This window comes from Flavobacterium sp. UBA7680 (assembly GCF_002482975.1).
Taxonomy (GTDB): Bacteria; Bacteroidota; Bacteroidia; order Flavobacteriales; family Flavobacteriaceae; genus Flavobacterium.
In genome coordinates this window covers 115,344-173,014 of the sequence record NZ_DLHA01000032.1, presented here as the reverse complement: position 1 = coordinate 173,014, position 57,671 = coordinate 115,344, and the positions used below count along the sequence as shown (strand labels likewise).

The 57,671-nt window shown below is 34.4% G+C and carries 56 protein-coding genes (2 of these 56 cut by a window edge); 27 read left to right on the top strand and 29 right to left on the bottom strand.

Translation table 11 applies throughout. From position 1 onward, the window contains the following. Positions 1-513, top strand: partial view of a methionine ABC transporter substrate-binding lipoprotein MetQ gene (metQ, locus tag B3C18_RS14840; RefSeq protein ID WP_291148112.1) — the 3' portion only. 300 nt of this gene lie to the left of the window's left edge; the window shows 513 of its 813 coding nt (coding positions 301-813); its start codon lies beyond the left edge, outside the window; the stop codon is at positions 511-513. A 115-nt stretch (positions 514-628) separates the two neighbouring features. Here metQ and B3C18_RS14835 read toward each other — a convergent pair whose 3' ends face one another. Beyond that, complete coding sequence (locus B3C18_RS14835; protein ID WP_291148110.1) at positions 629-1,297, bottom strand: response regulator; 669 nt, start codon at positions 1,295-1,297, stop codon at positions 629-631. Between the two features lie 100 nt (positions 1,298-1,397). Between B3C18_RS14835 and B3C18_RS14830 the strand changes: the two genes are divergently transcribed. The 8 genes from B3C18_RS14830 (at position 1,398) to B3C18_RS14795 (ending at position 9,065) form a co-directional block, all read left to right on the top strand. After that, complete coding sequence (locus B3C18_RS14830) at positions 1,398-1,631, top strand: hypothetical protein (RefSeq protein ID WP_291148108.1); 234 nt, start codon at positions 1,398-1,400, stop codon at positions 1,629-1,631. A 102-nt stretch (positions 1,632-1,733) separates the two neighbouring features. Further along, positions 1,734-3,767 (top strand): tetratricopeptide repeat-containing sensor histidine kinase, encoded by a 2,034-nt coding sequence (locus B3C18_RS14825; protein ID WP_291148106.1) that lies wholly within the window; start codon positions 1,734-1,736, stop codon positions 3,765-3,767. A 170-nt stretch (positions 3,768-3,937) separates the two neighbouring features. Next, entirely contained in the window at positions 3,938-4,540 is a 603-nt protein-coding gene (locus tag B3C18_RS14820) for a murein L,D-transpeptidase catalytic domain-containing protein (protein WP_291148104.1), read from the top strand. A gap of 254 nt (positions 4,541-4,794) precedes the next feature. Next, entirely contained in the window at positions 4,795-5,628 is an 834-nt protein-coding gene (locus tag B3C18_RS14815; protein WP_291148102.1) for an STAS domain-containing protein, read from the top strand. 16 nt (positions 5,629-5,644) lie between these two features. Next, positions 5,645-6,043, top strand: a complete 399-nt coding sequence (locus B3C18_RS14810; protein ID WP_291148100.1) for an STAS domain-containing protein — start codon at positions 5,645-5,647, stop codon at positions 6,041-6,043. Next, entirely contained in the window at positions 6,024-6,440 is a 417-nt protein-coding gene (locus B3C18_RS14805; RefSeq protein WP_291148098.1) for an anti-sigma regulatory factor, read from the top strand. Before B3C18_RS14810 ends, B3C18_RS14805 begins: the two co-directional genes overlap by 20 nt. Then, on the top strand, positions 6,433-7,446 hold the full coding sequence (locus B3C18_RS14800; RefSeq protein WP_291148096.1) for an ATP-binding protein: 1,014 nt from the start codon (positions 6,433-6,435) through the stop codon (positions 7,444-7,446). The genes B3C18_RS14805 and B3C18_RS14800 overlap by 8 nt, the downstream gene beginning before the upstream one ends. 2 nt (positions 7,447-7,448) lie before the next feature. Continuing rightward, entirely contained in the window at positions 7,449-9,065 is a 1,617-nt protein-coding gene (locus B3C18_RS14795; protein WP_291148093.1) for a sensor histidine kinase, read from the top strand. A 52-nt stretch (positions 9,066-9,117) separates the two neighbouring features. Here B3C18_RS14795 and B3C18_RS14790 read toward each other — a convergent pair whose 3' ends face one another. From B3C18_RS14790 to B3C18_RS14730, 13 genes are all read right to left on the bottom strand, one after another. Further along, positions 9,118-9,930, bottom strand: a complete 813-nt coding sequence (locus B3C18_RS14790; protein ID WP_291148091.1) for an SDR family NAD(P)-dependent oxidoreductase — start codon at positions 9,928-9,930, stop codon at positions 9,118-9,120. 143 nt (positions 9,931-10,073) lie between these two features. Next, on the bottom strand, positions 10,074-10,661 hold the full coding sequence (locus B3C18_RS14785) for a TetR/AcrR family transcriptional regulator (RefSeq protein ID WP_291148089.1): 588 nt from the start codon (positions 10,659-10,661) through the stop codon (positions 10,074-10,076). A 96-nt stretch (positions 10,662-10,757) separates the two neighbouring features. Continuing rightward, entirely contained in the window at positions 10,758-11,240 is a 483-nt protein-coding gene (locus B3C18_RS14780; protein WP_291148087.1) for a cupin domain-containing protein, read from the bottom strand. A gap of 85 nt (positions 11,241-11,325) precedes the next feature. Further along, positions 11,326-12,786: an FAD-binding oxidoreductase gene (locus B3C18_RS14775; RefSeq protein ID WP_291148085.1), complete on the bottom strand. Its 1,461-nt coding sequence runs from the start codon at positions 12,784-12,786 to the stop codon at positions 11,326-11,328. 26 nt (positions 12,787-12,812) lie between these two features. Then, positions 12,813-13,550: a Dabb family protein gene (locus B3C18_RS14770; protein WP_291148083.1), complete on the bottom strand. Its 738-nt coding sequence runs from the start codon at positions 13,548-13,550 to the stop codon at positions 12,813-12,815. Positions 13,551-13,595: 45 nt separating this feature from the next. After that, a complete protein-coding gene (locus B3C18_RS14765; RefSeq protein WP_291148081.1) occupies positions 13,596-14,615 on the bottom strand; it encodes a heme-binding protein in 1,020 nt (339 codons plus the stop codon). Positions 14,616-14,669: 54 nt separating this feature from the next. Continuing rightward, complete coding sequence (locus tag B3C18_RS14760; protein ID WP_053472730.1) at positions 14,670-15,032, bottom strand: putative quinol monooxygenase; 363 nt, start codon at positions 15,030-15,032, stop codon at positions 14,670-14,672. A 105-nt stretch (positions 15,033-15,137) separates the two neighbouring features. Next, positions 15,138-16,418 (bottom strand): ferritin-like domain-containing protein, encoded by a 1,281-nt coding sequence (locus tag B3C18_RS14755; RefSeq protein WP_291148078.1) that lies wholly within the window; start codon positions 16,416-16,418, stop codon positions 15,138-15,140. A gap of 5 nt (positions 16,419-16,423) precedes the next feature. Next, positions 16,424-18,304 (bottom strand): GMC family oxidoreductase, encoded by a 1,881-nt coding sequence (locus tag B3C18_RS14750; RefSeq protein ID WP_291148076.1) that lies wholly within the window; start codon positions 18,302-18,304, stop codon positions 16,424-16,426. A gap of 15 nt (positions 18,305-18,319) precedes the next feature. Next, positions 18,320-18,742 (bottom strand): sugar dehydrogenase complex small subunit, encoded by a 423-nt coding sequence (locus tag B3C18_RS14745; protein ID WP_073487598.1) that lies wholly within the window; start codon positions 18,740-18,742, stop codon positions 18,320-18,322. 543 nt (positions 18,743-19,285) lie between these two features. Beyond that, complete coding sequence (locus tag B3C18_RS14740) at positions 19,286-20,527, bottom strand: MFS transporter (protein ID WP_291148073.1); 1,242 nt, start codon at positions 20,525-20,527, stop codon at positions 19,286-19,288. A 4-nt stretch (positions 20,528-20,531) separates the two neighbouring features. After that, entirely contained in the window at positions 20,532-20,744 is a 213-nt protein-coding gene (locus tag B3C18_RS14735; protein WP_291148071.1) for a hypothetical protein, read from the bottom strand. Between the two features lie 10 nt (positions 20,745-20,754). Beyond that, positions 20,755-21,348 (bottom strand): TetR/AcrR family transcriptional regulator, encoded by a 594-nt coding sequence (locus tag B3C18_RS14730; RefSeq protein ID WP_056199592.1) that lies wholly within the window; start codon positions 21,346-21,348, stop codon positions 20,755-20,757. Between the two features lie 209 nt (positions 21,349-21,557). On the opposite strand from B3C18_RS14730, the gene B3C18_RS14725 reads away from it, so the two are divergent. The 5 genes from B3C18_RS14725 (at position 21,558) to B3C18_RS14705 (ending at position 27,047) form a co-directional block, all read left to right on the top strand. Then, complete coding sequence (locus tag B3C18_RS14725; protein ID WP_291148069.1) at positions 21,558-21,959, top strand: DoxX family protein; 402 nt, start codon at positions 21,558-21,560, stop codon at positions 21,957-21,959. Positions 21,960-22,131: 172 nt separating this feature from the next. Continuing rightward, complete coding sequence (locus B3C18_RS14720) at positions 22,132-22,536, top strand: hypothetical protein (RefSeq protein ID WP_291148067.1); 405 nt, start codon at positions 22,132-22,134, stop codon at positions 22,534-22,536. A gap of 98 nt (positions 22,537-22,634) precedes the next feature. After that, positions 22,635-24,290 (top strand): peptidase domain-containing ABC transporter, encoded by a 1,656-nt coding sequence (locus B3C18_RS14715; protein ID WP_291148065.1) that lies wholly within the window; start codon positions 22,635-22,637, stop codon positions 24,288-24,290. 2 nt (positions 24,291-24,292) lie between these two features. After that, positions 24,293-25,651, top strand: a complete 1,359-nt coding sequence (locus B3C18_RS14710) for an HlyD family secretion protein (RefSeq protein ID WP_291148063.1) — start codon at positions 24,293-24,295, stop codon at positions 25,649-25,651. Then, positions 25,632-27,047 (top strand): TolC family protein, encoded by a 1,416-nt coding sequence (locus tag B3C18_RS14705; RefSeq protein WP_291148061.1) that lies wholly within the window; start codon positions 25,632-25,634, stop codon positions 27,045-27,047. The genes B3C18_RS14710 and B3C18_RS14705 overlap by 20 nt, the downstream gene beginning before the upstream one ends. A gap of 222 nt (positions 27,048-27,269) precedes the next feature. Here the strand turns inward: B3C18_RS14705 and B3C18_RS14700 are convergent, their stop codons facing one another. Then, positions 27,270-28,145, bottom strand: coding sequence for an NAD(P)H-binding protein (locus tag B3C18_RS14700; protein WP_291148059.1), 876 nt, complete (start codon positions 28,143-28,145; stop codon positions 27,270-27,272). Positions 28,146-28,225: 80 nt separating this feature from the next. On the opposite strand from B3C18_RS14700, the gene B3C18_RS14695 reads away from it, so the two are divergent. Then, a complete protein-coding gene (locus tag B3C18_RS14695) occupies positions 28,226-28,588 on the top strand; it encodes a winged helix-turn-helix transcriptional regulator (RefSeq protein ID WP_291148057.1) in 363 nt (120 codons plus the stop codon). 109 nt (positions 28,589-28,697) lie between these two features. Here the strand turns inward: B3C18_RS14695 and B3C18_RS14690 are convergent, their stop codons facing one another. The 5 genes from B3C18_RS14690 to B3C18_RS14670 all read right to left on the bottom strand — a co-directional run bounded on the left by B3C18_RS14690 (position 28,698) and on the right by B3C18_RS14670 (position 38,136). Then, positions 28,698-29,087 carry a RidA family protein gene (locus tag B3C18_RS14690; protein WP_291148856.1) on the bottom strand — a complete coding sequence of 130 codons (390 nt, stop codon included), beginning with the start codon at positions 29,085-29,087 and terminating at the stop codon, positions 28,698-28,700. A 178-nt stretch (positions 29,088-29,265) separates the two neighbouring features. Further along, positions 29,266-29,829 carry a Crp/Fnr family transcriptional regulator gene (locus tag B3C18_RS14685; protein ID WP_291148055.1) on the bottom strand — a complete coding sequence of 188 codons (564 nt, stop codon included), beginning with the start codon at positions 29,827-29,829 and terminating at the stop codon, positions 29,266-29,268. A gap of 324 nt (positions 29,830-30,153) precedes the next feature. Continuing rightward, entirely contained in the window at positions 30,154-31,398 is a 1,245-nt protein-coding gene (locus B3C18_RS14680) for a sensor histidine kinase (RefSeq protein ID WP_291148053.1), read from the bottom strand. 10 nt (positions 31,399-31,408) lie between these two features. Then, complete coding sequence (locus B3C18_RS14675; RefSeq protein ID WP_291148051.1) at positions 31,409-37,786, bottom strand: hybrid sensor histidine kinase/response regulator; 6,378 nt, start codon at positions 37,784-37,786, stop codon at positions 31,409-31,411. 89 nt (positions 37,787-37,875) lie between these two features. Further along, the gene (locus B3C18_RS14670) at positions 37,876-38,136 is read right to left on the bottom strand and encodes a hypothetical protein (RefSeq protein WP_291148048.1); all 261 of its coding nucleotides are present in this window, start codon (positions 38,134-38,136) and stop codon (positions 37,876-37,878) included. On the opposite strand from B3C18_RS14670, the gene B3C18_RS14665 reads away from it, so the two are divergent. Further along, the gene (locus tag B3C18_RS14665) at positions 38,137-38,376 is read left to right on the top strand and encodes a hypothetical protein (protein ID WP_291148046.1); all 240 of its coding nucleotides are present in this window, start codon (positions 38,137-38,139) and stop codon (positions 38,374-38,376) included. Between the two features lie 33 nt (positions 38,377-38,409). Here the strand turns inward: B3C18_RS14665 and B3C18_RS14660 are convergent, their stop codons facing one another. Together B3C18_RS14660 and B3C18_RS14655 are read right to left on the bottom strand one after the other, a co-directional pair. Further along, entirely contained in the window at positions 38,410-38,676 is a 267-nt protein-coding gene (locus B3C18_RS14660; protein WP_291148044.1) for a hypothetical protein, read from the bottom strand. Beyond that, positions 38,669-39,595 (bottom strand): IS1595 family transposase, encoded by a 927-nt coding sequence (locus B3C18_RS14655; RefSeq protein WP_291148042.1) that lies wholly within the window; start codon positions 39,593-39,595, stop codon positions 38,669-38,671. The genes B3C18_RS14660 and B3C18_RS14655 overlap by 8 nt, the downstream gene beginning before the upstream one ends. A gap of 378 nt (positions 39,596-39,973) precedes the next feature. Here B3C18_RS14655 and B3C18_RS14650 point away from each other — a divergent pair, with 378 nt between their 5' ends. Both B3C18_RS14650 and B3C18_RS14645 read left to right on the top strand, forming a co-directional pair. Further along, entirely contained in the window at positions 39,974-40,567 is a 594-nt protein-coding gene (locus B3C18_RS14650; protein ID WP_291148040.1) for a hypothetical protein, read from the top strand. A gap of 11 nt (positions 40,568-40,578) precedes the next feature. After that, positions 40,579-41,034: a hypothetical protein gene (locus tag B3C18_RS14645; protein ID WP_291148038.1), complete on the top strand. Its 456-nt coding sequence runs from the start codon at positions 40,579-40,581 to the stop codon at positions 41,032-41,034. On the opposite strand, the gene B3C18_RS14640 is transcribed toward B3C18_RS14645, so the two are convergent. The 6 genes from B3C18_RS14640 to B3C18_RS14615 form a co-directional block, all read right to left on the bottom strand. Beyond that, positions 41,021-41,275, bottom strand: a complete 255-nt coding sequence (locus B3C18_RS14640; protein WP_291148036.1) for a hypothetical protein — start codon at positions 41,273-41,275, stop codon at positions 41,021-41,023. The genes B3C18_RS14645 and B3C18_RS14640 overlap by 14 nt on opposite strands. A 243-nt stretch (positions 41,276-41,518) precedes the next feature. Continuing rightward, positions 41,519-41,950, bottom strand: coding sequence for a response regulator (locus B3C18_RS14635; protein ID WP_291148034.1), 432 nt, complete (start codon positions 41,948-41,950; stop codon positions 41,519-41,521). Continuing rightward, entirely contained in the window at positions 41,947-43,398 is a 1,452-nt protein-coding gene (locus B3C18_RS14630) for an ATP-binding protein (RefSeq protein ID WP_291148032.1), read from the bottom strand. The genes B3C18_RS14635 and B3C18_RS14630 overlap by 4 nt, the downstream gene beginning before the upstream one ends. A 111-nt stretch (positions 43,399-43,509) precedes the next feature. Beyond that, on the bottom strand, positions 43,510-43,887 hold the full coding sequence (locus tag B3C18_RS14625; RefSeq protein ID WP_291148030.1) for a response regulator: 378 nt from the start codon (positions 43,885-43,887) through the stop codon (positions 43,510-43,512). A 397-nt stretch (positions 43,888-44,284) separates the two neighbouring features. Beyond that, positions 44,285-45,175, bottom strand: a complete 891-nt coding sequence (locus B3C18_RS14620) for a DMT family transporter (protein WP_291148028.1) — start codon at positions 45,173-45,175, stop codon at positions 44,285-44,287. 2 nt (positions 45,176-45,177) lie between these two features. Beyond that, positions 45,178-45,819, bottom strand: coding sequence for an FMN-dependent NADH-azoreductase (locus B3C18_RS14615; RefSeq protein WP_291148026.1), 642 nt, complete (start codon positions 45,817-45,819; stop codon positions 45,178-45,180). 163 nt (positions 45,820-45,982) lie between these two features. Between B3C18_RS14615 and B3C18_RS14610 the strand changes: the two genes are divergently transcribed. The 4 genes from B3C18_RS14610 to B3C18_RS14595 all read left to right on the top strand — a co-directional run bounded on the left by B3C18_RS14610 (position 45,983) and on the right by B3C18_RS14595 (position 48,963). Next, positions 45,983-47,452: a PLP-dependent aminotransferase family protein gene (locus B3C18_RS14610; protein WP_291148024.1), complete on the top strand. Its 1,470-nt coding sequence runs from the start codon at positions 45,983-45,985 to the stop codon at positions 47,450-47,452. 120 nt (positions 47,453-47,572) lie between these two features. Next, entirely contained in the window at positions 47,573-48,025 is a 453-nt protein-coding gene (locus tag B3C18_RS14605) for a MarR family winged helix-turn-helix transcriptional regulator (protein ID WP_291148022.1), read from the top strand. A 31-nt stretch (positions 48,026-48,056) separates the two neighbouring features. After that, positions 48,057-48,491, top strand: a complete 435-nt coding sequence (locus B3C18_RS14600) for a carboxymuconolactone decarboxylase family protein (RefSeq protein ID WP_291148020.1) — start codon at positions 48,057-48,059, stop codon at positions 48,489-48,491. A 223-nt stretch (positions 48,492-48,714) separates the two neighbouring features. Then, positions 48,715-48,963: a hypothetical protein gene (locus tag B3C18_RS14595; RefSeq protein ID WP_291148018.1), complete on the top strand. Its 249-nt coding sequence runs from the start codon at positions 48,715-48,717 to the stop codon at positions 48,961-48,963. 84 nt (positions 48,964-49,047) lie between these two features. Here B3C18_RS14595 and B3C18_RS14590 read toward each other — a convergent pair whose 3' ends face one another. Continuing rightward, positions 49,048-49,275 carry a hypothetical protein gene (locus B3C18_RS14590; RefSeq protein WP_291148016.1) on the bottom strand — a complete coding sequence of 76 codons (228 nt, stop codon included), beginning with the start codon at positions 49,273-49,275 and terminating at the stop codon, positions 49,048-49,050. 436 nt (positions 49,276-49,711) lie between these two features. Here B3C18_RS14590 and B3C18_RS14585 point away from each other — a divergent pair, with 436 nt between their 5' ends. The 5 genes from B3C18_RS14585 to B3C18_RS14565 form a co-directional block, all read left to right on the top strand. Beyond that, positions 49,712-50,269: an RNA polymerase sigma-70 factor gene (locus tag B3C18_RS14585; RefSeq protein WP_291148014.1), complete on the top strand. Its 558-nt coding sequence runs from the start codon at positions 49,712-49,714 to the stop codon at positions 50,267-50,269. A gap of 116 nt (positions 50,270-50,385) precedes the next feature. Continuing rightward, positions 50,386-51,309 (top strand): FecR family protein, encoded by a 924-nt coding sequence (locus tag B3C18_RS14580; protein WP_291148012.1) that lies wholly within the window; start codon positions 50,386-50,388, stop codon positions 51,307-51,309. A 102-nt stretch (positions 51,310-51,411) separates the two neighbouring features. Continuing rightward, a complete protein-coding gene (locus B3C18_RS14575; protein WP_291148010.1) occupies positions 51,412-54,801 on the top strand; it encodes a SusC/RagA family TonB-linked outer membrane protein in 3,390 nt (1,129 codons plus the stop codon). Between the two features lie 18 nt (positions 54,802-54,819). After that, positions 54,820-56,355, top strand: a complete 1,536-nt coding sequence (locus B3C18_RS14570; RefSeq protein WP_291148008.1) for a RagB/SusD family nutrient uptake outer membrane protein — start codon at positions 54,820-54,822, stop codon at positions 56,353-56,355. Between the two features lie 407 nt (positions 56,356-56,762). Next, on the top strand, positions 56,763-57,671 hold the 5' portion of the coding sequence (locus tag B3C18_RS14565) for an alkaline phosphatase (RefSeq protein ID WP_291148006.1). 915 nt of this gene lie beyond the right edge of the window; the window shows 909 of its 1,824 coding nt (coding positions 1-909); its start codon is at positions 56,763-56,765; its stop codon lies beyond the right edge, outside the window.

Here is a 57,671-nt window from a genome sequence, read left to right as displayed (position 1 = left end):
AAGTTGGCGATTATCGGAAATACATTCGTTTATCCGATTGCGGCTTATTCGAAGAAAATAAAAAACCTTTCTGAATTGAAAAACGAAAGCACGATTATTATTCCAAATGATCCAACAAACGGCGGACGTTCTTTATTGCTTTTACAGAAAAATGGTCTATTGAAATTGAAAGAAGGCGTTGGTTTATTGCCTAAAGTAACAGATATAGTAAGTAATCCTAAAAACTTAAAAATATTAGAGTTAGAAGCGCCTCAATTGCCTCGTGCTTTAGACGATGCAAATGTTTCAATTGCGATTATCAATAATACTTTTGCTTCTGCAGCTGGATTGGTTCCATCTCGTGATGCCTTGTTTGTTGAAGATAAAGATTCTCCTTATGTAAACTTGGTTGTTAGTCGTGAGGACAATAAAAACGATGAAAAGGTAAAACAGTTTTTACAGGCTTTTCAATCTCCAGAAGTTGAAGCTGCAGCTGAACGTGAGTTTAAAGGCGGTGCTGTGAAAGGATGGTAATTAATTGTGAATTATGAATTATGAGTTAGTGGATATAATTTATAACTTATAATTCATAACTCATAACTAAAATAAAAAAGGCAGATGAAACAATTTTCATCTGCCTTTTTTATTTTTATATTAGGCCTAACTGTCTCGCTTTATTAATAAGCTCAGTATCGCCGCCTTTTTCTAATAATAAATGGCTTTTAATATTTGCTTTTCGTTTTTCAATTGAACTCATTGAAAGCGGAATATGATTTGGAATATTAACCGTTTTAACGCCTTGAGATAAAAGAATTAAAATCTGGCTGTCGTATTCGTCCCAATTTAAGTTTCTGTGCGTTAATTTCTTCTGAGACTTCACGATCTCATCGCTGTAAATTATTTCTCCTTTTAGAATTTTTTGACAAATAGTAGGGAAAGATTCAAAATTAACTTCACTTTTTGATATAAACCCGTCGGGTGCAATAGTTTTTATAATTCTGTTTACGATGAAGGCTTCGGTATGCATTGTCAGCAATAGAATTTTGCATGTAGGAAGTACTTTCCTAATCGTTATAGCCAAATCAATACCATCGGTAATATTGAATTCTTCATAAGGCGGCAGATTAACATCCAGAATTGCAAAATCCAGTTTGGTATTTTGTTTTTCGAGCAGCATTATTTTTTTATAAGCAGTCTCGCAATTGTATTTTTTTAGGAAGGTTGGTTCAACTGTATCAAAGCAATCGTCAGACAGAAGGTTGACATAACTGTCTACCGTCATAGGATGATCATCAACAATTAAAATATTAAGTGACATTATCGTAAAATTTAAACAAAATTAAACAATCTTACGGATTTTCCGTAAAATATGCAACTTTTTTGGATGTTTTTTTGCAAAAACATAAAAATAACATACCATGAAAAGTAAAGTAATTCGTATTCTTTTTGCATCAGTTTTAATGATGAATTTATCTTGCACAACTGATGATCTTGACAACCAAGATTTTAATTCAACCGAAAAAAAAAAGCTAAATGATCAAATCAGCAAAGATGAAACTGTTAACTCCAAAACTGTTGATTCTTTAAAAATCAGCTATAATTTACAATTGAGTGCTCCAGATGGAGATCCGCTAAATCCAAAAATCAAATAAAACATGTTCGACCTTATTTACTGAAGACTATAATACTGGTATTGAAGTATTATAGTCTTCTTTATTTATGATATATTTGAATTTAATTTATAAAGTATCATTTTGAGGTTTAAGTCGAAAATATATATTCCAATACTTCTATTAGCAATAGTAATTTTATTAGTGTTTTATCATAGGAGGGATGAATTAAAAATTAGAAATCAAAACCAAAATACTTTTGATGCGGAATATTTTAATAAAATTTCAGGAACAGCAAAAGAGAAATATTTAGATTCGCTTGTTGATAATTTAAAGCATCAAAAAAATGACTCTGTTGTTAGAAATTTATACTTAAAAGCAGGAGAAGAATATTATTACCTGAATAATATTAAAAAATCACATTCATCCAGCTTAACTGCTTTAAAATTATCCAGAGAAGAAAAAGATAGTTCCAGAATAGCAAAGTCTCTTTATTTTATTGGTGACTGCTACGAAAGTTCCCAAAAAGACAGTGCTTACTATTATTATCTGCAGGCTCAAAAAATTTATTTAAAGATTCACGACTACGACAAGTTAGGACAAATGTATTTTAATAAAGCATATGTTCTTTTTTATGACGGTAATTATGTAGAGTGTGAGGTAGAATTAACTAAAGGTCTCGAATATTTAAAAGATTCAGATAATATAAGATTGCTGTATTCGTGCAATACCTTAATGGGGAATTGTTTAGAAAAATTGTTTATGTACGATCAGGCTTTAAAATACCATCAACTGGCGTTGAGAAATTTAAAGGCAATGAAAAAAAACAATACAGATAGTGATGAAGTAAATAACTTCAATATTTCATCTGTAATTAATATTTGCAATTTATATGATTTAAAAGGCGATTATTCTAAATCAATTAAAGAATTAAAACCTTTGCTGACTAAAAATCTAAGAAAGAACTGGCCTCGGTTTTATGCCATTGTTTTGTCTAATCTGGCTTATTCTAAAATGAAAAATAAAGAATTTAAAAATGTTGAATCAATGTTTTTAGAGTCTTTAAAAATTGTTGACAGTCTGGGCTATACTTCTGATGTTATGTATAAAAAGATCCATTTAGGAGAATTTTATCTAACGCAAAAAGATTCTTTAAAATCCTTAAAAACGCTGCAGGAAGCTTATACCGTTTCCATCAAATTAAAAAACACTAACGAGACTTTAAATACACTAAAACTGCTTACCCGAATAGACAGCAGAAAAAGATTGTTTTATGCCAATCAATATATTGCCATAAGCGACAGCATAAACAGTATTCAAAGCAGAACGAAGAATAAATATGCCAGAATTGAATATGAAACCGTAAAAGTTGAAGATGAAAATAAGGTTTTGACTAAAAAGAACTTTTATATTTTAATTTTTTCTTTTGCATTGTTTTTAGTCTTGTCGGCAATTTCGGTAGCTATTTATTTAAAATATAAAAACAAAGAATTACGATTTGTAAAGCAGCAGCAAAGTGACAGCGATGAAATCTATCAGCTTTTGAGCGAACAGCAAAATATAATTAACGCCGCAAAAGAAGAAGAAAAGAATAAAATTGCAAGAGAACTTCACGATGGTGTAATGAATAAGGTGTATGGCGTAAGGATGAATTTAGGATTTTTTAATTCTAAATCAGATGAAAAAACGATAGAAAAAAGAAAGCAGTATATATTCGAATTGCAGAATATCGAAAATGAAATCAGAACCATTTCGCATGATTTGAATCAGGATTCTTTTTTAGAAAGCAATGATTTTAATACACTTTTATCCAATTTAATTAAAAGTCAAAACGAGATCAGTAAAACTCAGTTTAATTATTTTGTTGATGAAAGATTTGAGTGGGAGCAGGTTCAGAATATTTATAAAATAAACTTTTATCGTATTATTCAGGAAGCGCTTTTAAATATTCATAAATATGCCCAAGCCTTAAAAGTCGAGGTAAAAATTGATTTAATTGATAAAGATGTTTTGCAATTATCGATTATTGATGACGGTGTGGGCTTTGATATCAATACAGCAAAAAGAGGAATTGGCTTATCTAATATAAAAGAGAGAACCAACTCTTTAAAAGGAAACTTCGAAGTAAAATCTAAACCGGGCGAAGGTACCGAAATCATTGTAACTTTTACTATTTAATTGAAAAATAAAGCAATAGAAAAATAAATCTTATTTTATTGCTCTTCAGACTTTTAGATACCTTTTTTTGATTTAATGCAGACTAATTTTGCTTCGTTAGTTTGATTAAAAATAAAACAAATCAAATTAATGAAAACTTTAGACTTTGCATTCAATTAAAAATACTTGTCATGAAAATATACAGCTTAATTTTTTTGTTTTTTACAATTAGTTTTTTTGGAAATCCTGTAGAGGTTAAAAATGATACTCCGCCATTAAGCCCGGAAATGGAGAGACTTAATACAGAACTTTCGGATGTAAAAGCGATGATTAAAAAAAATGCCGCTTACAATACAAAAATTGCCTTCTTTATTGATATGAGAATTAAATCGGGTAAAAACAGATTCTTTGTTTACGATTTAGAAAAAGATGAAATTGTAGATCAAGGTTTAGTTGCAAACGGTTTTGGTTCTGAAACCAATGTTAGGGGAGAATTAAAGTTTAGCAATGAACCCAATTCTAAATGTACCTCTTTAGGAAAATATACAGTTGGTAAATCTTATAAAGGAATGTTTGGAAAATCGTATAAATTATCTGGTTTAGATGAAACGAACAGTAACGCGGCAAAAAGGGCAATTGTATTGCATTCGTATTCAGCAGTTCCAAATGAAGAGCAAGATTATTACATTTCAAACAGCCACGGATGTCCAATGGTTAGTGAAGCTTTTTTTAAAAAATTAGAAAAGATTATTGACAGCTCTAAATCTAATATTATTTTACATATTTATTATTAATTAAAACATACATAAATGGTTGAAAATTAGTCCGAATTCGATTATATAATGAAAAGAGACAGTCCTAAGCGGGCTGTCTCTTTTTTTTATTAGTATCATCTAAATTTTAACAAAATTATGTATTGTTTTTATATGATTATTTGTTTTTAACATAATATGTTAAATTTTTTGTTTCTTTCGTTTTAGTAATTCTTTTCTCATCATCCGAATTAAAAACCTATATTTGTTTAAGAACAAATCCAAATTTTATCCTCATGCAAAACTTATTAAGTGGCTTAAAAGAGCACGAAAACAAATTATTAACCATATGGTCTCAACTTTTAATCGATAGTGGATCTGATGACGGAGCAGTAGAAGAAGAAGAGTCAAAAGAGTTTGCTTCTCTGTTTTTAAAAGCCGCTGCCATTTCTGAAGGTAAAATCCAGGATTCTCAGGAATTTGAAAAAGTAGAGGATCTTATAGTTGGAATAGCTTCTTCACGAGGAAAACGTGGATTTTCGCCAAGAGAAAATGCACAATACTTAATCACATTCAAAGAAGCATCTTCTAAAATTCTTTCTGAATTAATAAAAGACCCGACACAGCTTTATGATGCAAACCTGCAGCTAAATGCTGCTTTGGATAATATGACCATTTTGACTTTCGAAGCTTTTATGCGAGGAAGAGAAGATATAATATCCAGACAAGTGGATGAAATAAGCGAAATTTCGACTCCGGTTATCACGGTTTGGGAAGGTGTAGTTGCCCTGCCGATTATTGGAACTTTAGACAGTTCGAGAACACAGATTGTAATGGAAAATTTATTACAGCAAATTGTAGATACTGGAAGTTCTATTGCTATTCTTGATATTTCTGGTGTTCCGGCGGTAGATTCTCTGGTGGCGCAGCATCTTATTAAAACTGTAAGCGCAACCCGATTAATGGGAGCTGAATGTATCATAAGCGGTATTCGTCCGGAAATTGCGCAGACAGTAGTACATTTAGGAATTGACCTTACAGGAATTATTACGAAAGCATCGCTTGCAAGTGCACTTAAAACTGCATTTGATATGTTGCAGCTTTCAGTTGTTAAAAGAAAAATAGTTTAAGATTTTATAAATTGATATGGAAAGAATTCCTATACTTAAAATGGGAGATTTTCTGCTTGTTACAATACAAGTAGATTTGTACGATCAACTTGCAGAAAATCTTGAATCAGACTTGATAAATACCATTAGCAAACATAGTTCAAAAGGTGTATTAATTGATATATCGGCGGTTTCTATTATCGATTCATTTATGGGGCGAATATTAGGAAATATAGCTGTAATGTCTAAAATAATGGACGCACAAACAGTAGTTGTAGGAATGCAGCCGGCTGTGGCTATTACACTGGTAGAATTAGGATTATCTTTAAACGGAGTTATAAGTGCCCTGAATGTTGAGAAAGGCATGGATCTACTGCGCTCGAAAATGCAATTAAGCGATAATGAAGAGCAGAATTATGACGACGATAACGAATAGTAAAGAAGAAATACCTATAGTAAAAGAACAAGATGTAGTACCATTGCGCAACCGGGTAAAAGAGTATGGCGTAAAAATTGGGATGAGCATTTTAAATCAAACTAAATTAATTACGGCAACCAGCGAACTTGTTCGTAATCTCCTTAAATATGGCGGCGGCGGTAAAGTCATTATAGAGTCGGTCAGTAATGGCCGGGATAATGGCGTACGCGTTACTTTTATTGATAATGGCCCCGGAATAGCTAATGTAGAACTGGCTATGAAAGATGGATACAGTACCGGTAAAAGCTTAGGCTTAGGATTACCGGGTACTAAAAGGCTTGTCAATGAATTTGATATTAAAACAGAATTAGGAAACGGTACCACCGTCACTATAACAAAATGGAAAAATGGATAATACTTTTTCCACTTATAAGATAGACGATCGAAGTCTAATCGCTTTTATAAAAAGAGAAATACATAACCTGGCACTTCAATTAGGATTTACGCCGCACAGAGCAGGAGAAACGGATATCATTGTGGCAGAATTAACTTCCAATCTTATTAAATATGCAAATGGCGGTGAATTGCTGTACCGGGCTAATGTAGAGGAAGGACAAAATGAAATTGAAATTTACTGCCTTGATAAAGGAATAGGATTTGAAAATGTGTCAAAAATAATGAATGACGGTTATTCGTCAACCAATACATTGGGACATGGTTTGGGCTCGATCAAAAGACTAAGCAACGATTTTCAGATTTATTCCATGAAAAATTGGGGTTGTGTCCAGTATGTAAAAATTTGCGAAAAGTCGGATTTTGGTTTGTCTGATATAAAAAAAGGCTTAAATCATAGTGCCATTGCTTTAAATTATCCCGGCGAAAAAGTTTGCGGCGACGCTTATTATATTAAAAATCTTAAAAAAGGATTTCAAATATTTGTAGGCGATGGTCTAGGTCACGGTCAAAATGCCCATGAAGCTGTGCAGCTTGCGGTTAAAGCATTTAAGCAGTCTACAGAATCTGATCCTGCAGAAATTCTTAGTGATATCCATTCAAAAGTAAAAAAAAGCCGGGGTCTTGTTGCTACAGTAGCCACAGTAGATTATGGTTTAGAAGTTTGGAATATTTGTGGAATTGGCAATATCAATACCCGAATTTACGACGGATTAGAAAACAAAACTTATACGCCTTATAATGGAATTATCGGACATAATATTCCGCGTACATTAAACAATTCGGTTGTTCCTTACAAAAAGCACCAAATTATTATTATGCATAGTGACGGACTGAGAACAAGATGGAATCTTAGCGATATGACTTCTATATTTAAACAAAGTCCCGGAATAATTGCATCAGCATTGCTTAAGGAAAATATTAGAGGTACAGATGATGCCACAATTCTTGTTGGTAAAATAATTTAGTTATGAAGGAAATCATAAAAATAAATCTGGATAACGAAATGGACTTAATACTGGCCCACAAAAGATGCATGAAAATTGCTGAAATGTGCGGTATGCCATCTTCTTTCCAGACAAGATTTTCGACAGCAGTATCTGAAATAGCAAGATGCTCGATTGCAAAAGGTAAAGATTCCTTGCTTGTTTTAGGCATTAATATTGTAAAAGCCACTCAAAAAGAAATTGTCGCTATTATTACAGATACTGTAGATTTAAAAAACTGCAATCCCGAAGCCTTTAATTATGCGTCCAGAATTTCCGGAAATATAGAATACAGTTATTTTGAGAATCAGTCTACAACGAGAATAAGCCAGCCGGTTGCTTCTCCGGGACTTCTTTCAGAAACCAAAATAAAAGGATTTATCGATTATTTTAAATTCGAACCGCCTTTATCGCCTTACGATGAAATCAGAAAGAAAAATATTGAACTCATTGCACTTTCAGAAAAACTGACAGAAAGTGAAAACAAATACAAACAGCTCGCCAACACAATTCCTATTTTAATTTGTGTAATAAATGAGCGTAATAATGTGCTTTTAACCAATGAGTCATTAGAGCATTATTTAGAAGTCCCGATGCTTGCTTTCGACAAGAAAAACCTAAGTAATTTTATTCATCCTGATGATATTGACGGAATATTGGAAGGCTGGAAAACAGCAAAATCAAAACGTTCTGAATTTTTAGGAGAAACCAGGATCAAACATGGTTTAAGTTATATCTGGCATTTAATTTCGATTATGCCAAACAAGGCAGAAGACGGCACTTTTAACAGCTGGCTAGTCTATTTTGTAGACATCAACGCTCAAAAAATGGTGGTAGAAACCCTGAAAGATAATACAGAATTAAAAGTAATTCAGCGTGAGTTAGAAAGTGCCAACTCAAAACTGGTTTTTAAAAATAAAGAATTAGAACAGTTTGCTTATATTGCCAGCCACGATCTTCAGGAACCGCTTCGTAAAATTATGATTATGCTTTCGCGCGCCGGGGAACATTTAACTGAAGACCAAAGAAAACAATATTATTTTGATAGAATAACGCTGTCTGCAGGAAGACTCTCGAACCTTATTACTGATGTTTTGAATTATTCGAGAATAGATAATAAGAAACAAATATTTGAAGAAGTCGACCTTAACCAAACCCTTTCTGAAATATTAGGAGATTTAAGTCTGGTTATTGAGGAAAAGAATGCCATAATAGATATTAAGCCATTGCCGACAGTTATGGGACTTGATACACAACTTCGCCAGTTATTTTATAATTTGGTCAACAATGCCTTAAAATTTAATACTTCTGTACCTGTAGTAACTATTTCTGCATCAATTATTCCTGAAGACAATAGCGTATCTTCATTAGAAAATTATCATATAATTTCAATTGCCGATAACGGAATCGGGATGGACAGTCAATATTCGGAGCGTATATTTGATATGTTCCAAAGATTACACGAACGTGATCAATATGGAGGAAACGGAATAGGACTAGCCTTGTGCCGCCGAATTATTGAAAACCATAACGGTGTAATTAATTTTACCAGTAAACCCGGTGAAGGAACAATCTTTTGGATTTATCTTCCCAAAAAATAAATAAAAAAGGCAATCTACAGATTGCCTTTTTTATTATGATGAACAGTATTAATTATCCGTGAGCAGCAACAGATACGTCAGCCCATTCTTCCCATGTTTTTAGTTTTTGTTCGTATGTTTGTTTTGCAAATGGTAAAGCTACTTTTCCTAAAAATAAACGTAAAGGAGGATTTTCTGCTTCAACTAATTTAACGATTGCTGGTACAGTTGCATTTACTTGTCCAAAAGTATCTGGATCATGTCCGTCTGCAAGGGCTTTTTTGATTCCGTCGTATGCAGGAATACTTTCGCTGTGGAATCCGTTACCCCAAATATCAGTAAAATAACCATTTGGCTCTACTAAAGAAACATTGATTCCGAATTGTTTTACTTCAGATGCTAAAGTTTCGCTTAAACCTTCAACAGCAAATTTTGAAGCATTATAAAGTCCGATAACCGGTAAAGTTGCGATTCCTAAAATAGAAGAAACTTGAATAATGTGTCCGCTTTTTTGGTTTCTCATAATTGGTAAAACAGCTTGTGTTAACCATAAAGTTCCAAAGAAATTAGTTTCGAATTGTGCTCTTGCTTCTGCTTCACTTGCTTCTTCAACAGCTCCATTTAAAGCGTAACCAGCGTTATTGATCAGAATATCAATTGTTCCGAAATGATTTTTTACTTTTTCAACAACTGCAAATGAATCTTCGCGTTTATTTACGTCAAGTTTTAAAGGTAAAATTGCGTCACCGTATTTTGCTTTTAAATCGTTTAATGTATCGATATTTCTTGCTGTTGCAGCTACTTTATATCCTTTTTCTAAAAATGCTTCTGTCCAGGCTTTTCCAAATCCTTTTGATGCTCCTGAAATTAAAATTGTTTTTGACATGATTTCTTAAATTGTTAATGTGAATTGTTAATTGTGAATGATCTTATTTTAATTGGTATTGTAATTTTTATTGAAATTGTCTTTTGACATTGAAATTGATATTTTTAAATATGACTGATCGGTCATTTTTTTGATAAAAAAAATTAGATGCTATTTTGATCTATTAAATTTTTTAGGGTTTTAGCAACGACTTCCATTCTGCCATTGTTTCCAGACATTCTAGACATTAAATGTCCACCTTCGAGCATTGCAAAAATTACAGTTGCAAATTCAGTTGGTTTTAAATCTGTTTTAAACTCTCCTTTATTAATTCCGTTTTCGATAATACCAGAAAGTAAAACCTGACCGGAACAAATTGCTTTGTGGACTTTTTCCTTTACAATTGGGTTTGTATCATCGGCTTCTGTACCAAAGTTTAATATAGGACAGCCTCCAATAACTGGTGGTTCAAGTGCATCACTAAACAAATCTATGTATGCAAATAATTGTCCTTTTGCAGTTTTGCTTTTGCTTAGCGCATTTTGTATTCTATTTGTCAAAAGTTTAATATTGTGATCAACTGCGGCACAAGCAAGTACTTCTTTATTTTCAAAATGAACATACATACTTCCTTTAGACAGTTTGGTAGCTTCCATAATATCGCTCATAGAAGTAGCTTCAATTCCTTTTGTATTAAATATAGGAGCTGCTTTTTCTATAATAAATTGTCTGGTTTCTTCACCTTTTGCCATGATAGCTTTTATTTAACGGTACAAATATATGACCGATTGGTCATATCTACAAACAAAAAGAAGATTATTTTTTAAAAAATTTCAAAAAATGCCTGTTTATGCGGGATTGGTAAGGGCAATAATTAATTTTTTGTGTTCAGGATATTGCTTAATTAAGGTATCTCGATCTCCTAAAAAGTAATTATCCGGATTAAATGGAGGTGCCATTGATACTCCCATAAGGCTCCAGGAATCTTTACTTTTAATTCTGGAACCAATCCAAGTTCCGCCCGGAATCACTTTCATTGGTTTTCCGCCTTTGGTAATATCATTACTAAAAATGCAGACTTCAGATTTTGGCGTATGACCTTCAGGATACAATAAAAGCATTTCTACAGGCTTTCCGGCATAAAAATGATATAACATATCTCCTGTAACTTTATGCATAATAGAGCAGCGGGAATTATCCAGAAAATAATAAATGGCACTGCATGGAGTGTTTTCTACAGGCGGAATAGGGTAAGTATTGGCAAAATAGCCGCCTTCGGTACTGTTTAGCTGTAAATTAAGCAGTCTAATTATTTCAGATGCTGGTGACATAATTTTAATGTTTAATTGGTTTGTTAGAAATAGTAAATCCCCGAAGATTTATAGTAAAACTTCGAGGATTTAGGTTAGTAAAGCATTATACTCTGGTTCGGTTGATCGGGCTGATATCTGTTAATTCTTTTGTTGGATTAAATGGCGAACCAACGCTTTGCTGAAAATTAAAGTAATTGTTTGGATCTACTTTCTTTTTAATTTCTAAAAGGCGTTTGTAATTGCTTCCATAATATTCTTGTGCCCAGTTGTGCTGCAAAGGATCAATGTAGTTTACATAAGCCCCCGTAGCATTTCCGGCATCAGATAATCTTTCGAAAAATTCATAAGCCCATTCTACATTTTTCAGCGTATCACCAGGTTTATCTAAATCCCAGATTGCTTTAACTTCTGGAATAAAACGGCTGTTTCTGTGTACATAAGCCGTAGCATCTGAAGCAACATTTTCGATGGCACCGCCGGCATGTGTCCAAACGGCAAAACTTTCTGCAGACGGAGCTTTACTCATTGATTCGATAATAACCTTTGCTACTTTATTATTCATTCCGCCTTGTGGAAGAACGGTAGAACGGATGTAAGAACTTCTTCCGGCAACTCTTGTCGTGTAACCATTATAAAATTCCCAGTCTGGAAGTGTCATATTAAACAAATCCGCATTAATTGGTTTTAGCTTTAAAAGGCCTTGAAGCAATTCAATTCCTTCGGCGCCATCGCCATTAAAAACCGGAGTTAAACCCAGCACTTTTACATTGGTCGTTTTGTCGATTAGGTCTTTTTGATTTCCCATAAAACCATAAACGGCCATTGCATCTGGAACTGTTTCTACCCATTCGTTGTAATAACCCAATACATCTTCGGCCATTTCTAACGGATATCGAATTTGTCCCACAAGCATTTTTTTGCTTAATGGTTTACGAACTCTCATTTCCATTTCGACTACAATACCAAAGTTTCCGCCGCCGCCGCCAGAACAAGCCCAGAAAAGATCAATATCTTCTGCAGAAGTACTGTGTACACCAATGTGACGTAATTCGCCGTCTGGAGTAACGATTTTTAAACTTTCAAGATTATCAATACTCATTCCGTAAGAACGCGAAACAAAACTATAACCACCGCCAAGCATAAATCCCGGAGGCGCAACAGTAGGGCAGCCGCCGCCTACAGGAATTAATCCAGTATTGGTTAACTGCATAAACTTGTAAACGTCATACCAGATTACGCCCATTTCTGCCGTAACGGTTTCTTTTTTAGGGTTGAATGTAATTCTGTTTAAATTTTTCATTGCAATTACAACACCGCCTTCGTTAAGACAATAGCCGGCAGCACTGTGTCCGCCGCCTTTTATTGAAAAAGGAAGATCATTTGTAATGGCAAATTTTAATCCCAGTCTGACATCTTCAACTACGGCCGGAAAAATGATTAAACGCGGTCTGAACTGAATTCGTCCGTTATCAATTTTTATAACGTCTTCATATTCTGAATCGCCGGGCTGAAGCACATAACCGCTCAGTTCACGAACTAATTCCTGAATTGCTGTTTCTATCATGATTTTTAGTTTTTGGGGTTAATTTTTTATCTGGTAAGCGAATACACTTTTGACTGATATTTTATATAAGAATCAAAAATGTACGTGTTGTCAATCATTCCGGCTGTTGCTGGAAAAAAATCTTCGTGCTTTTTGCTTGTCAGATAATCATCGTACGCTTTTTTACTTTCGTAGATAATAGAAACCGCAACATCAAAATTTCGAACAGAAACATTTCTTTTAATATCTGTTAATCCTCCAGTTGTAAACAGCTGAATTCCCGGATGACCTGATAAATATTCTACACAGATATCCGTAAACTTTTTAATGTTTTCCGGAGATTTATCTTTTAGAGAGAAATACAGGTCATGAAACATACTTTGCGGATAGTTTCCATCGGCGCCAATAGTTTGTGGTTCCGAAGAATTTCCGCCAATAATAAGATTGGTTACATAAGCGTCCATAACACGTCTTGTTGTGCCCGGAACCCATCTGTTTACATCGATAACAAATTGATTGTGTGCAGAATCATTTCCGTTATAGACATTAAAAGCATCTTCATTTACAAAAAGCTGATGCATGGCAATGTCATAATTAAGATCATTTTCAGGACGAATCATATCATCGGCTCTAACGCCAATCCAGAATGAAATCATTCCCACAGATTCAGAAAGATATTGTCTTGCTTCGGCCATATAAGCTTCTACAATGCCTTGCGTATTACTTGTACCCAGATTGAAGTACGTGCTGTGCAGCAACATGGGTGTATTAATTGAATTTTCCATTTGAATTTCTTTTAAATGTTTTTTGTTGATTTTCTTCAGTATTTATTATTGCTGAAGACGAAGTGTTGCTACTGAAATATGAGGCCATTTAATTTCGACAACGCTTCCATCTGGGGCAAAAACGGGGAAATCAAGGATTACGGTTTGTGTATACTGCAATTGAAGGAATTCTGAACCATCTGCATTTTCAACAGTTTCTATCCAAAAAATTGCAGAAAGACTATTTGCATTTGCATTTACATTTACAAACGGAATGTTTGTAATACCGCCAACAGGAGCAGTTGCGCCCGGAGTTGCAACGCCATCAATTGGGTTTGCATCTAAAAAGATCACAACTGTTTTAGTGATGTTTTGTCCTTTAATGGCATTTTCCAAAAGAATATTCGGATTCATAATTACTTCTTTTGCAATTCCCGGAGGAGGAACAGCATTTACCAATTGCGATAAATACGTTTCGCTGGTATCGTTTACTCTTTTCCCATTTACAATAAAAAATGGAGTAGGATCTGCCACTTCAAATTGCGGCGGGCCGTTTACGGTAAAGAAAGTTCCTTGTGCTAAAATTGAATCTCCATGCGGAATTGAACCTAATCTGGCGATACTTGGCTGTACCGCTGGATCAGTGCCACTTGGAAGATTTAAGAATAATCCCGTTTCTAAATGAATTCCGTTTTGACCGCTTGGAAGATTTACATCATCTACCTGCTGTAAATAATGTAAGCCTTGAAATGCGATATCAGATTGTGCGTTTCCACGGTTGATAATATCACCTCCAATTGAATTGAAAGTAAAAGTTTCTGCCGTTGAATTTAATATGATTTTGAATTTATCAGCCGGAGGAGGGCCCGGTTTTGCCTGATTCATATTTGGAACTTCAATGATATTGAATCCCGGACCAACCCAGGTTCCTACTAAAGATTCTAATACACCAAGATTAACTGGTTCAGTTGTTACAGCTTCGGCTTTAAATTTTGATGTAAGCCCTTTGTTAACTGGTTTTGCTTCTAGCTTTTCTAAACCTGACAGGTTCAGGTTTGCTAACGGATTATTTTGTTGTGATGCCATTTTATTTTATTTGAATTGATTTTGTTTTTTATGGGTTTTATTTTTTTTGAGAATTTAAAGCGCTTTTCGGCTAAATCCTTGAATCTGAAATAATACTTCAGTGGTCATGAAAACATTTGGCGGTGTACTAAAATCGCTTAGAAATAAATCGCCGTAAGTTTTTACAAATTCAGTAAATATGGGACCGTTTACATGTTTAAAAAACGCATCCTGATTTTCATAAACTTCCCAAAAAATTACCTGACCCTGTGGCGGAGTCGGAAGACTTTTTTGGTTGAAATCCGGAACGTGAACCATATACAATAAAGTTTCCGGTTCATTTTCCTGAACATCTTTTGCCAATTGAATTAAAGCTGTTTTTGCTTTTTCTTCATTTCCAGGCAAAATGGTCCATTTTGCTTCAAGTGGGTAATACATAGTTTTTTGAATTATGAGTTATTAGTTATGAATTTTGAGTTATAGCCATTGTCATTGCAATAGGAATTAAAATTGCCATTGCCATTGAAATTGAAATAGCCATTTTTATACTTCTACATATTCAAATGTTGGCCCTGCGCATTCGCCATTTTCAAGCGGAATGTTTAGTAATTCCAACGCTTTGTATTTAAGTTCATACATTACAGTAATTCCTTTAATAAGAAGATCAGGTTCACCGCTCACTGCATCGTTAATTCCGTTTAGGAGCTGTACATATACTTTGTTGAAGTCTTTTGCTTTTTCCAACAATTCAGGATTTTTTTCATAATCTTTCATTTTTGGATTGGCTTTCATATTATAAACTGATGACCAGCTTACTGTAAAAGGTTTTCCTGTTGGGATACTTTTTACAGGCATTTGAAAATTGGTGTCGTTCGCGCTGTACATTCTTCCAAAACAGATTTCCTGAAACTTGAAATAATGTGCATATTCAATATCTTCTCCAAATAAAACCTGCTCAGTTGCAATAGTTCCGTCGATACCTTCACCTTGACCTACAATTTCACCAATTGCTTCTTCGGCATCTTCATAATTTACAACTTTTGTGATTTTACCGCCGCTTCCGTAATAATGTTCAGCAGTAATTTGACGGCTTGGATCTCCAATGAAAATTCCATTCTTTGTTGTTTTCTTTGCTTTCTCATTTAAACGAAGCAAACCGTAACGAATCGCTTCATAAAATTGACCAATGCTGTCAAAATTTTTGGTAATAGGAGCTTTAGGATCTGAAGGCCTTTCGATTGTAGAAAATTCATCTAATGCTTCTCTGGAGAATTTTAAAAGATGAACTTTAAATGGAGGTGATCCTTTAGGAACTTCAGGAACAATGCCGCCCGGAAGCGGAGTAGGGTAAACCGGAATAATATCTTTTACATTAAAAAGTTTATCCCCTTTTTTTATTGTTTTTGGATCTGTAATGGCGTTCAGAATATTAGATACCAAAACCATGTGCAGCATTTCTTCAACCACAACACTTCTGATAAGCGCGGCTGCTTCAACATTGCTTCCTTCTTTAATGGTGTAAAGTCCGCATAAGTAAGGAGGAATTGTTGAAAGCTCTAATTTTAAAGCGGTTCTAAGACAATCCTGAAGATGTTTCAAATCTTTAATATAATTTTTCACATCACTTTTAGACATTTTCAATGATGTTTTCAATGTGCTTTTTTTGGCTGCTATTGCAGGCGCATCAATATTGAATTCATTATCAGCAATAAAGGCATTATCTGTAGCAACAGAGTAAACCTCTTCGTTAATATCCAGATCAGCAATTGGTTTAATTAACTTTTGACGATTTGGATTGTTCTTTTGAAATAATTTATTTTCCATAATAGTTATTGTTCAAGTTGTTGAAGGATAGCTTCTGCCGCTTTAAAAGTCAAGGCAGACATAGTTAGAGTTGGGTTTGAAGTTCCTAGAGTCGGCATATTTCCACAGCCTACTAAAAACAGGTTTTCGTGATCCCACGTACGCATGTTGGCATCGACTACAGAATCTTCTTTAGAGAATCCCATTCTGTGTGTTCCTACAATGTGTCCTGCACCAGCAAAAGTGTAGCCCTTGCCTTTGTAAGTCACGTAATCAGCATCTGAAGCCGGATTGTAATAAGTAAAATCTTCAATACCGCATTGGCTGAACAATTGCTCAGAAACAATTCCTGATGCTTCAAAAGCTTTCAGCATATATTCTGTTGCTTTATAATAAATTACAGGTCTGTAATTGCCAATATTATCTTTGTACTGAGGATCGATTCTTACGCGGTTATCAGGATCTGGAGCCTGCTCGCATTCGAAGTGCGTAAAAAATTGTCTGGTAACCAGATTTTCAATTTTAGCACGAAGTTCTTTTCCAATAATGCCTTCATTTACAGCATTAATAACATCAGTTGCAGGAGATCCAGTTGGCCATGCCCAGCCCCAATTGTCTAATGGAAGAATCCAGGCGGCATGATCTTTACGAAATTCTCCATCTCTAAAAGTTGGAATGTTAGAAGTAGAACCCGGACCGCGATATGGATAAATTGGATCTTTTGATAATCCCCATCTTAAAACCGTCATGTGATCCATTAAGTTACGTCCCACTTGGTCACTGCTGTTTGCTGCTCCTGACGCTAATAATAATTTAGCATTTTCAATTGCGCTGCAGGCCATTACATACAAAGTTCCTTTTGCAGTATGGGTTTCGTATGAAGAAGAACTTCCTTTAACGTACGTTTTGTATTCAACGCCGTTAATCCAGTTTGAAGTTTCGTTGATTAACAATCGAGAAGCAACGGATTGTGTTTTTACGACAAGATTTCCCATGTCGCATTTTCTGAATGTTTTTAGGGCGTTGTATTTTGCCTGAACCGGACAAATTGGTACACAGCTTGCATTTCCTTCGCAGCGCTGCCCAGTATATTGATCCCAGTTTGCGCCAACCGGATCATATTCTCCGGGTTGATTTTTGATAATATCTAATTTTTTTGAACCGGGATTCCATTCAACGCCGCCAATATTATACTTAAGATTTGGGATTGAATTTCGTCCTTGCGGCGTACTGATACAAGTCAATTTATAATCTTTACCATTAAGTTTAATATTATTGTTTTTATCAATTACCTTTTTCATTACGCCGTCAAGGTAACTTGTTGGAATTCCTTTCATTGGAAACACATAATCTTTACCGAAAATGTTACTTTGTCCGTTAGGATACTGCTGATCTTCTACATTTCCCGAAACACCAATTTCGTTTTCGGCCATTTCATAATAACGTGACATATCCTCATATTTAATAGGCCAGTCTACGCCAACGCCGTATTTAGATTTCATTACAAAATCGCTTGGCAGCATTCTAAGTGTGGTTCCAAGCCAGTGCAGCGTTGTTCCGCCTGGCGCTCTTGTATTGTCACTTGCAAAAGGAAGCGGCCCCATTTGTACCAAATATCCTTTTGTTGAAGGTCTGTCTTTTGGGATTTTCTGAATATCAAGAACATCAATTGAAGGCGCATCTTTTATATTCGGATAAGGTGCATTTGGCACTTTTGCAGAAGCATTATAAAACGTATTAAGATAATCCTGATAGTTTTTATAATTAGCATCCTGATCCATTGCTAAACCTGCAGAAAGGCCTGCTTCGAGCATTAAAACTTTCTTACCTGCATTGGTAAGAACTTTTGCTATTATTGATCCGGCAATACCGGAACCAACAATTACTACATCATAATTATTTTCCATTTGATTACCTTTTTGTTATGAATTTTTTACTGTAAGCGGGCGTTCTGCCCATGAGCCGTAACCCGGTTGTTTTGCTCCCGGCGGATGTGTATGCGCGGCATTCCACATAAGACCTTGAATGTAAGAAGCTGATGAAATTACTTCGCTTCCCCAGTTTCCGGTATACCAAAGAATAATGATGTTTTTTGCCAATCCGTTATAGGCAGAAGCTGCCATAAATTGTGAAGCTAAAGTGGCTTCAATGTTTTTTTTGGACTTGTCATTTAAAAGCACATGAACATCAAGAAAGAAATAATCGATGTCTTGTTTGTCAGTGTTTTTCTGGATCGTGTTGTAATAGGTTTCCAGCATTCCGGTGGCTTTGAGTTCAGTTTTACTGAAACCGGTTAGAAGCGCCGAAACCTCTAAAAAGAGTTTTGTTTGGGAATTAGGTTCCATGGTGTTAGTTTTTTGGGAATTAAAGGGTTAAACATTGTTTTTGTTAATTGATTTTTTGATTATAACATGTTTAAGTCCAATATGCTAACGTTGTACCTTGAGTATAGATGCGATGATTCCTCCAGAAGTAAAGGCAAGCTTTTACAATTGGCTGTTTCCGCAAGTTTTGAAGCGAAAGTATTAGTAGCGTTACTTTGCTTCGACACAGTAGTATTAGTTTTGATATTGAGCCTTGTTTTTTCTACTAAAATTACTGTACATATAAAGCAGCTATTGATAAATTGACACAGGAGTAAGATTTTATGTCACAAAAGAGATAATTTTTGGTACTAAAACTTTTATAATGTTAGATTAGTTGTTAAAAGTTTGAAAAATTAACATTAGCTTAAAGATTATAACATATTGAAATTGAGTTTTCTATGCTGCTATAATTGTTATAGGCTGTAAAATGAGTTTGAGTTATAAGCACAAAAAAACTCCCAAATTACTTTGGGAGTTTTTACTATTTGAGAATTTGTTTAAACCTGAAGAATAAATTCCAAATTAAAGTTTATTCGTTTTGGTATCAACAATTTTACTTACTCTAAATACTAAAAAGATAGTAAGCAACATAATTCCGGAAGCAGTCATTGCCAGAATATCATAATGTTCTAACGGTGCATAACTGTCTTTTTGATAAATGATTAATCCGGCAATTACAGCGCCAAAACCTCCGGCCATTTGCTGTAAAGACGAGTTAATACTCATAAAAGCACCACGATCCTGCGGATCTGGAATAGCAGAGGTTAAAGTAGTTGACGGAACCATTCTGCTCATAATGGTTGCCATCATAAGTACATTGATCACCAATACAATCCAAAAAGGAGTTGGGCCAAACTGAGCGTAAATGTTTATTAGAATCACAGCAGATACGGTAGCAAATGCAAAGATTTTAAACTTATTTACCCTGTCACTCAATTTACCAATAAACGGCATTGTAATTAAAGTAGCAATTCCGGTAATCATGAATAATAAAGGTAATTCTTCATTTGTTACTTTTAAGTTGTTGATGGCAAATGCACTACCAAAAGGCATCATCATAAAACCTCCAACAGAAAGCAGGGCAGTAGCTAAAAAACCAACCTGATAATTCTTTTTAGAAACAGTATGATACAAGTGCATCAAAGCTGTTTTTTCTTGTTTTAAAAGTAAATGCTCCGTAACAGGTTTTAACTTCACATATAAAATCATTGTGATAATAGCCGCCATTGCTGCAATCCATAAAAACGGAACGTGCCATCCCCATGCATTTGCAATGTATAAACCAATCGGGATTCCTAGAACCTGACTAACGCCAAATCCCATTTGAATAAATCCCATTACTTTTCCTCTTTGCTGTAAGCTGAATAAATCGGCAACAATAGCAAGAGAGATAGAACCAATTACACCGCCAAATAATCCGGTGAAAATGCGCGCCGCAACCAACAGAAAAAAGTTGGGAGCCAGGGCACAGAATAAAGTACCGATTGTAAATCCGATGTAAAAGAAAAGTAACAATTTTTTTCGGTCAAATTTATCTGCAAAACCAGCCGTTAGTAATCCGGAAATTCCGGCACTAAAAGCATAAGCAGAAACGGCAATACCAAATTGAGAAGCCGTAATTTTTAAAGTTTTCATCATAATATCTCCAAGCGGCGACATTACCATAAAATCAAGCACAACTGTAAATTGTGTCATAGCTAAAAGAAATATAACCAGTTTTTGATAGCCATTAAAACTAGGTACTAAAGTTTGTTTTTCGTTCATATAATTATTGTAGTTCTTTGCAGTCAAAATTGTGAAAATTCAATAAGTCAATAATTTGACCTGCATTTAGTTTTTCGCTTATAATTCTCAATACACAATCAATATCTTCCTGATCAATAGTCCATTGCAGGATCGATTTGTTTGCATTTAAAAATGTTGCGATTTTGTTTTTACTTGTCTCTGTTTTTATATTAGTGGCGAATATCAATACATTCATAACATAAAATTTAAGGTGTTAATGCCTTTATCACGAGTCTAAAAGCTTCTTGTTGTATTTCATTTGTTAATTGAAATGGAGTGCTACCTCCAAGTCCTTTACCTTTTTCATGAAAACGCAGCAAGTTGTACAGCGGGCCATAAGCAATACTCCAGAATACCTCCTTTGATACTGGCACTATTTCTTTTCTTTCAATTGCCCGATGCAAAAACTTCGTCATGATTTCTTTGAGTTCCATCAAACTTTCGTTAACGATATGTTCACCATAATTTGAATTTTGAAGAATTTCCCAGCAGGCAATTTTATCAGTGTTTTTCAGCATAAACTCTGATCGGTTTTCCCATTGTTTTGCAAGACCTTCTACAAAAGGCATTTCTGGCGAGAAATCTTTAAGCGAACTTTTAAAGAAGTAAGTGCCCATTTCAGTTCCAATTTTTTTAATCAGATCTTCCTTGTCGGCATAATAAATATAAAGCGTCGCTACAGAAATCCCGCACTCTTTGGCAAGTTTGTTCATTGTAAAGCCTTCTATGCCATACTTTACAATCATTTCTATAGTTTTCTCTTTAACTAATTCTTCTTTATTAATATCTCTTGTTCTCAAAATGAAAAGGATTTTATTGAATTGACTCTGCAAAGATATAATAATAAATGAACGTTTATTCATTTATAAAAAATATTTTTCAAAAAACTTTAAAAACAGCAAAAGTTGGTTCCCAATATAATTTTACTATTTTTACTCTTAGCAGCTATCATACTCAATAATTATTTGGTATGAAATACTGATTTTTTTATTAACCTAATTATTTAAAAATGAGAAAAAACAACGATTTTGGTTTGTTAATACTTCGTATTACAATTGGATTTTTAATGCTTTTGCATGGTATTTCAAAATTTAAAGGAGGTTTAGATTTCATAAGCGGAATGCTTGTAGAAAAAGGACTTCCGGGTTTCTTTGCTTATGGCGTTATCATAGGCGAAATTTTGGCACCAATCTTAATTATAATTGGTTTTAGAACCAGAATTGCTGCTTTAATATTAGCATTCAACTGTTTAGTAGCAGTTTTAATGGCACACAGTCAGGATATTTTTAAATTGAGCGATCACGGAGGATGGGAATTAGACCTTCTGGGATTATATTTCTTTACGGCAATTGCATTGTTTTTTACCGGAGGAGGAAAATTTGCAGCTTCAAAAAGCAATAAATGGGATTAAAAACTCATTAAAATATAAAATTATAAAGCGGCCATTGAGTCGCTTTTTTTATGATTTTATTAGTAAGAAAGTCAGTAAAATCAGTAGGTGATAATAATTTGAATTCTAATGTTATTCTAATGTAGCGACGAAAATTTAGTTTTAACTTGCGCCCTGAAATTTATTTTTTACGATGCTTAATAAAATTAAAAATAGCCTTTTATGTAAATGCCTTCAGGCGTTACTAATCGGCTATTTTTTATTGAGCAGTATTAATGTATCAGGAACTTTCAGCCGAATTATAAAAGAAAATGCCGAAACTCATTCTGTTAAAGGAATAGCATGTAATATTCTGAAGAAAATCTTCAAGTGCGACGGTATTCCCGAAGAACTGGACGACTACGAAACAAAAGATACGAAGACCACTAAACTTGCAAAAGGAATTGTGCTATTAGAATATCTGGTTCCTTTAGATGCGTCTGTACCGGGATTTTATTTTCAAAATGATCTTAAAGGAAAAAACTATATAAACAATCCAATTTTCTCATTTGGATTTCACGGCAAGATCCATTTGCCTCCTCCACGGTTTGTAATATAAGTATTTAGTTTTGATTGGATTATGATAATTTTTGTAATCCTTAATGCGATATTTTTCGTAAATTAACATCTATTAATCTTGTATTTATATATAAATCCATGACACCTTTAAAACGTTTTTACAACTTACTCGCGTTAGACAAACGTGACGTATACCAAATTATATTTTACGCAGCTTTTGCGGGTTTGGTAAACCTTTCCCTGCCTTTAGGAATTCAGGCGATTATTAACTTTATTCAAAGCGGACAGCTTAGTGTTTCGTGGATTGTGCTGGTTTTTCTGGTTACAATTGGAGTTGGCTTTGGCGGAATCTTAACCATTCTGCAGCTGCGAATTGTAGAAAATCTGCAGCAGCGAATCTTTGTACGTTCGTCATTTGAGTTTGCTTACAGACTGCCTTTAATTAAGTTTAAAGAAATGTATTCTGAATACGCGCCCGAAAAAGCAAACCGATTTTTTGATACGCTGATGGTTCAAAAAGGAACAGCAAAACTTTTACTTGACTTTTGTACCGCCTTTTTGCAGGTTGGTTTGGGTATTATTTTGCTGGTTTTATATCATTCCTTTTTTACGGTAATCGGACTTTTGTTTGTTGTTATTCTGTATGTCATTTTTAAATTTTCTTATAAAGATGGTTTAGAAACAAGCCTTAACGAATCAAAATTTAAATATAAAGTAGCGGCCTGGCTTCAGGAAATTGCACGTAATCGTGAAAGTTTCCGCAGAAAAGGCGGTTTCGATTATGCTTTAGACAGAAATGACGGTTATGTGAGTCATTATGTCAATTACCGCGAAAAGCACTTTCAGGTAATGAAAAAACAATACATTCAGCTTACTATTTTTAAAGTAATTGTTACAGCTGCTCTTTTGTCGATTGGTGGTTTTCTGGTAATTCACCATCAAATGAACATTGGGCAGTTTGTGGCAGCTGAAATTGTAATTGTATTGCTGATCAATTCTGTAGAAAAAATAATCTTTGGGTTAGAATCTTTTTACGACGTATTAACTTCTTTGGAAAAAATTGGACAGGTTACCGATATGGAAATTTCATGCATTCCAAAAACTTCTGCCGTAACCGAAACGGGAATTACAATCGAAACAGAAAGTATTGCTTACAATTATCCGGAACACAATAAAAAATCACTTAAAAATATTAACCTGAAAATAAATCAGGGCGAAAAGATCATTTTAAGAGGAACAAACGGTGCCGGAAAAAGTACTTTATTACGCCTACTTGCCGGATTGCTGGAGCCGGAAAGCGGGGCGATGTATGTGACCGATAATTTCATGAACCGTTTAGACGAAGATAGTTACAGAGCACAATCTGGAACGCTTTTGCAAGGTGATACGCTTTTTGAAGGAACAATTAAGGAAAACATTCTTTTTGGAAACGAAACCATTAATAATGACGATTTAAAATGGGCTTTAGATAATGTATGTTTAACGCCTTATATCAAGACTTTCCCTAACGGATTGGAACATCAAATCCATCCGGGCGGACGCGAACTTTCGGCTTCTGATGTGCAAAAGATTCTTTTGGCCAGAAGTATTGTGACCAAACCTAATATATTATTCCTTGAAGATCCGGTTGATAAAATGGACGAACTGACGTCGGGTAAAATTGTTGATTTTTTACTTGCCGAAGAAAATGACTGGACGGTAATTGTTACTTCTAAAAATGATGTCTGGAAGAACAAATGCAGCCGTATGATTACGATTGATGATGGAAAAATTATTAACGACATAAAGCTATAATCATGCTTAATATATCAAAAGATAATAACGTACTTATTACGCCGGGCAAATACAAATCGATTACCGCCGTTGCCCGCAGACCGCACTATAAAATTTTAAATCGAGTAATTGTTGGATTTTTAATTTTCTGCATTGCCTGTCTTTTTCTTCCATGGACACAAAATATTTCGGGAAGTGGTTCTGTTACAACATTAAAACCAGACCAAAGACCACAAACAGTTCATAATGCCATTGCGGGAAGAATCGAAAAATGGTATGTGCAGGAAGGGGATTATGTAAAAAAAGGAGATACTATTTTGTTTATTTCTGAAACCAAAGAAGATTATTTAGATCCCAATTTAGTTGGAAATACAAAAGATCAGGTTGATGCCAAAAAAATGGCTGTAGAATCTTATGCTGATAAAGTAAGTTCGCTAAACGTTCAGGCACAGTCGCTTAATACCGAAAGAGAATTGAAATTGCAGCAGGCTCAAAATAAAATCAAACAAGCCCAGCTGAAAATTAAAAGTGACAGCATGGATCTTGAAGCGGTAAAAACGCAGTTAAGAATTGCAAAAACACAATTTGACCGTTCGACTGCATTAAATAAAGAAGGCTTAAAACCTTTGACAGATGTAGAACAAAAGCGATTAAAATTGCAAGAATCTGAGGCGTATATTATTACACAGCAAAATAAACTTTTGAGCAGTAAAAATGAATTGATAAACTCAAGAGTTGAAATAAACCGAATTACGGCTGAATATGCTGAAAAGATATCGAAATCAAGAAGTGATAAATTCACGGCTTTGAGCACACAATATGATACAAAAGCCCAAGTAAATAAACTGGAAAATCAATATGTAAACTACAGTATTAGAAATGGTTTGTATTATATCACGGCTCCGCAAAGCGGATATGTAAACCGTGCTTTACTGGCTGGACTTGGAGAAACAATTAAAGAAGGAACGCCAATTATCAGCATTATGCCGGCAAGTTATGATATTGCGGTAGAAACGTATGTTGACCCAATCGATCTTCCGTTGGTGCATCGCGGTGCAAAAGTGCGTGTTTGGTTTGACGGATGGCCGAGAATCGTATTTTCTGGATGGCCGGGATTGTCTTATGGAACTTTTGGCGGACGAGTTGTGGCGATTGAAAATTTTATTAGTGCCAATGGAAAATACAGGGTTTTGATTTCGCCAGACGGAAACAAAGATGAAAAATGGCCGAAAGAATTGAGCATTGGAGCAGGAGCGCAGAGTATTGCTTTATTAGAAACGGTTTCGGTTTGGTATGAAATATGGCGAAACTTAAACGGATTTCCGCCAAATTATTATAAGTCAGATGAAAAGGAGGCAAAAAATGGAAAAGACAAAAAATAAATTTAAGACTATAGTTCGACTGTTTTCTCTTTTGTTTTTATTCGGTTTTACTGCTTATGGTCAGGATTTTAATAAAGAAGAACTGAGTTACAGCGAATATTTAGGATATGTAAAAAAATACCATCCGCTGGTAAAACAGGCGAATCTTGAAATTAGCAATGCGCAGGCAGCGTTGATGCTGGCGCGCGGTGGTTTTGATCCGAAAATTGAAGTCGATTACAATAAAAAAGAATTTAAAGGAACTGAATATTATTCGATTTTAAACAGCAGTTTTAAAATTCCGACTTGGTACGGAATTGAAATTAAAGCAGGATTTGACGATACAGACGGACAATATTATAATCCGCAGAATCGTACGCCCGATAACGGATTAACTTCTTTAGGAGTCAGCGTTGCGTTGGGACAAGGAATGTTCATCAACCAAAGAATGGCAGATGTCCGCGAAGGAAAACTGCAGTTAAAATTAAGTGACGCACAGCGAAAATTGAGAGCAATTGAGGTTTTGTATAAAGCAAGCGAAGCTTATTTTGAATGGAGAAAAAGTTACAACGAAGCCGAACTTTATAAACGATATCTTGGTTTTGCAAGCACACGTTTTGCGGGTGTAAAAAAACTGATTGAACTTGGTGATTCTCCAGCAATTGACAGCGTTGAAGCCGGAATTACAGTTAGAAACCGAGAATTAAATGTTGAAAACGGAAATTTAAAATTAGCTAAAGCGAAATTGTATTTGTCGAATTATTTATGGCTTGAAAATGTGCCCGTTGAATTGGGAGATATGGTGAAACCAGAAGAAAATTTGATTCTGACTTTAGAAGAAACCCTAAAAACAGATGCGATGATGGTAAATGTTGAAACGTTAGATTCGCATCCTAAAATTCAGGCTTTAGAAACTAAAATGTCGATGCTGGAAGTTAACCGACAATTGAAAGCTAATTCGCTGTTACCAAAATTAAATGTGGGCTACAATTATATTTCTGAGCCTTCTTATTTTGATTCTTTTAATGCCGATGATTATAAGTTTAATATCGATTTCAGCATTCCGATTTTCTTGCGAAAGGAGCGAGGAAGCCTGAAAATGGCAAAACTGAAAATTCAGGATTTAAAGTTTGATATTGAACAACAGAGACTGGAATTGAAAAACAAAATAAAAGCCCAGCAAACGGAAATTGCTTCTTTAAAAAGGCAGAAAAATGTAATTGACAATTTGGTAAAAGATTATGTAACGATGCTGAACTCTGAAGAGAAGTTATTTTCTTTCGGCGAAAGCTCTATCTTCTTACTTAATTCGAGAGAAAATAATTTGGTAAGCGCAAAACTGTCTCAAATTAGTATTGAAAATCAGTTTTACATTTCAAATGCTGAGTTGTATAAAATATTGGCTAATCCCGATTAAAGATTTAAACACATAGAAACATAGATTTTATTGTTTTAAAAAGGCGTTTCACTTGTTTAAACAAACATAGCTATGTGTAAATGATGTGTCATTTATTTTAATCTTTATCAACACTAGAAATCTATGTTTCTATGTGTTGAAAATTTTCAGATTGCTATAGACAACAGTTTTTAAAAAAAAAGCAGCAAAGAAATTTGCTGCTTTTTTTGCTTTTAATTGCAATTAGAATTTTGTTGCAAATTCTTTTGCAAAATCTTCCAGTTTTATTTTTCCGTCAACAGAAGCATTGCTTGATAAGAAATGTTCAATGATTTTTCCACTTCTTAAACCAGTTCCCATTTCAGCATAAAGTTTAGCAATTTCTTCCGGAATTCCTGCTTGTGCCATTCCTCCAAGAGCCTGTTCATCTGTAAATTCTACCCATGGTAATTCTGGTTTTGCAATTGCATCTCCTAAAATTTTTGCAGCTTCACCCGGAGTACGAACATCACTGATAATATATCGGATATTTTTTCCTGCCGGAGTCTGCTGTAATTCTTCGGCAACAGCCTGAGCAATATCTACCGGATGCACAAATGGAATTGTTATTTCTGAAGGATAATTAGAACCAATAATTCCAGCTCCTTGAATCAAAGGAACATCATTATAAAAATTAGTGAAGAAGAAACCTGCTCTTAAAAAAGTAACAGAAGTATTCAATTCCTTATATATTTCTTCAATTTTATGAAGTCCTGTAATTGGTCCAGTCCCGTTTGGTAAATGAGCACCAATACTGCTTAACATTACAACTCTTTTTACTTGAGCTTCTTCGATTGCTTTTGCAAAAGATTTACCAGCGTTTTCAGTATTCGCAATAACATTTGCTCCGCCTAAATTTGGCGGTGTCATCGCAAAAATGGCATCGGCACCTTTTAATGTTTCCAATAGAAATGCAGCATCGCTTACAGAACCTACTGCAGCTTTTGCGCCCAGATTTTCGATTGCTGTTTTTCTGTCAGCATTACTGCTTATTACGGTTACGTCGTGACCTGCAGCGACAAGTTTTGTAGTTAATGGTTTTCCTATGTTCCCTAAAGAACCTGTTACTATAATTTTCATATATATAATTTTTTTTATTACAGTTACAAAGGTATCTTTGTACTTACTTTTATACAAGTACTTACCCTATAGTATGTATCATGACAGCAATTAAAGAATCATCGACAATTCAGGAAAATAAGCAGTATGCACTGGAAAAATGCCCGGTTACGTTTGTAATGGAAAAAATAGGAGGTTACTGGAAACCTATTATTCTTTGGCATTTATCAAGCGGAATGAAACGTTACAGCGAATTAAAAAGAGAAATTCCTGCTATTACAGAAAAAATGCTCATTCAGCATTTAAAACAATTAGAAGCAGATGGTCTTGTAATTCGAGAAGCAAAACCAGTTGTACCTCCTTTTGTAACCTATAGATTAAGCAATGCCGGACAAGGTTTATTGCCTGTTATTGAAGCAATGGCGGAGTGGGCTTTTAAGGTTAAGGATGGAGATTTTTTGTAAGATTCTAAGTTGCTGAGATGCTAAGTTTCTAAGTTTTTTAGTTGCAAAGGTTCAAAGGTTTTAGAAAAATCTTAGCATCTCAGAACCTTAGCAACTTAGCAACTAAAAATTACTTAACCACTGTCGCTTCCAATTCTACTTTAACGGTTTCAAAAAGGCTTTTTACTTCCATTAAAGTTGTAGCTTGTTGAATGTTGTGTTTGGCAATCCATTCCTGCAGGATATTGAAGTGAGGCCAAAGCTCAGAAGTTGCAGTCGTATAAATCGTTAATCTCACGATACCGCTGCATTCGTAACCTGCTTCGGTGATTACTTGTTCCAGATTTTGGATCGCCAGTTTTAACTGGGATTCCATATTTTCGTTGCTTGAAATTCCTTCGGCGTTTATTGCAGTCTGCCCGGAAACATACAATGTTCCCTGCGGATTTTTTACTTCAACTGCCTGATTATAACTACGCTCATTTTGCCATTTCCATGGATTGATAACTCTTTTTTCCATTTTATTTCCTTTTTTAGTTTGTGCCAATACTGGCATTGTTGTGATTAATAATAATAATCCTAAAATTTTTGTTGTTGTTTTCACGATTACAGTTTAAAATTTATACTGCAAAATTGAAAATAACTTGTGGAAACAGGTCTTGACATTTGTCACGAATATAAAGTGCGAAATGTCACATTTACGAAGATAAACGGCTTAAGGTTTCGCGCGAAACACCAAGATAGGAAGCAATAAGGCTTTTAGGAACGCGCTGAAAAAGGGTTGGATATTGTTTTAAAAGTTGTTCGTAACGTTCTTTTGGGTTAGAAGTCATCCAGGAAATAATACGACGCTGTGAGGCAAGGAAACCAAAGTTGGCTTTCTCCAGTAAAAAGCGCAGCATTTTAGGGGAATTATCACATAAGTCTTTATAATCTTCCAAAGTAAAACAAAGCACTTCGGTATCTTCCAAACATTCTAAAGACATTGTCGCTTTTGTTTGAGTGAAAAAAGCATAATAATCGCTTTCCCACCAGTCTTCCATAGCAAAGGAAGCAATATGTTGTTTTAGAGATTCATCAGTGTAAACCAATTTTAAAAGTCCGGAAATTATAAAATAAGCATATTTTACATCATCTCCTTCCTGAATTAAAAATTGGTGCTTTTTGAATTTTTTGGTGATAAAATGCTGACTGATAAATGAAAATTCTTCATCTGTCAGCTTTATTATTTTTTCGATATGTTCCCGAAGTTTTTCCTGCATGTTATGGTCAAAGATATTTAAATTTTTCGATGATCAAAAAGGGTGGGATTTTAATTAGATTGAAATTAAACCGGATGGAGATTTAAATTAAACCGCATTTAAATCCAGCGTTACAATGAAATTAAACCGGATTGAAATCAAATATATCGTTAAACCGGATTGAAATCCGGCCCTACAATATAAATCATCCCTTCGGGATTTTACATTCTGGGTGTTAATGCGATCTATAATTTTTCGGCATCAAAATAAAGAGCCGAAGGCTCGATTTATATTGTATGGCTGGATTTCAATCCAGTTTATATTGTAGACCGGATTTTAATCCGGTTATTTTTGTGGAATATAAATATTAAACGTTGCACCTTCCATAGGTTTTGCCGTTGCGCTAATAATACCATTATGGTTTTCGACAATCTTTTTTACGATGGCAAGGCCAATTCCCGTTCCGTCGTAAATATCGCGGCTGTGTAAGCGTTGAAAAACACCGAATATTTTTTCGCTGTGTTCAGGTTCAAAACCAATTCCGTTGTCTTTAAAACTTATATGACAATAGTTTTCTGATGCTGATAATTTATCATTTTGTAATTCTTCACCACTAACAATTCGGCTTTTGATTTCGATTTGAAGCGGAATTTCCTTTTGAGAAAACTTCAGGGCATTGTTTACCAGATTTTCGATAAGCTGAATAAATAAAAACGGAATGATATTTATTTTGCCGTGAAGGTCTGTAATAATCGAAGCATTTTTTTCCTTAATATTTTCCCGAAGTGCTTCTTTTACATCTTCAATAATGATATTAAGATCCGTGTTTTCATAAATACGATCTGTAATATTCGTTCGGGAAAAAGTCAATAAATCGTTGATTAATTCCCGCATTCGGTTGGTGGAATATAAAATGCGCTCAAATTTTGCCTGTCCGTCCGGACTTAAATTTGGATATTCTTTTGCCAGAATGATGTTTGAAAAAGTTTGAATTTTACGCAGCGGTTCCTGTAAATCATGACTTGAAATATGTGTAAAAGCATCAAGTTCCGTATTTTTCTTTTTTAGCTCAGTTGCATATTTTTCTATGGCAATATATTGCGCAGCCAATTCTTCATTTGCTTTCGTGATTTTGGCATTTAGCGCAGTTGCTTCTTCTTCTTTTATGCGTAGCTCTCTGTTTTTCTTATACAATTCTGTAAAAACCATCACTTTTGCCTGAAGGATTTCTGCAGACAAAGGTTTAATCATATAATCAACAGCTCCAGACTGATATCCTTTAAAGATATAATCTGTAGTGTTCATATTGGCCGTCAAGAAAATGATAGGAACGTGTTTAAGCTTGTCGCTTTGGCGAATGAGTTCGGCAGTTTCGAAACCATCCATAAGCGGCATCTGCACATCCATAAGCATAATGGCAAAATCCTGATTTTTAAGGAGAATTCGCAGCGCATCTTTCCCAGAAGTTGCTTCTACAAACTCATATCCCTGATCTGCAAGTATGACCTGAAGCGAAAGTAGGTTTTCCTTCTTGTCATCGACAATTAATATTTTAACCGGATGTTCTTCTATGGGGTTTTGGCTTTTCATAATAGGGGAATTATTTTAACCACACTCTCATTAAAGAGGATAATTGTTCAACATTTACCGGTTTTGTAATGTAATCTGATGCGCCGGACTCGATACAGCGCTGTCTGTCGCCTTTCATTGCTTTTGCTGTTACAGCAATAATAGTCAGGTCTTTATGTTTTATATTTTTTCTAATGATTTTCATGGTTTCATAACCGTCTAATTCCGGCATCATGATATCCATTAAAACAATATCAATTTTTAAATTCTGGCTCAAAATATCAATGGCTTCGTGACCGCTTTCTGCGCTGATAACATCTAAACCAAAACGCTCTAAAGCAGTTGTAAGCGCAAATAAATTTCGAACATCATCATCTACCAAAAGCACTTTTTTATTGATTAAAACATCTTCTTTTAAATAATATGTTTCAATTCTGTCTTTCATGCTTTCCGGCAGATCTTTATGTACGCGATGCATAAACAGAGCAGTCTGATCTACTAATTCATCGATTGATACGGCACTTTTTGTAATAATACTGTGTGCAAAACGGCTGAGTTTAGCACGTTGTTTTTTATTAACATCACCCGCAGAATGTACAATTATGGCAGTTTCTTGTCCGCTGATGTTGTTTTCCAGATCGCTTATTAAATCTAAACCATCGGCATCTGGAAGTATTAAGTCTAATATGATACAGTCAAATGATTTTTCCTGTATCAGTTTTACAGCATCTTTTGCCGTTAAAGCAGTTGATACCGAAATGTCTTCGCCTTCAACAGCTTCGACAATTCGTTCCAGTTCAAATTCATTATCATCCACTACAAGAAGATTTTTTTCTTTCTTGTCTTTAAAATCCTGAATATCATTGAAAAGATAAGTCAATAATTCGTTTTTGACCGGTTTAAGGAAAAAGTTTCTCGCACCGCGTTTTAAACCTTTGTTTCTTTCATCTTCTCCCGAAATAATATAAACCGGAATATGACGAAGCGTGAAATCTGTTTTTAATCGGTCGAGAATTTTCCAGCCGCTGGTGTCCGGCATGTTTAAATCCATTGTAATAGCGTGCGGCTGAAATTGATTGATATAATCTACAACATCATTTCCGCGAGTCGTTACAATCGCTTTTATACCATGCTGATGTGCTCTTTCTAGTAATATTTTAGCAAAGGTGATATTGTCTTCGGCAATTAAAAGAATTTTGTCATTTGGTTTGATGTCGGTTCGGTCGTCGCCAACTTCATCTACAAAATATAAATCCATGTCTGATTTTTTGAAACTTGCAGACGGGAGTGATTTTAAACGGCTTTTTCCGGCGTGAATAACGTTTGTTTCTTCATTTACATTAATGTCTTCCAATTCTGGAATATGAACAAATTTTAAAGGCAAAAACAAGGTAAATTTACTTCCAATGTTGGTATCACTTTCCAGTTCGATGCTTCCGCCTAATAAATCAGAAAGTCCGCGGCTGATGGATAATCCTAAACCGGTTCCTCCATATTTACGGCTTGTAGATCCTTCTGCTTGTTGGAAAGCTTCAAAAATGATGTTTTGTTTTTCTTTGGAGATTCCAATTCCGGTGTCTGAAATTTCAAAAGCAACAACGGCTTCTGCATTTTCCAGACTTGCGTTTTTGGTTTTCCAATTATTATCTGCTTTATAAATGTTTAATCTTACGCCGCCTTTTTCAGTAAACTTGAATGAATTCGAAAGTAGGTTTTTCAAAATCTGATTCAATCTTTGCGAATCGGTTTCCATAACTTCAGGAAGATTACGATCCATCATAATTTCAAAATTAAGATGTTTCGCCTGAGAAATAGGGTTGAAGGTGGATTCCACAAATCGGCTGATTTCTGCAAAACTAATTGGATTGTAATCCACAGAAATATAACCGGATTCAATTTTAGAAAGATCCAGAATATCATTAATTAACTGAATTAAGTCATCTCCGCAAGAGTTGATTGTTTTGGCAAACTGAATTTGTTTTTCGGATAAATTCCCGTCGCGGTTCGCGATTAATTCGTTGGCGAGAATCTGCAAACTGTTTAATGGCGTTCTTAACTCGTGCGACATATTCGCCAGGAACTCTGATTTATATTTTGAAGTCAAAGTAAGCTGATCTGCTTTTTCTTCCAAAGCTTTACGGGCAACCTCAACTTCCTGATTTTTGAGTTCCACTTCTTCTTTTTGATTGGCTAATAGAATTGCTTTTTCTTCCAGTTCTTCGTTCGTATTTTTCAATACTTCCTGTTGACTTTTCAGCTCGCTTGCTAATGATTGTGATTGTACCAATAATTCCTCAGTTCTTGAATTTGATTCGATAGTATTCAATACAATTCCAATACTTTCTGTTAATCCTTCAAGGAAATCTAAGTGTGTCTGACTAAAGGTATCAAGTGAAGCCAATTCAATAACAGCTTTAAGTCTTCCTTCAAATAAAACGGGAAGAATAATTACGTCTTTTGGCTTGGCATCTCCTAAACCAGAATTGATTCTGATATAATCTTTTGGAACATTGCTTAAAATAATTCTTTCCTTTTCAATAGCAACCTGACCTATAAGTCCTTCGCCCATAGCGTAGGAGGTAGGCGAATTTTTTCGTTTGATGTATGCGTATGAGGCAATTAAATTCAGTTTAGAATCCATGAATTGTTCGCCTTCTTCCAGAATATAGAAAAGTCCGTGTTGCGCTGTAACTACGGCAGCAAGCTCTGAAAGGATTTTCATCGTTACAGAATTAAGCTCTTTTTGCCCTTGAAGCATTTGCGTAAACTTAGCTAAATTCGATTTCAGCCAGTCTTGTTCCTGATTACGTAAAGTAGTTGCTTTTAAGTTTGAAATCATTTGGTTGATAGTATCCTTAAGCGCTTCGACTTCACCTTTTGCTTCAACACCAATTGTTCGGGTTAAATCTCCCTGCGTTACCGCCGATGCTACTTCAGAAATAGCACGTACCTGTGTGGTAAGATTCGCCGCTAACTGGTTTACGTTTTCAGTTAAGTTTTTCCACGTTCCAGAAGCTCCGGGAACATTTGCCTGCCCTCCCAATTTTCCTTCGGCACCCACTTCACGGGCAACTGTTGTTACCTGATCTGAGAAAGTGGCGAGAGTGTCAATCATCTCATTAATAGTATCAGTAAGCTGTGCTACTTCACCTTTTGCATCAATAGATAATTTTTGTTTTAAGTTTCCTTTTGCTACAGATGTTACCACTTTTGCGATTCCACGAACCTGACCCGTTAAGTTGGATGCCATTACATTAACCGAGTCTGTTAAATCTTTCCAAGTTCCGGCAACACCTTTTACTTGGGATTGTCCGCCCAGTTTTCCTTCGGTACCAACCTCACGCGCCACACGCGTAACCTCAGAAGCAAATGAATTTAACTGTTCCACCATCGTATTGAAGGTGTTTTTCAAATCGAGGATTTCTCCTTTTACGTCAACGGTAATTTGTTTGGAAAGATCACCATTTGCAACGGCTTTGGTTACATCGGCAATATTACGTACTTGTCCGGTTAAGTTCGATGCCATTTGGTTAACGGAATCCGTTAAATCTTTCCAGGTTCCGGCAACTCCGGGAACGAATGCTTGTCCGCCCAGTTTACCGTCGGTACCCACCTCACGCGCCACACGAGTTACCTCAGAGGCAAAGGCACGAAGCTGATCCACCATGGTATTAACGGTTTCCTTTAATTGCAGAATTTCCCCACGAACGTCGGCCGTAATTTTTTTCGACATATCTCCGTTTGCTACGGCAATCGTAACCTCAGCAATATTACGTACTTGTGTCGTTAAGTTACCCGCCATTTGATTAACAGAATCTGTTAAATCCTTCCAGGTTCCGGCAACTCCGGGAACGTTTGCTTGTCCTCCCAGTTTTCCTTCGGTACCCACCTCACGCGCCACACGAGTTACCTCAGAGGCAAACTCACGAAGCTGATCCACCATTGTATTCAGGGTTTCTTTTAATTGCAGAATTTCCCCGCGAACGTCAACGGTAATTTTTCGGGACATATCTCCATTTGCCACGGCAATCGCCACATCGGCAATATTACGTACCTGTGCGGTAAGGTTTCCTGCCATTTGATTAACAGAGTCTGTTAAATCTTTCCATGTTCCTGCAACTCCGGGAACGTTGGCTTGTCCTCCCAGTTTTCCTTCTGTACCTACTTCTCGTGAAACCCTTGTTACCTCCGATGCAAAGCCTCGAAGCTGATCCACCATGGTATTAATTGTATTTTTTAACTCTAAGATTTCTCCTTTTACGTCAACCGTAATTTGGAGCGATAAATCTCCTTTTGCTACGGCTGTTGTTACTTCGGCGATATTACGTACTTGTCCGGTTAAGTTGGATGCCATTTGGTTTACGGAATCCGTTAAATCTTTCCAAGTTCCGCCGACACCTTCTACCTGCGCTTGTCCTCCCAGTTTTCCTTCGGTACCAACCTCACGCGCCACACGGGTCACCTCTGAGGCGAAAGAGTTCAGCTGACCCACCATAGTATTAATGGTATTTTTCAACTCTAAGATTTCTCCTTTGGTATCAACGGTAATTTGGCGGGATAAATCTCCTTTTGCTACGGCTGTTGTTACCTCGGCAATATTACGTACTTGTCCGGTTAAGTTGGATGCCATTTGGTTAACAGAATCGGTCAAATCTTTCCATGTTCCGCCGACACCTTTTACTTTTGCCTGACCTCCAAGTTTTCCTTCGGTACCAACTTCAAGTGCCACACGCGTAACCTCTGAAGAGAAGGAGTTCAGCTGATCTACCATCGTATTAATGGTTTTCTTTAACTCTAGGATTTCCCCTTCGGCTACAGCCGTAATTTTTTTAGAAAGGTCACCATTTGCTACAGCGGTTGTAACCTCAGCAATATTACGTACTTGTCCGGTTAAGTTCGATGCCATTTGATTCACAGAATCGGTTAAATCTTTCCACGTTCCACCAACACCTTTTACTTTTGCCTGACCTCCCAGTTTTCCTTCAGAACCTACCTCACGCGCCACACGAGTTACCTCAGAACCGAATGAGTTTAGCTGATCCACCATGGTATTGATGGTATTTTTTAGTTCAAGAATTTCTCCCTCAACGTTTACGGTAATTTTTTTAGATAAATCTCCTTTTGCTACGGCTGTTGTTACCTCAGCAATATTACGTACCTGACCGGTTAAGTTGGAGGCCATTTGGTTTACAGAATCGGTCAAATCTTTCCAAACTCCACCCACACCTCGTACTTTTGCCTGACCTCCCAGTTTTCCTTCTGAACCTACTTCACGTGATACACGAGTTACCTCAGAAGAGAAGGAGTTTAGCTGATCCACCATCGTATTAATGGTATCTTTCAACTCTAAGATTTCTCCTTTTACGTCTACGGTAATTTTTTTAGATAAATCTCCTCTTGCTACGGCGGTTGTTACATCGGCGATATTACGTACTTGTCCGGTAAGATTCGATGCCATTTGGTTTACCGAATCCGTTAAATCTTTCCAGGTTCCACCGACACCTTTTACCTGCGCTTGTCCGCCCAGTTTTCCTTCTGTACCAACCTCACGCGCCACACGTGTTACCTCAGAAGAAAAAGAGTTCAGCTGATCCACCATCGTATTGATGGTATTTTTCAATTCTAAGATTTCTCCTTTTACGTCTACGGTAATTTTTTTAGATAAATCTCCTTTTGCTACCGCTGTTGTTACATCGGCAATATTACGTACCTGACCAGTTAAGTTACTCGCCATTTTATTTACAGAATCGGTCAAATCTTTCCAAACACCGCCCACACCACGAACTTTTGCCTGACCTCCCAGTTTTCCGTCTGTACCAACTTCACGTGCCACACGCGTAACCTCCATCGAGAAAAGGTTCAGCTGTTTTACCATTCCGTTTACCTCTTTTGCAATTCTGAGGAATTCTCCCTGAAGCGGGTTTCCTTCAATTGACAATGGCATTTCCTGAGATAAATTCCCTTTTGCCACCGAGGTAATTACGTGCGCAATTTCAATTGTTGGGTGAACCAAGTCTGAAATCAAGGTGTTTACAGAATCAACGCAGGAACTCCACGAACCGCGTGCGCCATCCAGAACTACGCGATTGTTTAATTTTCCTTGTTTACCAATGCTTTTTCCAACTTTTTGAAATTCAAAAACCATTCTTTCGTTCAGGTCAATGATTTCGTTTAAAGTATCGCAAATGGATCTTTTTATTCCGTTTTGATCGGTTGGGAAACGCTGCGAGAAGTTTCCGTTTTTAACTTTCAGCAAAATCTTCAAAAATTCGGCATCGTTAAGAATAGATTCTTCGGGTTCGATTTTCTTTACTTTGGTTCCAGATGGCTTTTTTTCATCTGTTATGATTGGCAGTGCGATCAAGACCTCGTTTTCTGGAGCTTTATCGGTGTGTTTTGCTTTTTTCATAAGTGGCGGCTTGGAGATTTTATATTTGGTAATTATATATTAGTTTACACCAGAATTTTTGATTTTCTAGTTTTTTTGCGGACAAATTATTATTCAATCATTTCTGGAAAGTAAATTGTCAAACTTTTACTTTCAGTTTGTAAAATTATATATTCTTTATCAGTAAATTTAAATTTAGAAACTGTTTTTAAATATTCTATCATTTCTTTAATGTTTTCCGCAAAATGAAGATAAATAGTTTCTATTAATTGTTTTTCTAAATTTTTGTGGTGGTAAAAGAAAACTAATTCTGTAGGTTTATTCATAGTTTTTTCGTACTCTTGTTCTGTTAGTTCTTTAATTGTAATCATATGAGGTATAAGAGTTTAAGGTTTTTTGAAAAGTTAATAGGTCAAAAACGTAGATTTCTTGTGAATTACGTTTTACCTAAATTTGAAGATATTTTTTATGCTGAAATAAAAGAAGTACATGAGAATTATCTTATAGTAGAACAGAAGTATATAAGAACGGATGAAGAGTATAACGAAGAACAAATAACTCAGAAAAGAAAATTAGATAATGGACTATTTGAGCTTTTAGACATCAAATAAAAAGCCCTACTGTTTAAAGTAAGGCTTGACTGTTTATTTTTTCCTTTCCGGCTTAAAATTCAGAGCTTGAATTATTTTCTTGTCAAAGTCTGTTTTTTTACGTCCGTTTTTTATGCTTTCATAATCAGCACATTCTGTATTTATTCTTTCTCCGTCTATCATAAAAGGAAGAACAATTGTCTTTACTTCGGATAAATCTTCATTTAGAATATCTTTTAAGTCTGATAATCTAAAATACCATTCTCCGTCAAACTCTATTTTGCGTATTTCCGCCCTGTTAAAAATTTCTTCTTTATTCATTTATCAAATTTACATATTTTGTTCTAACTGCTGAATTAAAAAGTAACCAATTAAATTTATCACTTTCTACATGTTTTCTCATATTGAATCTGTATACGTGCTCATCAACATATAATTGCAAATGTTTTCTAGAAACAAAGTTATACATATCTCTTAGAGAATTTTTCATTATTTTCCATGTTCCTTCAATACCGTTTGAATGTATTGAACTGTCATTAAGATTTACATATTCTTTTTTGGCATGATTTACAATATCATGTTTATAAATCTTATTTAAACCTGTATATCCATGCCACTCATCTGTGATTAAATGAGTGTCTTTGGAAACAAATCTTTTAACTAAGGGCTGTATCGAACTTTTTTGCGTGTTATTTACAACAATACAATTTAGTTTACCGCCTCTTTCCATCATTCCCAATATCGGAGTTTTGTCTTTAAAACTCCTTCCTTGGCACTTTTCTACTTTTTTATCTTTGTGCCTGTTGATATTCTTGCCCCCGTAGAATGATTCGTCACATTCCACAACACCTTCTAATTCATTGTAATTCTCAATTCCAAAACAAGCTCTAATTCTCATCAGCATAAACCAAGATGTTTTTTGAGTTACGTTTATATCTTTTGCAAGCTGTACAGAGCTAATGCCTTTTTTGTGACTTGTAACTAAATATATTGCTAAGAACCACTTTTGCAATTCAACCTTAGTATTGTCAAATAAAGTATTAGTACGAACATTGAAGTACTTCCCAGTGTTTTTGCAACGATATTTATTACCCTTACACTTATAAACCTTTGAATTCTCATCGAAAGGGCTTACAACTCCATCTTCCCAACGCATCTGCTCCAAATAAGCTATACATTTCTGCTCATCTGAAAACGTTGTTATGATTTCAATTACTGACTTAAAATTTGTATTAAACATGGGTTTTAGTTTTTCTTTTACCAAATTTAGAACTATTTTACATTAAAAACAAATTTTTAGTGTAATTAAATTCTATTTTTAGAACCCTTGTATAAATGTACTGCGGTAATTTTTCACCTACAAGTCTTTGAAATTTGTTGTAAATTATTACTTTTACAACATTGAAAATATAAGGCGTTAGCTGTTTTTGGTGTATAGGAATTCCGACAATTCAAACACTCATCTAAAAACAAGACTGATGCTCATGCTTAGGCGTGGGTATTGTTGTACTTGTTTGTGAGTGAGCCGTCGGAAGCTTCTATACAAAATAAAGGCTTCAGACCCACGCTTTTTTGTATAACAAAGTCACCATGGGTTTAGTGACACAAACTAAATCCTATGCGAAAATTTACTTTCCTGCTGTTTTTGATTTTTACGATTAGTTGCTACTCACAAACATCAACTGAAAAATATAATTCCTTGTTAAGACGGTATGAATACTTTGATGGCCGAGGTAATATGACTGGATATAAACAATACAATACATATCTGAATCAATGGGAATATTACGATAATAAATCTCAGTCCTCAGGCTATCAGATACAGCCAGCTCAATCAAGTGTCAATTTAGATCTTGTACAAAAAACTCTTAGTTCTAGGCAATCCGCATATGATAATAACTTAAAGTCTATTCAGATAACTGTTAAAAGTGTATATAAGAATATTGATTACTTGGTATTGAACTTAATGACAAGCGAACCTAAAGAATTAGATTATAAATATGCTAATCATCTAAAATATCTTTTTGAGACTAAGTGTGTACAAGCAATTGAGCAAAAAGGTTATGATTATTCGAGTAATTCCACAACAAACATGGTAAATGATTGGCTTGTAAAAAACTCTTTAAATATCATCAAACAAGAATTGAATTTTATTGAAGATAGGACTTACTATGAACGATTAATAAATTCTTATATATCTTTATATAACTAATCTAAATAACTATGGAAAAGAAACAAATACGTTTTATAAAAAGTATTAATTTACGTCCTACAAGTGATTTCAATGAAATTGTCACAGATAAAATTTATAGGGCAGTTGGTGACGCTTATAACTCGACTAGAGAAATATTAATTGATGATTTTTTGGGTATTTTAACTATTCAAAATTTAACTAGAAGTGCCCACAAGAACTTTATAGAAAATGATTTTAAAATAGAATTTTCATCTATAGGCTTAAATTTTCAGGCAGAAAAAGACAGAAAACCCAAAAAGATAAATTTACAAAACAGAGACAGCTTTAAATTTGGCAATTACTTGTTTTTAATATTTTCCAAAAATTACGATTTAGTATATCAAGATAAAGAAGGTGTTAAGGTTATTATAAATGAAACCGAGGTTAAATTTAATCTACAAGAATTGAAAACTATGGGAATAGAAATACAACCTATCGATTATTAAGGTTGTCTTGGTATGTTCTAAGTAATTTTACCAATTCTTTTGTTGTTATATAAATAGCAACTTCTGTGTATTGAGGGCTATTTATTACAATAGTAAATTTATCATGTAACTCTATTTGTTTAAAGAATCTGAAATCTGATACTTTTTTGATCTCAATTTCCCAGCGACCTTTATTTTTTAGTCTGCTGTTTTGTATTTTTGAGATTAACTGTTTTTTGGTTAATATTTCTAAATTTTCCATGACTTTTATAAATTAAAAAAGCCACTTACTAGAGTGGCTTTAAGTTAATATTCTTATTTTTTGTTATTTTGTGTAAAGTGATATATAATTACCTTATATTTTATATTTTAGAGTTCAGATTTTAGATTATTTCTGATTTCTAATTTTTGATTTTTGACATTGCAATTGATATTGATATTGATATTGATGTTGGAATTTGGAATTTATCTTTTGGAATTTAAAAAATTGAAATTTCTATTAAATTTAAGTATTTTCATTCAATAAAATTTTCCTTAGATGAAATTGTACAAAGGCATCCATAGAATCGGGTCTTTTTGTATTGTCATTGTAATTCAGTGGCTTAATGATATATCCTGAAATACCGAGTTCTTCGGCGGTATCTCTGTCATTGCTTTCAGAAGATGTGGTCATGATAAAAACATTTAGGTCTTTTAAATTTTCATCGCTTCTTATAATTCTAAGGAATTCAATTCCGTTCATCTTTGGCATATTAATGTCCAGAAGAATTACATCCGGTACAAGAGGATCTTCAGAATCTCTTAATAGTTTTAGTGCTTCAAGTCCGTTGTAGGCGGTATGAAGGATATATTGAATTTCTAATTTTTTTAAAGAACGTTCTACCGAAATAGTATCCAGTTCGTCATCTTCAATTAGTAAAATGTTTGGCTTTCTCATACAGCTTTAGTATTTCTCCAGGTAAAGGTAAATTCTGCTCCTTCGCCTAGTTTTGATTGTACGTTGATGGTTTCACCTTGTTCGTCAATTATTTTTTTGACAATGGCAAGGCCAATTCCGGTGCTTTCCATTTCATTTTTTTCTCTCAGCGTTTGAAATATTTCAAAGATTTTTTGATGGTATTCAGGATCAATTCCAATTCCGTTATCTTTTATCGAAAACTCAAAAACGTTCATTATTTTTTCGCATTTTATTACGATGCGAGGCTTTTCTGGATTGGAGTATTTTACCGCATTGCTGATTAAATTTGAGAAAACCTGTTCGAGTTTTAAACGTTCTGTAAAGATTTCGGGAAGATTAATTATTTCTAATTTGAATTTCCTTGGAACAATAGACTGCGCGATTTCATCAACCATTGTACTTGTATCTACTAATTCAGGAGTTGTTTTTCGGTTTATTCGGGCATAATCTAAAAGACCGTTAATTAAGGCTTCCATGCGCTGTGTTCTTTTCGGAATTATGTTGAGATAATTTCTTAGGGCAGGGGAGAGCTCTTGCGATAAATCTTCTTCAATCCAGCTGATTACATTGTAAATACCGCGTAGAGGCGCTTTTAAATCATGAGAAACTACATAAGCAAATTTGTGCAGTTCGGCATTTTTGTTTTCCAGTTCCTGAATGTTTTTTTCGAGTCGGCGCGACATAATATTTAAAGAGGAAGAAAGCGCACTTAATTCGTCCTTTCTATAATCTTCAACTATGGTAAATTTTCCTTTAGAAATTGTATCTGCTACGCGAACCATAGAGTTGATTCGGTTGGTAATCATAATAACGATGTAGGCTGTACTGGCAATACCAACAAATATGGTTAAGGATAAAAATATAAGCGAAAATGTTCTGGTATTTGCTAAAGACTGCAGTAACATATCGCTGTGATATTTACGTGTTTTGTATTCGATTTTGTCGAATCTTTTAAACTTTTTAGTAATGGCATCGTTGATGTTTTTACCAATATGTTTTTTGAGTCTGGTGTCTAACAAGTTTTGGTAAACTACGGGATTATTTTCTCTGTTTTTGATCAAATCTGATGTATATACAAGCCACTCAATATGCAGCTGGGTTATAGAATCTATAATAGACCGCTGGGTGTTATTAATGCCAATAAGAGATCGCTGTTCATTAAGATATTCGGGTACTTTTTTTATTCCGGTATGGTATTCTTCTAAAAAGGTGGTATCGTTTGTTAAAAAATAACCTCTTACTGCACTCTGCATTTCAAGAATGGCTCTGTGGGTTTTATTAGAGTTTCGAATTACGGCTTCAGATTTTGAAAGAAATTGAGAGTTGAGCTGTACTTTTTTAGACAGCCTGTAATTCGTATAGGAATCTGCTACAGAAAGTAAAATAATAAGCGTAAAAGCGAGAAGTATTTGAGTTGATAATTTCATTGTCTTTCTGTTATGAATCTCAAAGTGATCAGGTTGTAACAATAAAAATAACAAAAAATAACAGAGAACTGAAATGAAGCGAAGTGGCAGTATTAAAAAGCATAGTACGCATTATACGATATAATGGCTTAGTATTTTTTTTAATTCATTGAAATCACTCGGCTTCGAGATGTATTCATCTGCTCCGTATTTTTTGGCTTTAAGCTTAATTTCTTCAAATTGTGAAGTAGAAAAAATTATGATAGGAATATCTTTAATGACTTCCTGCTTTTTAATTTCTATTAAAAATTCTAAGCCGGACATAACCGGCATATTGAGATCCAGAAAAATAACATCGGGACTAATTTTTTTGTGGATTAATTTATTGAGTGCTTCTACAGGATTTTGCATAGCAATATATTCTGCGGTGGAAACGGCCTGCAGGGCTTCCATAAAAAAATCGCAATCGTCTATATCATCGTCAATTTGCAATATGTTTTTATAAGTCATATACAATCTAAGTTTAGGTAATTGATTATAATTTGGTTATAACAAAATACATGAGATATCTTTTCTACCAGATGTAAAAAAAATATCAAATGAAATCTGTTTATGGTTCTTGATTCAAAAAAAATTACAAATATTCTTAAAATCTTAATTAATCAATCGCAGTACTTAGTGTATCTACTTTTAAGGGAAAAGTCTCTTTTATTAATGAGGTTAGCAAAATTATTTTCATGGTGATTAGGTTTGGTGAATTATCCTGAAAAGTATAACTATACATTAAAATTTTCTTACATAATTTTTAGATATTGTTCTATAATTCTCATGCGGAAATAATTCTGCTTTTTAAATTGAGTGAATTAAAAAAGCCATATCAACTACGATATGGCTTTTTTGATTTCTTTTAAATAATCTTTTTTTGAAGGTTCATTAAAACGACAGCAAACAAGATTAATACAATTCCGAACCACTGAAATAAATTAACAGGTTCAGAAAGCCATATATAGGCAATAAATATAGAAACCGGAATTTCTACCGAGGCAACAATGGCTCCTAATCCCATTCCTGTTAAAGGCATTCCTTTTGTGAAAAGTAAAGGCGGAAGTATGGTTCCAAATAAAGAAAGTAATATTCCCCAGTTTAGTAATATTTCAAAAGGAAATTCCTGATTTATGGAAGAATGAAAGATGAAAATAACCACAATTAATCCGCCTAAAATCATGTAGATACTTCGTTTTAACGGAGGTAAATGCAGTTCAATATTATTAGATGAATACATTGTAGCCGTATAAGAAAGTGCCGCCAGCATTCCGTATAAGAATCCTTTCCAATTGATCATGGCAGTTTCTTTAATTAAATTGACTGCGAGTAATGTACCAATTAAAACAAGAACAATAGAAACGATTTTGCGCTGGCTGGGAAATTTTCTATATAAAATAGTCTCTAAAACAGCGCCTATCCAAACGGTCTGCATCAATAACACAATGGCGGCACTAACGGGAATATACTGAACGGACAGATAATAAAATGTACTGGTTAAACCTAAAGAGCTTCCGGCCATTATTAATTTTAAAGTACTTTTAAAACTCATTTTTTGGGAAGATGACAACGAAGTTTTCTTTTGAAATAAATTCAAAATCAAAAGCCCTAAAAAACCTAAAGCATACTGCGAAAGTGTGACTTCTGCAGTGGTATAATTTTGCTGATAGGCTATTTTTACAAACGTAGCCAGCATACCGTAACTGGAAGCTCCCAATGCAATATAAAGACTTCCTTTTAATGCACTATTTTTCATAATTAAAGAGCTTCTTTATCAAGAATTGATTTAATGCTTTGATGTGAATTTTCGATTGTTTGCTTTAAAATTGCGGCATCTAATGATGAACCATTAACGGCAATTACATGAATGTTTGTAATTCCCATCATATTGAATATCGTTTTCAAATAATCAGTCTGGAAATTCATGTGTGCGTTTGGTTCTCCTTTTTCATATCCCTGCGAACCTCTTGATAACAATAGAAATAAAGTTTTATTTTCTAATAAACCAACATAGGGATTCTCCGGGTTTGATGGATTAATTTTAAACGTTTCATTAAGTCGTAATACTTGATCTATATACGCTTTTAAAGAACTTGGAATAGACCAATTGTACATTGGAACTCCAAAAACAATACAATCTGCTTCACGTAATTCGGCAATATAAGAATCGCTTGTTTTTAAAATTTCAAGATCTCTTTCAGTTCTTTTGGCTTCGGGTGTAAACGCTGCATTTACCCAATTTTCATTTATATGCGTCACAGGATTTGTTCCAATTTCACGAAAAGTTATACTTGGGTTTTCATGAAGGTTTTTCCAATGTTCAGCAAATACTTCTGTTAGTTTTCTGCTGTGAGAATTAAGCGTTCTAACGCTTGAATTGATTACTAATACTTTTTTCATTTTGATAATTTTTGTCAAAAGTATTCGTAATCTGGATGCTGGCTCTAATCCAATTTTAATAAAAACTACAGCCCAGATTTATTTTTAAAAATCCTCAAATACCAACAAGATTGTTTTATTTGGGTTAAATTTGTATACTATTTTTAATAAAACTCCAGTCCAGATGCTTCCTTATAAAACATTAATCCATATTGATCGAGATGCTCCTGTAACCTTATATATTCAGGTTTGCAACAACTTCATATCTTTAATAACGAACGGAACATTAAAACCGTCTGATGTTTTACCGAGTTCCCGTATTTTGGCTGAATTAATTGGCATAAACCGAAATACGGTAAAATTAGCCTACGAAGAATTAGTAAGTCAGGGCTGGGCAGAATCTGTTGAGCGAAAAGGCGTTTTTGTTCTCTCAAAACTTCCTGTTATTTCAAAAGCCATTGTTCCAAAAGAAGATAAAGAAACAGACAACGGAGATTCTTTTGTATGGACGAATAATTTTAAAAATGCAATTCCAAACCGAAATTACCAAAAAGCACTTTTAACTATTGATGATGGTTTTCCCGATGTGAGGCTTGCACCCGTAGATCAGCTTATGAGAGAATACCGAAGTCTTTCCAGAAAATTTTATGGCAAGAATTTTTTGAAATATGGCAGTTCAAAAGGATCTGAAAATCTTAGAAATTCTATTTCAAATTATTTAGCCAATACAAGAGGTTTAACTACTTCGCCTGAAAATATTTTAATATCAAAAGGAAGTCAAATGGGAATATATTTGACCTCGCAATTGCTTTTAAATTCAGCTGATACTATTGCCGTTGGGGTTTCCAATTATAGTTTTGCGGATGAAACTTTTAAACACGCGGGAGCAAAACTGCTGCGTATTCCTATTGATGCTAACGGAATGGATATCGATTATCTGGAAGAAATGCTGCAAAAGCCAAAAAACAGCATTAAAGCCGTTTATGTTATTCCGCATCATCATTTTCCAACAACGGTAACGCTTAGTATGCAGCGCAGGCTGAAATTATTGAATTTGGCAAAACAATATCATTTTGCAATTATTGAAGACGATTATGATTTTGACTTTCATTACGAAAACAAACCTTACTTGCCGTTAGCGAGTATTGATCATAATCATAATGTTATTTATATAGGATCAATTTCAAAAACTTTTGCGCCTGCGTTGAGAATTGGGTTTATGTGCGCTTCATCTGGATTTATTGATGCCGCGGCTTCCTTAAGAGAGTTAATAGACAAACAGGGCGATACACTTTTAGAAGATGCATTTTCGGTATTGTTTAATAATGGCGAAATGGACAGGCATTTTCGTAAATCTTTAAAAATCTATAAACAACGCCGAAATCTTTTTTGTGACTTACTAGAATCTGATTTTAAAGAAACAATAAACTTTACTATTCCCGAAGGCGGACTTGCGGTTTGGTCGAATTTTGATTCTAAAATAGATTTGCATCAAATGTCTCAAACGGCATCAAAAAACGGACTTAATATTGATAATGGCAATTTTTATAAAAACGAATCTTTTGTAACTAATGCTATGCGAATGGGTTTTGCTTCGCTCGATGAAAAAGAAATGATTAAGGCATTGGGAATCCTTAAAAAATCAATCCTCTAATATCTGGGCCGTACTTTATTTTAAAATTGGTCTATTTTCCATCCAGACTGCTTCGCTAATTTTGCTTCAGAATTATATCAAAACTGAATGCGAATAATGCTTGCTGTTAAATACTTCTATATGGAAATGAATACTGTACATCAATCTATCCTGGAATCATCTTTACGTAAAAGAGTATTTTTAAATATCATGTATGCACAAAATCAATTAGTTGAAAGTATGATTGAAGTGCTAAAACATCACGATTTATCTATAGAACAATATTATGTACTCAACATATTAAAGAAACAGAAAGGCAAAGCAGCAAATATGTGTGTTATTCAGGAAAGTATGATTTCTAAGGCAAGCAACACAACGAGATTAGTAGATAAACTGCTTTTAAAAAACTATGTAATCCGGGAAGTATGCAGTAAAAACCGCAGAAAAATTGATGTGTTTATTACGCAAAACGGATTAGATATTCTGGATATCATTAATCCATTAATAGAAATTCTCGAAGAAAAGTTTTCCAAAAATCTAAATGGGAATGAGCTGGAAGAACTGAACTCACTTTTAGAAAAATACAGAAGCTAATTAAATTTAAACAACAAATAATTTTATAAAAATGGAAACAAGAATTCGTATAGATCAGGTAGAACCAGACGGTTATAAAGCAGTCCTTGGACTTGAAAAGTTTATTGAAAGCACATCATTAACAAGAACACACAAAGAGTTAATAAAAATTAGAGCTTCACAAATAAACGGATGTGCTTTTTGCATAGACATGCACACTAAAGAAGCGCGCAAAGCAGGCGAAACAGAACAGCGTATTTATGCTTTAAACGCCTGGAGAGATACACGTTTTTTTACCAAAGAAGAGCGTGCTATACTAGCCTTAACAGAAGAAATTACTTTAATTAGTAATCATGTAAAGGATGAAACTTATGCGCAGGCCGCAAAAGTTTTGGATGAAAAATATCTTGCTCAGGTAATTTTATCCATTATTACTATTAATGTTTGGAACAGAATAGGAATCTCAACTAATTTGATTCCGGCATAATTAAGACAGAACATTTTTAATTTTAATCAGTTTGATTTTTAGAACCTTCGGAAACATTGCTTTCGAAGGTTTCTATGTTTCAAATTTAATAGTATAATTCTGAATTGTTGATAATATGCTGATAAACAGTTAATAACTACTGCTTTGATTTTGATATACTTAAATATTCGAATGTTTATATTTGATAAAGGAATAGTTAAGGAATTAATTTAAATATTAATATATGGAACGAGCTATAAAACTACAAGTACGTAAAGAATTAGACGGACGTCAGCAATTTAATGTAATTAAGTTAAAAGGCAGTTTAATCTCCAAAGGCTACACTGAAATAATACATATATTAGATCAGGACGAAAATTATCATATTAATTCTTTTGCAACTTCTGCAGAAAGCAGGAATGAAGTAAAAGATTTTATCGCCGATTTTATTTCCAGCCAAAATCTTGCCGACGCAGTTACTGTTTTTAAATAAACTAATTATTTTACACCAAAACCCAAAAAAAAAGCTACCTGATTTCAGATAGCTTTTTTTGATTATTTATTATTGGGGAGAGACTTACAACGGTCGATCATAGCTCTCCAGGGTTTCCTCTTCATCATCGTAATAATTGTCATCTTCATCTTCAAGACTATCATCTTCATCGTCCCAGGAAGCTTTATTACTCTGACCTCTAAAATATCGACTTATTTCCTGATCGTCGCATATTGTAATGGAATCATACAGACAAAAAGATTCTTGTTTTCTAAATGTGGTTTCGTCATTTTCATTGCCTTCAAAGTTCATGATATCAGTATTTAGAGGTTAATAATTGCTGTTTAAATTTCGTTCGTGCAGATTTTTACTGCGGGAATGTAAATGTAGAATTGTTAATCGTAACTATTTTATAGATTAAATTTTAAAAGTTATATAATTCACATATTCAATTTGTTATAAAAATATTTTTAATTCTCTTAGCTAATTTACTCCTAATTTTTATTCTACTCGTTTTTTGCAATCTATTGGTAACAATCAAAACGAAATGTTAATATAATGTTTCATAATCCTGCTGTTTTATTAATGTAAACGTAACCTAACCGACCTACCCTCATTTTTAATTTTGGAGACATATTATTAAACAAACTATTGCAGTATATGTCATTTTTCAAAGTAAGCATACTTCACCAAATAAATGTTTTAGCAAACATTATTTTCCTGACCAATAATAATAAAGTGGAGTATTATGTATAAAGGTTATTCTGATGAAGAACTTGTTGAATTATTAAAACAAGGAAAAGATAAAGCTTTTGATGAACTGTATTTTAGATACCGTGATTTACTGGTGCGCTTCGTATATATAAGGATGAAATCGGTTCCCATTTCTGAAGAAATTGTTCAGGAAGTTTTTACCACTATTTGGGAACGACGAAAAACCATCGTAATTCAAAAAAGTTTTGCAGCATACATTTATACTTCAGTTCGGTACACAACCTTAGATTATATTAAATCCCACACCGTAACAGATCAATATATTCAGGAAGTTTTAGACCGAAATACCGTTTCTTATAACAGTCATAATGCAACCGAAGATTCTATTTTTTATGATGAATTACAAATAGCGGTTGACAAAGCAGCCTCGTTACTTCCAAAAAAATCAAAAGAAGTTTTTATTCTCAGCAGAATCAAACATTATTCTAATAAAGAAATTGCTGACGAACTTAACGTTTCGATCGATACGGTAAAATATCATATTACATACGCTTTAAAATTTATGCGGACTTATTTAGGAGAGTTTAATTGATTTTAAAATTTCTAAAAATGATAAGCCGACTTTTTTCTTAACAAAAGCGTAACCTTTTCAACCTACCTGAATTTTCAATTCCCAAGACATACTATTAAAGACATAAAGAAATTATAATGCCTGATAAATTAAAACAAGAAATAAAACATTTTTTAGGGGGAAATTATTCTCCAAAAGGACAAGAAATGTGGAATAAATGGTACGATCGTACTGATGAAGCTTTCGAGAATATGGAGACTATACAATCAGATCGTTCCAAACTAAAAAAAGAATTAAGACAAATAAAGAAATCAAACGAGGTTATATTTCTTCAAACTAAATATTGGGCAGCTGCGGCTTCCTTATTAGTATTATTTGGTGCATCATTTTTCTTTTACCAAAAAGTAATGAATGCTGTTGAAACTAAAGAATATGCGGCAAAGTTAGGCGAACACGCAAAACTAACTTTAAGCGACGGAACACAAATTTGGCTGAATGCCGGAAGCCGTTTAAAATATCCTAAAGAATTTAAAGGAGATACACGTGAAGTTTATCTTACCGGAGAAGCTTTTTTTGATGTTGCCAAAGACAAAAAACATCCTTTTATAATCCATACTGATAAAATGGATACCAAAGTATTGGGAACGAGTTTTAATGTTCAGGCATATCCGGACCAAAGAACACAGGAAGTTTCTGTTATGACCGGAAGAGTAAACGTAAAATCGACTGTTACAGAAGAAAATGTATATGTAACGCCGGGTCAGAAAGTTGTTTTTAAATCTAAAAACAACAAACTCCAAGCCTTTAAAGATGTTCCGGTAAACACGATTTCGTTATGGCGCAAAAATATAATTGTTTTTGAAGATACACCGCTGCCGGAAGTGATCGCCACCATAAACAGAAACTACAATGTTGCCATCGAACTTAAAAACAAAAATCTAAACGCACTTAAAATAAACGCCTATTTCAAAGAACTTCCTGTAGATCAGGTTGTGGCGTTGGTATGCAATATCGTAAACGCCGAATATAAAGTTGAAGACGGGGTTTATAAAATTCAATAGTTGTGAAAAGTGAATAGTAAAAAGTGAGAAGTAATTAGTAAAAAAATCTAAAATCAGAATTCTAAAATCTAAAATTAAAAGCCAATCTAAAATCCAAAAACTATGAATGAAAAACAAAAGCGGTACGTCGTAAAGTTTCAAAGCATTAAAAAAGCTATGTGGGCAAAAGTAATCTTATTTATTGCTTTGTTTTTTACCGGATTAATAAATGCCGGAAATATTGATTTTGATAAAAAAGTAACCTTAAAGGTAGAAAATGAAAGCTTGAAGAATGTTTTTCAAAAAATTGAAAATCAGGCTAATGTTCATTTTATGTACGAATCAAATCAAGTTAATACGAACCAGAAAATCAGTTTAAAACTTACGAACGTTAAACTGGAGCAGGCATTAGACAAAATATGCAGTAATTTTTCGCTTCGATATGAAATTGTAAGTAACAATATCGTTATTAAAAAAACGCAGAAAGTAGCCGGTTTAACAGATGATCAAAACAAAATCATTGTTTCGGGAACTGTTTTTGGCGGAGACGATAATATGCCATTGCCGGGAGTTGGAATTAAAGATAAAGGTTCTAATACAACAACGGCAACAGATTTTGACGGAACTTTTAAAATGGAAATAAACGCATCTGAAGCAGTACTTATTTTCTCATACGTAGGTTATGTAACACAAGAAATAAAAGTAACCAAATCAGAAAATATTACTGTAAAATTAGCAGCCGATATGAAACAGCTTCAGGAAGTTGTGGTTATGGGTTACGGAAGTGTAAAAAAGAATGAAGTTTTAGGATCTGTAGGATCTGTTTCTATGAAAGAAGCATCAAGCAGAACGTATAACAATGCCGGTGAATTATTGCAGGGAACTGTAGCGGGTGTTACCGTTATCAACGACGGAGGAGATCCAACAGCTTCTCCAACAATTAATATTCGTGGTATTGGATCTTTAAACGCAGAAACTCCGTTAATTGTTTTAGACGGAATTATCTACAGCGGTTCCTTAAATACTATAAACCCAAATGATATTGCTTCGATAAGTGTTTTAAAAGATGCGGCTTCGGCGGCGATTTACGGAGCGAGAGCTTCTGGAGGAGTTATTTTAATTACGTCTAAAAAAGGAATTTCAGATAAAATTAATGTAAACGTAAATTATCAGGGAGGTTTTCAAAATGTGGCTAAAAAACTAGATGTTTTAAACGCTGCAGAATATGCTGACGCCATGAATACTGCTAGAGATAATGCGGGTTTACCAAGAATTCCTGCTTTTGATCCTGCTTTTGAACCAACAGCAAGAACAACAAAAACAAACTGGATGGATGAAATTTTCCGCACAGGAGAAATTCAGGATTTATCTATTTCGATAAACGGAAAAACAGAAAAATCAAATTTCTTTCTTTCAGGAAGTTATAGAAGAAACGAAGGTATTTTGCTAAATACTTTTGGAAACCGTTATACTGTAAGAGCAAATACCTCTTTTAAACTGGCGCCAAATTTCACACTTGGAGAAAATTTATCATATTCCTTAACAGATGGTCAGTCTGCTAATACATCAAGTGCTTATACAGGAGCAATTTTAGGAGCAATTTTTTATCCGCCAAATGCAACAATTTACAGAGAAGATGGTTCTGGACAGTTTGGAGGAGTTCCTGAAAAATACATCGGTTCTTACGGAGACGTTATCAATCCCGTTGCTTACTTAAAAAGATTAGACAACAGAAACCCAATTTCTACAGTTTTGATCAATCCTTATGCAGAATGGGAAATTATCGAAGGTTTAAAAGTAAAATCAAACTGGGGTTATACAAGAATACAAGATAACGCAACAGATTTTACGGTTAAAATTACAGAACCTGGAAAAATATTCGACTTTAACAGATTGACGAAAAAGTCAATGACAACGACTGATTTATTGAGCGAGCAGACTATTTCTTATGAAAAATCATTAGGAAAACACAACTTTAAAGCTTTAGCTGGATATACGTATCAGGAAACAAAAAGAGATTATTACACGGTTGAAGGAACTGGATTTGATAACGAAGATCCGTCTCAGCGTTATTTGTTGAATGCTAAAGTAATTCAACAGACAGGAGCAGGTTTATCTGATGAAATTATTTCTTCTTATGTGGGAAGGTTAAACTATGATTTCAATCAAAAATATTTATTATCAGGAATTGTACGCCGCGACGGAACTTCAAAACTTTTACAAAATAATCGTTGGAAAGTGTATCCTTCAGTTTCGGCAGGATGGTTAATTTCTGAAGAAAGTTTCATGAAAAGCATTAACCCAATTGTAAGCAATTTAAAACTTCGTGCAAGCTGGGGACAAATAGGAAACTTAGGAAACCTTGGACCTTACCAGTTTAGTGTGCCTCTTACGCAAACATCAGCTTTAATTGGAGCAACTCCGGTAATTAATTATGGTTATGCCGAAAGTGAATTATCAAACCCTAATTTAAAATGGGAAAGCTCTGAGCAGACTAATATTGGTTTAGATTTTACAATGTTCAACAATACAATTGTAGGTTCTGTAGATGCTTATGTAAAAACAAACAAAGACATGTTAGTACGTGATCAGCTTCCTGGAGTTTCGGGAACGCCTCTTGGTAGAATCGTGAATTCTGGAGATGTAGAAAACAGAGGTCTTGAAGCAAGTTTGACATACCAAAAAACACGTGGAGAATTTAAATTTGATGTTACGGCAAACGCTGCATTTTTAACAAACAAAATTGTTTCTATTAAAGATGATTTAACTTCACTTGAACCTTTAAACTTAAGCCGAGTTCGTAGTTTACCATTAGCGAATATTTACCAAGTTGGAAGTCCGGTTGGAGCTTTTTACGGATATGCAACAGATGGTTTGTTCCAAAGTACAGCAGAAGCAAAAGCGTATGTAAATGCAAATGGAGTGGCGTATCAGCCAAATGCTGTTGCGGGAGATATTAAATTTAAAGATGAAAACGGAGACGGTGTAATTAACAACAGCGATAGAGTAGTGCTTGGAAGTCCGTTTCCTAAAACAACTTACAGTTTAAATGCGAACTTCAAATACAAAGGTTTCGATATGAATATCTTTTTTAACGGAGCGGCAGGAAACAGTGTTTTCAATGCTGTAAAACATACAGGTTTAAACGGTTCTTTCCCGGGGTACAACTTATTGGCTGAATCTAAAAATGCGTGGTCGCCAACAAATACAGATACTAATATTCCGGTTTTATCTTCTACAGACAACAACAATAACTTCGGAAGAATCTCTGATTTCTATATCGAAGATGCTTCTTTCTTAAGATTGAAAAACGTGTCGATAGGATATACAGTTAAAGAAAACTGGTTAAACGGAAAAGCAAAACTAAGATTCTTTATTTCTGGACAAAACTTGTTTACCATCACAAATTATTCAGGAATGGACCCAGAAGTTGGTCTTAGAAACTTTGGAATGGATGTAGGTAAATATCCACTTTCAAGAATTTATATGACTGGTGTAAACGCTACTTTTTAAAAATATAAAATAAACAAAATGAAAAAATTAAGTCTTTTATTATTGAGTTTTGTGCTATTGGTAAGCACCACAGCTTGCGAAAGTGAACTTGATGTTATTCCGCAGGGAGCGCCGTCAAGCGGAAATTTCTGGAAAACTCCGGCAGATGCACAAGCAGGAGTAAATTCGATTTATGCCTTGTATTCTGATGATAATATGTACGGTCGTGGTTTCTTTTGGTTAAACAACGCCAGCGACGATATCGGAACAAAACCAAGACAAAATGCAGAACGTATCAAAAATTTTATTGTTGACGGAGCAGAATCGGATACAAAAGATATCTGGAGACTTCACTACGAAATTATGAAACGCTGCAACGACGTAATCCGTAATATTCCGAATATTCCTTTGGATGAAAAAACAAAAAACGGAATGCTAGGCGAAGCTTATTTTAACCATGCTGTAATGCATTTAGAATTAGCGTACCATTATGGAGACGATCGTGCCGGAATTCCTATTCAGGATAGAGAAAACTTCACAAACGTTTACGTTCCGCGTGCTAAAAACGTTGGAGAAAACTACGCTTATATCGCTGCTGATTTAAAGAAAGCTGCTGATTTATTGCCATATTTTAATGAGCTTACACCAGACAATTATGGACGTGCACATAAAACTGCTGCGTGGGCTTATTTAGTTCGTACGTATTTGTATGCTAAAGATTGGGATAACGCTATAAAATATGCGAACATGATTGTTGCAAGTGGAAAACATAAACTGCTTGACAATTTTGAAGATGTTTTTAAAATTAAAAATAACTGGTCTACAGAATATATCTGGTCTGTAACTTCAAGTGCAGAAAATACAGGTCTTGGTTCAATTTTTCCTGGAGTTTGTTTAGAAGATAAAGGCTGGGGAGCTTACAATGGCTGGGGGAATTTTTATCCAACAAAAGAATTGTTTGATACGTACGATCCAACTGATAAAAGAAGAAGCGCTACAATACTTCAAAAAGGAGATAAATTCGTTTATTTTGGAGAAGAAGTAACTTTTAACGAAGGCAAAAACATTGTAAGTTCAAGTAACAGAACTGGTTATCAGTTTAAAAAATATATGGAGCCGTTTAGTTATCCAAAAACCAATTCGGGAGCTGTAGACATTCGTTATGTAAATGCAAACGGAGACAAACCTTCAACAGCTTTAAATGTTCCGCTTTTACGTTATGCCGATGTGCTTTTAATGTTGGCTGAAGCCAAATTAATGAAAGGTCAAAACGCAGATACTGAAATCAATTTGATTCGTCACCGTGCTGGTCTTGGCGATCTTGCCGGAGCAACATTGACTGATTTAAAAAGAGAAAGAAGATGCGAGTTAGCAGGTGAGTGGACAGACCGTCATTTTGATTTAGTGCGTTGGGGAGATGCAAAAGATGCTTATGCAAAACCGCTTCACCATTATAACGGAACTGTAATTTATCCGGCTCGTAATTTCAATCCGGCGATTCACCACGTGTGGCCAATACCACCAGATGAAATCGCAGTGAGTAAAGGAGCTTTGACTCAAAACCAAGGATGGTAGTATTTAATTATGAATTTTAAGTTATGAATTATGAATGCTTTATCCATAACTCATAACTCAAAATCTAATTAGTTTGTTTGTTTATTTTTTTTTACGCTGCAGGCTTGTTGTGGAGTCTGCAGATAGTAAAAAAATAATGGACAGCATTAAAAATATTATAAAACCAGTCTTTTTTGAAGGACTGGTTATTATTGTTTTTTTAGCCACAGATTAAAAGGATTAAAAAGGATTTTTTCTTTTGCCACGAATTACACGAATTCTCACGAATTATTTTTTTAATTCTTGCGAATAAAATTTGTGGAAATTCGTGTAATTCGTGGCAAAACCCTTCTACACAAAATAATTCAAAAATCATTTTAATCCTTTAAATCTGTGGCTAAAAACTAAAAGCTTTAATAAAAAAATCAATGAAAAAAATATTCACCCTTTTCTGCCTTCAATTCTTCCTGTTTGTACAAGCACAGGAATATAGTTCTTCTAACATACATTCGCATAATGATTATGCAAGTCCGCTTCCGTTTTACGGAGCGTATTCAAACGAAACCGGCGTTATCGAAGCCGATGTTTTTGTCGTAAATAATGAATTATTTGTAGCGCACAACTTTAAAGACATTGCGCCGCAGAATACATTAAAAAGCATGTATTTGGAACCACTTTCTTTAAAATTAAAAAGCTTAGGAAGTAAAGCTTACCCAAGCAACAAACCTTTGATTTTAATGATTGATGTTAAATCTGATGCCGATGCTACGTTGAAAGTTATTGCGCAGCAGTTAAAAACATTTCCTGACATTGTTGTAAATAAAAACATTAAAGTTGTTATTTCAGGAAACAGACCAAATCCAGCACAATGGAAAGATTATCCTGAATTTATTTATTTTGACGGAAGACTTAACGAAGAATATTCTCCAGAGCAATTAGCTCGTGTTGAAATGATCAGTGAAGATATAAAAGTGTTTACACCTTGGAACGGTAAAGGCGTTTTAACACAAGCCGATTTAGAAAAAATTCAGGCAGTGATTAAAAAAGTTCACAATCAAAATAAAAAAATCAGATTTTGGGGAACGGCAGACAACGTAAATACGTGGATGACTTTGATGAATTTAAAACTTGATTTTATTGGTACAGATAATGTTTCAGAGTTAACGCATTTCATCAATAATATCAAATCAACATTTTATCAAAATACAGAATTTCACCAGGCGTATATTCCTAAAAATGTTTCGACTTTCGCCAAAAAGAAACCTAAAAATGTAATTCTTTTAATTGGTGACGGAATGGGATTAACGCAGATTTATGCAGGTTACACAGCTAATAAA

Excerpts from the sequence above, each read along its gene's own strand:
- B3C18_RS14835 (WP_291148110.1), bottom strand. The coding sequence starts at position 1,297 with ATGTCACTTAATATTTTAATTGTTGATGATCATCCTATGACGGTAGAC.
- B3C18_RS14830 (WP_291148108.1), top strand. The coding sequence starts at position 1,398 with ATGAAAAGTAAAGTAATTCGTATTCTTTTTGCATCAGTTTTAATGATG.
- B3C18_RS14820 (WP_291148104.1), top strand. The coding sequence starts at position 3,938 with ATGAAAATATACAGCTTAATTTTTTTGTTTTTTACAATTAGTTTTTTT.
- B3C18_RS14815 (WP_291148102.1), top strand. The coding sequence starts at position 4,795 with ATGCAAAACTTATTAAGTGGCTTAAAAGAGCACGAAAACAAATTATTA.
- B3C18_RS14810 (WP_291148100.1), top strand. The coding sequence starts at position 5,645 with ATGGAAAGAATTCCTATACTTAAAATGGGAGATTTTCTGCTTGTTACA.
- B3C18_RS14805 (WP_291148098.1), top strand. The coding sequence starts at position 6,024 with ATGACGACGATAACGAATAGTAAAGAAGAAATACCTATAGTAAAAGAA.
- B3C18_RS14800 (WP_291148096.1), top strand. The coding sequence starts at position 6,433 with ATGGATAATACTTTTTCCACTTATAAGATAGACGATCGAAGTCTAATC.
- B3C18_RS14795 (WP_291148093.1), top strand. The coding sequence starts at position 7,449 with ATGAAGGAAATCATAAAAATAAATCTGGATAACGAAATGGACTTAATA.
- B3C18_RS14790 (WP_291148091.1), bottom strand. The coding sequence starts at position 9,930 with ATGTCAAAAACAATTTTAATTTCAGGAGCATCAAAAGGATTTGGAAAA.
- B3C18_RS14785 (WP_291148089.1), bottom strand. The coding sequence starts at position 10,661 with ATGGCAAAAGGTGAAGAAACCAGACAATTTATTATAGAAAAAGCAGCT.
- B3C18_RS14780 (WP_291148087.1), bottom strand. The coding sequence starts at position 11,240 with ATGTCACCAGCATCTGAAATAATTAGACTGCTTAATTTACAGCTAAAC.
- B3C18_RS14775 (WP_291148085.1), bottom strand. The coding sequence starts at position 12,786 with ATGATAGAAACAGCAATTCAGGAATTAGTTCGTGAACTGAGCGGTTAT.
- B3C18_RS14770 (WP_291148083.1), bottom strand. The coding sequence starts at position 13,550 with ATGGAAAATTCAATTAATACACCCATGTTGCTGCACAGCACGTACTTC.
- B3C18_RS14765 (WP_291148081.1), bottom strand. The coding sequence starts at position 14,615 with ATGGCATCACAACAAAATAATCCGTTAGCAAACCTGAACCTGTCAGGT.
- B3C18_RS14760 (WP_053472730.1), bottom strand. The coding sequence starts at position 15,032 with ATGTATTACCCACTTGAAGCAAAATGGACCATTTTGCCTGGAAATGAA.
- B3C18_RS14755 (WP_291148078.1), bottom strand. The coding sequence starts at position 16,418 with ATGGAAAATAAATTATTTCAAAAGAACAATCCAAATCGTCAAAAGTTA.
- B3C18_RS14750 (WP_291148076.1), bottom strand. The coding sequence starts at position 18,304 with ATGGAAAATAATTATGATGTAGTAATTGTTGGTTCCGGTATTGCCGGA.
- B3C18_RS14745 (WP_073487598.1), bottom strand. The coding sequence starts at position 18,742 with ATGGAACCTAATTCCCAAACAAAACTCTTTTTAGAGGTTTCGGCGCTT.
- B3C18_RS14740 (WP_291148073.1), bottom strand. The coding sequence starts at position 20,527 with ATGAACGAAAAACAAACTTTAGTACCTAGTTTTAATGGCTATCAAAAA.
- B3C18_RS14735 (WP_291148071.1), bottom strand. The coding sequence starts at position 20,744 with ATGAATGTATTGATATTCGCCACTAATATAAAAACAGAGACAAGTAAA.
- B3C18_RS14725 (WP_291148069.1), top strand. The coding sequence starts at position 21,558 with ATGAGAAAAAACAACGATTTTGGTTTGTTAATACTTCGTATTACAATT.
- B3C18_RS14720 (WP_291148067.1), top strand. The coding sequence starts at position 22,132 with ATGCTTAATAAAATTAAAAATAGCCTTTTATGTAAATGCCTTCAGGCG.
- B3C18_RS14715 (WP_291148065.1), top strand. The coding sequence starts at position 22,635 with ATGACACCTTTAAAACGTTTTTACAACTTACTCGCGTTAGACAAACGT.
- B3C18_RS14710 (WP_291148063.1), top strand. The coding sequence starts at position 24,293 with ATGCTTAATATATCAAAAGATAATAACGTACTTATTACGCCGGGCAAA.
- B3C18_RS14705 (WP_291148061.1), top strand. The coding sequence starts at position 25,632 with ATGGAAAAGACAAAAAATAAATTTAAGACTATAGTTCGACTGTTTTCT.
- B3C18_RS14700 (WP_291148059.1), bottom strand. The coding sequence starts at position 28,145 with ATGAAAATTATAGTAACAGGTTCTTTAGGGAACATAGGAAAACCATTA.
- B3C18_RS14695 (WP_291148057.1), top strand. The coding sequence starts at position 28,226 with ATGACAGCAATTAAAGAATCATCGACAATTCAGGAAAATAAGCAGTAT.
- B3C18_RS14690 (WP_291148856.1), bottom strand. The coding sequence starts at position 29,087 with ATGGAAAAAAGAGTTATCAATCCATGGAAATGGCAAAATGAGCGTAGT.
- B3C18_RS14685 (WP_291148055.1), bottom strand. The coding sequence starts at position 29,829 with ATGCAGGAAAAACTTCGGGAACATATCGAAAAAATAATAAAGCTGACA.
- B3C18_RS14680 (WP_291148053.1), bottom strand. The coding sequence starts at position 31,398 with ATGAAAAGCCAAAACCCCATAGAAGAACATCCGGTTAAAATATTAATT.
- B3C18_RS14675 (WP_291148051.1), bottom strand. The coding sequence starts at position 37,786 with ATGAAAAAAGCAAAACACACCGATAAAGCTCCAGAAAACGAGGTCTTG.
- B3C18_RS14670 (WP_291148048.1), bottom strand. The coding sequence starts at position 38,136 with ATGATTACAATTAAAGAACTAACAGAACAAGAGTACGAAAAAACTATG.
- B3C18_RS14665 (WP_291148046.1), top strand. The coding sequence starts at position 38,137 with ATGAGGTATAAGAGTTTAAGGTTTTTTGAAAAGTTAATAGGTCAAAAA.
- B3C18_RS14660 (WP_291148044.1), bottom strand. The coding sequence starts at position 38,676 with ATGAATAAAGAAGAAATTTTTAACAGGGCGGAAATACGCAAAATAGAG.
- B3C18_RS14655 (WP_291148042.1), bottom strand. The coding sequence starts at position 39,595 with ATGTTTAATACAAATTTTAAGTCAGTAATTGAAATCATAACAACGTTT.
- B3C18_RS14650 (WP_291148040.1), top strand. The coding sequence starts at position 39,974 with ATGCGAAAATTTACTTTCCTGCTGTTTTTGATTTTTACGATTAGTTGC.
- B3C18_RS14645 (WP_291148038.1), top strand. The coding sequence starts at position 40,579 with ATGGAAAAGAAACAAATACGTTTTATAAAAAGTATTAATTTACGTCCT.
- B3C18_RS14640 (WP_291148036.1), bottom strand. The coding sequence starts at position 41,275 with ATGGAAAATTTAGAAATATTAACCAAAAAACAGTTAATCTCAAAAATA.
- B3C18_RS14635 (WP_291148034.1), bottom strand. The coding sequence starts at position 41,950 with ATGAGAAAGCCAAACATTTTACTAATTGAAGATGACGAACTGGATACT.
- B3C18_RS14630 (WP_291148032.1), bottom strand. The coding sequence starts at position 43,398 with ATGAAATTATCAACTCAAATACTTCTCGCTTTTACGCTTATTATTTTA.
- B3C18_RS14625 (WP_291148030.1), bottom strand. The coding sequence starts at position 43,887 with ATGACTTATAAAAACATATTGCAAATTGACGATGATATAGACGATTGC.
- B3C18_RS14620 (WP_291148028.1), bottom strand. The coding sequence starts at position 45,175 with ATGAAAAATAGTGCATTAAAAGGAAGTCTTTATATTGCATTGGGAGCT.
- B3C18_RS14615 (WP_291148026.1), bottom strand. The coding sequence starts at position 45,819 with ATGAAAAAAGTATTAGTAATCAATTCAAGCGTTAGAACGCTTAATTCT.
- B3C18_RS14610 (WP_291148024.1), top strand. The coding sequence starts at position 45,983 with ATGCTTCCTTATAAAACATTAATCCATATTGATCGAGATGCTCCTGTA.
- B3C18_RS14605 (WP_291148022.1), top strand. The coding sequence starts at position 47,573 with ATGGAAATGAATACTGTACATCAATCTATCCTGGAATCATCTTTACGT.
- B3C18_RS14600 (WP_291148020.1), top strand. The coding sequence starts at position 48,057 with ATGGAAACAAGAATTCGTATAGATCAGGTAGAACCAGACGGTTATAAA.
- B3C18_RS14595 (WP_291148018.1), top strand. The coding sequence starts at position 48,715 with ATGGAACGAGCTATAAAACTACAAGTACGTAAAGAATTAGACGGACGT.
- B3C18_RS14590 (WP_291148016.1), bottom strand. The coding sequence starts at position 49,275 with ATGAACTTTGAAGGCAATGAAAATGACGAAACCACATTTAGAAAACAA.
- B3C18_RS14585 (WP_291148014.1), top strand. The coding sequence starts at position 49,712 with ATGTATAAAGGTTATTCTGATGAAGAACTTGTTGAATTATTAAAACAA.
- B3C18_RS14580 (WP_291148012.1), top strand. The coding sequence starts at position 50,386 with ATGCCTGATAAATTAAAACAAGAAATAAAACATTTTTTAGGGGGAAAT.
- B3C18_RS14575 (WP_291148010.1), top strand. The coding sequence starts at position 51,412 with ATGAATGAAAAACAAAAGCGGTACGTCGTAAAGTTTCAAAGCATTAAA.
- B3C18_RS14570 (WP_291148008.1), top strand. The coding sequence starts at position 54,820 with ATGAAAAAATTAAGTCTTTTATTATTGAGTTTTGTGCTATTGGTAAGC.